The sequence below is a fragment of the Streptomyces sp. NBC_01465 genome (assembly GCF_036227325.1).
Taxonomy (GTDB): domain Bacteria; phylum Actinomycetota; class Actinomycetes; order Streptomycetales; family Streptomycetaceae; genus Streptomyces.
This window is the reverse complement of record NZ_CP109467.1, coordinates 681233-738903: the sequence shown is the minus strand read 5'-3', so window position 1 is coordinate 738903 and position 57671 is coordinate 681233. Positions and strand designations below refer to the sequence as shown.

General features: G+C 71.4%; 49 protein-coding genes (2 of these 49 running past the window's edge). 30 read left to right on the top strand and 19 right to left on the bottom strand.

Features of this window, described 5'->3' with window-relative positions; all coding sequences use genetic code 11:
• A protein-coding gene (locus tag OG707_RS03220) for a DMT family transporter (protein ID WP_329114103.1) crosses the window boundary here: on the bottom strand, positions 1-862 show its 5' portion. Its footprint begins 104 nt before the window's first position; the window shows 862 of its 966 coding nt (coding positions 1-862); the start codon lies at positions 860-862; the stop codon falls past the left edge of the window.
• A 75-nt stretch (positions 863-937) separates the two neighbouring features.
• Here OG707_RS03220 and OG707_RS03215 point away from each other — a divergent pair, with 75 nt between their 5' ends.
• Positions 938-1846, top strand: a complete 909-nt coding sequence (locus OG707_RS03215) for a LysR family transcriptional regulator (protein WP_329114101.1) — start codon at positions 938-940, stop codon at positions 1844-1846.
• Here the strand turns inward: OG707_RS03215 and OG707_RS03210 are convergent.
• Entirely contained in the window at positions 1843-2307 is a 465-nt protein-coding gene (locus tag OG707_RS03210) for a pyridoxamine 5'-phosphate oxidase family protein (RefSeq protein ID WP_329114099.1), read from the bottom strand. The genes OG707_RS03215 and OG707_RS03210 overlap by 4 nt on opposite strands.
• A gap of 112 nt (positions 2308-2419) precedes the next feature.
• On the opposite strand from OG707_RS03210, the gene OG707_RS03205 reads away from it, so the two are divergent.
• On the top strand, positions 2420-3070 hold the full coding sequence (locus OG707_RS03205) for a cysteine hydrolase (protein ID WP_329114097.1): 651 nt from the start codon (positions 2420-2422) through the stop codon (positions 3068-3070).
• On the opposite strand, the gene OG707_RS03200 is transcribed toward OG707_RS03205, so the two are convergent.
• Positions 3057-3500: a Rieske (2Fe-2S) protein gene (locus OG707_RS03200; protein ID WP_329114096.1), complete on the bottom strand. Its 444-nt coding sequence runs from the start codon at positions 3498-3500 to the stop codon at positions 3057-3059. The two genes, OG707_RS03205 and OG707_RS03200, sit on opposite strands and share 14 nt — an antisense overlap.
• Before the next feature lie 32 nt (positions 3501-3532).
• The gene (locus OG707_RS03195; protein WP_329114094.1) at positions 3533-5494 is read right to left on the bottom strand and encodes a prolyl oligopeptidase family serine peptidase; all 1962 of its coding nucleotides are present in this window, start codon (positions 5492-5494) and stop codon (positions 3533-3535) included.
• A 92-nt stretch (positions 5495-5586) separates the two neighbouring features.
• On the opposite strand from OG707_RS03195, the gene OG707_RS03190 reads away from it, so the two are divergent.
• The 6 genes from OG707_RS03190 to OG707_RS03165 all read left to right on the top strand — a co-directional run bounded on the left by OG707_RS03190 (position 5587) and on the right by OG707_RS03165 (position 9834).
• The gene (locus OG707_RS03190) at positions 5587-6435 is read left to right on the top strand and encodes a HipA family kinase (protein WP_329114092.1); all 849 of its coding nucleotides are present in this window, start codon (positions 5587-5589) and stop codon (positions 6433-6435) included.
• A complete protein-coding gene (locus tag OG707_RS03185) occupies positions 6432-6815 on the top strand; it encodes a DUF3037 domain-containing protein (protein ID WP_329114090.1) in 384 nt (127 codons plus the stop codon). Before OG707_RS03190 ends, OG707_RS03185 begins: the two co-directional genes overlap by 4 nt.
• Positions 6816-6962: 147 nt before the next feature.
• Positions 6963-7724 (top strand): 3-oxoacyl-ACP reductase FabG, encoded by a 762-nt coding sequence (gene fabG / locus OG707_RS03180; protein WP_329114088.1) that lies wholly within the window; start codon positions 6963-6965, stop codon positions 7722-7724.
• A gap of 17 nt (positions 7725-7741) precedes the next feature.
• Entirely contained in the window at positions 7742-8500 is a 759-nt protein-coding gene (locus OG707_RS03175) for an SDR family oxidoreductase (RefSeq protein WP_329114086.1), read from the top strand.
• 111 nt (positions 8501-8611) lie between these two features.
• Entirely contained in the window at positions 8612-9295 is a 684-nt protein-coding gene (ung, locus tag OG707_RS03170) for a uracil-DNA glycosylase (RefSeq protein WP_329114084.1), read from the top strand.
• 101 nt (positions 9296-9396) lie between these two features.
• Positions 9397-9834 carry a hypothetical protein gene (locus tag OG707_RS03165; RefSeq protein ID WP_329127591.1) on the top strand — a complete coding sequence of 146 codons (438 nt, stop codon included), beginning with the start codon at positions 9397-9399 and terminating at the stop codon, positions 9832-9834.
• A 15-nt stretch (positions 9835-9849) separates the two neighbouring features.
• Here OG707_RS03165 and OG707_RS03160 read toward each other — a convergent pair whose 3' ends face one another.
• Positions 9850-10296, bottom strand: coding sequence for a hypothetical protein (locus tag OG707_RS03160; protein WP_329114082.1), 447 nt, complete (start codon positions 10294-10296; stop codon positions 9850-9852).
• 175 nt (positions 10297-10471) lie between these two features.
• Here OG707_RS03160 and OG707_RS03155 point away from each other — a divergent pair, with 175 nt between their 5' ends.
• Entirely contained in the window at positions 10472-11377 is a 906-nt protein-coding gene (locus tag OG707_RS03155) for a Gfo/Idh/MocA family protein (RefSeq protein WP_329114080.1), read from the top strand.
• Here OG707_RS03155 and lnt read toward each other — a convergent pair.
• Positions 11301-12851, bottom strand: coding sequence for an apolipoprotein N-acyltransferase (gene lnt / locus OG707_RS03150; protein ID WP_329114078.1), 1551 nt, complete (start codon positions 12849-12851; stop codon positions 11301-11303). The two genes, OG707_RS03155 and lnt, sit on opposite strands and share 77 nt — an antisense overlap.
• Positions 12852-12933: 82 nt before the next feature.
• Positions 12934-13422: a nuclear transport factor 2 family protein gene (locus tag OG707_RS03145; RefSeq protein ID WP_329114076.1), complete on the bottom strand. Its 489-nt coding sequence runs from the start codon at positions 13420-13422 to the stop codon at positions 12934-12936.
• Positions 13423-13474: 52 nt separating this feature from the next.
• Here OG707_RS03145 and OG707_RS03140 point away from each other — a divergent pair, with 52 nt between their 5' ends.
• Entirely contained in the window at positions 13475-14248 is a 774-nt protein-coding gene (locus tag OG707_RS03140) for a crotonase/enoyl-CoA hydratase family protein (protein WP_329114074.1), read from the top strand.
• Positions 14249-14256: 8 nt separating this feature from the next.
• On the opposite strand, the gene OG707_RS03135 is transcribed toward OG707_RS03140, so the two are convergent.
• Positions 14257-17367 carry an ATP-binding protein gene (locus tag OG707_RS03135; RefSeq protein ID WP_329114072.1) on the bottom strand — a complete coding sequence of 1037 codons (3111 nt, stop codon included), beginning with the start codon at positions 17365-17367 and terminating at the stop codon, positions 14257-14259.
• Positions 17368-17496: 129 nt separating this feature from the next.
• Here OG707_RS03135 and OG707_RS03130 point away from each other — a divergent pair, with 129 nt between their 5' ends.
• Both OG707_RS03130 and OG707_RS03125 read left to right on the top strand, forming a co-directional pair.
• Positions 17497-18504 (top strand): TrmB family transcriptional regulator, encoded by a 1008-nt coding sequence (locus tag OG707_RS03130; RefSeq protein ID WP_329114069.1) that lies wholly within the window; start codon positions 17497-17499, stop codon positions 18502-18504.
• 136 nt (positions 18505-18640) lie between these two features.
• On the top strand, positions 18641-22450 hold the full coding sequence (locus OG707_RS03125) for a S8 family peptidase (protein ID WP_329114067.1): 3810 nt from the start codon (positions 18641-18643) through the stop codon (positions 22448-22450).
• On the opposite strand, the gene OG707_RS03120 is transcribed toward OG707_RS03125, so the two are convergent.
• Positions 22425-24242, bottom strand: a complete 1818-nt coding sequence (locus OG707_RS03120; protein ID WP_329114065.1) for an AAA family ATPase — start codon at positions 24240-24242, stop codon at positions 22425-22427. The two genes, OG707_RS03125 and OG707_RS03120, sit on opposite strands and share 26 nt — an antisense overlap.
• 97 nt (positions 24243-24339) lie before the next feature.
• Between OG707_RS03120 and OG707_RS03115 the strand changes: the two genes are divergently transcribed.
• The gene (locus OG707_RS03115; RefSeq protein ID WP_329114063.1) at positions 24340-24996 is read left to right on the top strand and encodes a maleylpyruvate isomerase N-terminal domain-containing protein; all 657 of its coding nucleotides are present in this window, start codon (positions 24340-24342) and stop codon (positions 24994-24996) included.
• A gap of 213 nt (positions 24997-25209) precedes the next feature.
• A complete protein-coding gene (locus OG707_RS03110; RefSeq protein WP_329114061.1) occupies positions 25210-28926 on the top strand; it encodes a S8 family serine peptidase in 3717 nt (1238 codons plus the stop codon).
• Here OG707_RS03110 and OG707_RS42420 read toward each other — a convergent pair.
• Positions 28820-29137 (bottom strand): nucleotidyltransferase domain-containing protein, encoded by a 318-nt coding sequence (locus OG707_RS42420; protein WP_443071257.1) that lies wholly within the window; start codon positions 29135-29137, stop codon positions 28820-28822. The genes OG707_RS03110 and OG707_RS42420 overlap by 107 nt on opposite strands.
• Positions 29138-29561: 424 nt before the next feature.
• Positions 29562-30971: a MocR-like pyridoxine biosynthesis transcription factor PdxR gene (pdxR, locus tag OG707_RS03105; protein ID WP_329114059.1), complete on the bottom strand. Its 1410-nt coding sequence runs from the start codon at positions 30969-30971 to the stop codon at positions 29562-29564.
• A 116-nt stretch (positions 30972-31087) separates the two neighbouring features.
• On the opposite strand from pdxR, the gene OG707_RS03100 reads away from it, so the two are divergent.
• On the top strand, positions 31088-32248 hold the full coding sequence (locus OG707_RS03100) for an MFS transporter (RefSeq protein ID WP_329114056.1): 1161 nt from the start codon (positions 31088-31090) through the stop codon (positions 32246-32248).
• Positions 32249-32270: 22 nt separating this feature from the next.
• A complete protein-coding gene (locus OG707_RS03095) occupies positions 32271-32873 on the top strand; it encodes a flavin reductase family protein (protein WP_329114055.1) in 603 nt (200 codons plus the stop codon).
• Positions 32874-32877: 4 nt separating this feature from the next.
• Here the strand turns inward: OG707_RS03095 and OG707_RS03090 are convergent, their stop codons facing one another.
• Entirely contained in the window at positions 32878-33372 is a 495-nt protein-coding gene (locus tag OG707_RS03090) for a nucleotidyltransferase domain-containing protein (protein WP_329114052.1), read from the bottom strand.
• A 97-nt stretch (positions 33373-33469) separates the two neighbouring features.
• Here OG707_RS03090 and OG707_RS03085 point away from each other — a divergent pair, with 97 nt between their 5' ends.
• Positions 33470-34312: a peptidoglycan-binding domain-containing protein gene (locus OG707_RS03085; RefSeq protein WP_329114050.1), complete on the top strand. Its 843-nt coding sequence runs from the start codon at positions 33470-33472 to the stop codon at positions 34310-34312.
• On the opposite strand, the gene OG707_RS03080 is transcribed toward OG707_RS03085, so the two are convergent.
• The 3 genes from OG707_RS03080 to OG707_RS03070 form a co-directional block, all read right to left on the bottom strand.
• Positions 34309-34491, bottom strand: coding sequence for a hypothetical protein (locus OG707_RS03080; RefSeq protein ID WP_329114048.1), 183 nt, complete (start codon positions 34489-34491; stop codon positions 34309-34311). The genes OG707_RS03085 and OG707_RS03080 overlap by 4 nt on opposite strands.
• A 51-nt stretch (positions 34492-34542) precedes the next feature.
• Positions 34543-35418, bottom strand: coding sequence for an undecaprenyl-diphosphate phosphatase (locus OG707_RS03075; RefSeq protein ID WP_329114046.1), 876 nt, complete (start codon positions 35416-35418; stop codon positions 34543-34545).
• An 87-nt stretch (positions 35419-35505) separates the two neighbouring features.
• Complete coding sequence (locus OG707_RS03070) at positions 35506-36225, bottom strand: TVP38/TMEM64 family protein (protein ID WP_329114044.1); 720 nt, start codon at positions 36223-36225, stop codon at positions 35506-35508.
• Between the two features lie 49 nt (positions 36226-36274).
• On the opposite strand from OG707_RS03070, the gene OG707_RS03065 reads away from it, so the two are divergent.
• Positions 36275-36976: a DNA alkylation repair protein gene (locus OG707_RS03065; RefSeq protein ID WP_329114042.1), complete on the top strand. Its 702-nt coding sequence runs from the start codon at positions 36275-36277 to the stop codon at positions 36974-36976.
• Between the two features lie 249 nt (positions 36977-37225).
• Positions 37226-38398 (top strand): elongation factor Tu, encoded by a 1173-nt coding sequence (tuf, locus tag OG707_RS03060; protein WP_329114040.1) that lies wholly within the window; start codon positions 37226-37228, stop codon positions 38396-38398.
• Here tuf and OG707_RS03055 read toward each other — a convergent pair.
• On the bottom strand, positions 38395-41310 hold the full coding sequence (locus OG707_RS03055; protein ID WP_329114038.1) for a hypothetical protein: 2916 nt from the start codon (positions 41308-41310) through the stop codon (positions 38395-38397). The two genes, tuf and OG707_RS03055, sit on opposite strands and share 4 nt — an antisense overlap.
• Before the next feature lie 110 nt (positions 41311-41420).
• Here OG707_RS03055 and OG707_RS03050 point away from each other — a divergent pair, with 110 nt between their 5' ends.
• Both OG707_RS03050 and OG707_RS03045 read left to right on the top strand, forming a co-directional pair.
• Complete coding sequence (locus tag OG707_RS03050) at positions 41421-42275, top strand: patatin-like phospholipase family protein (protein WP_329114036.1); 855 nt, start codon at positions 41421-41423, stop codon at positions 42273-42275.
• Positions 42272-43117, top strand: a complete 846-nt coding sequence (locus OG707_RS03045) for a spermidine synthase (protein WP_329114034.1) — start codon at positions 42272-42274, stop codon at positions 43115-43117. The genes OG707_RS03050 and OG707_RS03045 overlap by 4 nt, the downstream gene beginning before the upstream one ends.
• Here OG707_RS03045 and OG707_RS03040 read toward each other — a convergent pair.
• A complete protein-coding gene (locus OG707_RS03040; RefSeq protein WP_329114032.1) occupies positions 43079-44371 on the bottom strand; it encodes an MFS transporter in 1293 nt (430 codons plus the stop codon). The genes OG707_RS03045 and OG707_RS03040 overlap by 39 nt on opposite strands.
• Before the next feature lie 112 nt (positions 44372-44483).
• Between OG707_RS03040 and OG707_RS03035 the strand changes: the two genes are divergently transcribed.
• From OG707_RS03035 to OG707_RS03025, 3 genes are all read left to right on the top strand, one after another.
• On the top strand, positions 44484-44921 hold the full coding sequence (locus tag OG707_RS03035; protein ID WP_329127590.1) for a DUF4442 domain-containing protein: 438 nt from the start codon (positions 44484-44486) through the stop codon (positions 44919-44921).
• Positions 44922-45082: 161 nt separating this feature from the next.
• A complete protein-coding gene (locus OG707_RS03030; protein WP_329114030.1) occupies positions 45083-47551 on the top strand; it encodes a beta-glucosidase family protein in 2469 nt (822 codons plus the stop codon).
• Between the two features lie 46 nt (positions 47552-47597).
• A complete protein-coding gene (locus tag OG707_RS03025; protein WP_329114029.1) occupies positions 47598-48251 on the top strand; it encodes a DedA family protein in 654 nt (217 codons plus the stop codon).
• Between the two features lie 10 nt (positions 48252-48261).
• On the opposite strand, the gene OG707_RS03020 is transcribed toward OG707_RS03025, so the two are convergent.
• Complete coding sequence (locus OG707_RS03020) at positions 48262-48789, bottom strand: gamma carbonic anhydrase family protein (RefSeq protein ID WP_329114027.1); 528 nt, start codon at positions 48787-48789, stop codon at positions 48262-48264.
• A gap of 79 nt (positions 48790-48868) precedes the next feature.
• Here OG707_RS03020 and OG707_RS03015 point away from each other — a divergent pair, with 79 nt between their 5' ends.
• Positions 48869-49585: an acyltransferase gene (locus tag OG707_RS03015; RefSeq protein WP_329114025.1), complete on the top strand. Its 717-nt coding sequence runs from the start codon at positions 48869-48871 to the stop codon at positions 49583-49585.
• On the opposite strand, the gene OG707_RS03010 is transcribed toward OG707_RS03015, so the two are convergent.
• Positions 49582-50448, bottom strand: a complete 867-nt coding sequence (locus tag OG707_RS03010) for an EamA family transporter (protein ID WP_329114023.1) — start codon at positions 50446-50448, stop codon at positions 49582-49584. The genes OG707_RS03015 and OG707_RS03010 overlap by 4 nt on opposite strands.
• Before the next feature lie 94 nt (positions 50449-50542).
• Here OG707_RS03010 and OG707_RS03005 point away from each other — a divergent pair, with 94 nt between their 5' ends.
• The 5 genes from OG707_RS03005 to fxsT all read left to right on the top strand — a co-directional run.
• Complete coding sequence (locus tag OG707_RS03005) at positions 50543-51115, top strand: helix-turn-helix domain-containing protein (RefSeq protein WP_329114021.1); 573 nt, start codon at positions 50543-50545, stop codon at positions 51113-51115.
• A 43-nt stretch (positions 51116-51158) separates the two neighbouring features.
• Complete coding sequence (locus tag OG707_RS03000) at positions 51159-51713, top strand: YbaK/EbsC family protein (protein ID WP_329114019.1); 555 nt, start codon at positions 51159-51161, stop codon at positions 51711-51713.
• Between the two features lie 387 nt (positions 51714-52100).
• Positions 52101-54497 (top strand): FxsB family cyclophane-forming radical SAM/SPASM peptide maturase, encoded by a 2397-nt coding sequence (locus tag OG707_RS02995; RefSeq protein ID WP_329114017.1) that lies wholly within the window; start codon positions 52101-52103, stop codon positions 54495-54497.
• 78 nt (positions 54498-54575) lie between these two features.
• Positions 54576-55907, top strand: a complete 1332-nt coding sequence (locus OG707_RS02990; RefSeq protein WP_329114015.1) for a TIR-like protein FxsC — start codon at positions 54576-54578, stop codon at positions 55905-55907.
• 1 nt (position 55908) lies between these two features.
• Positions 55909-57671, top strand: partial view of an FxSxx-COOH system tetratricopeptide repeat protein gene (gene fxsT, locus OG707_RS02985; RefSeq protein WP_329114014.1) — the beginning only. 2194 nt of this gene lie beyond the right edge of the window; only the first 1763 of its 3957 coding nucleotides appear in the window; it begins with the start codon at positions 55909-55911; its stop codon lies off the right edge, out of view.

Below are 57671 nucleotides of genomic sequence, written 5' to 3'. Positions count from 1 at the left end.
CGAGCACCGCGACGCCGGCCGCCGTGGCGATGACGGGGATGAAGTACGTCACCATCTGGGCGGTGGTCGGGCCGACTTCGGCGACCAGGCCGTACTGGAGGAGCAGCGCGACCCCGGTGCCGAGAGCGCCGAGCGCCACCACCGCGAGTAGCGGGACCACCGGGAACGAGGTGGGCAGGGTGGTGAACAGCGGGGTGATCAGGGCCAGTTCGAGGGTGGCGACGAAGAGCTGCGAGCCGGTGATCGCGAGGTTGGAGCTGCCGGTGTGCGCCAGGGTGCGGCGGAGGTAGATCCAGCCGACCGGGTAGCAGAGCGAGGCGAGCAGGGCCATCGCCGTGCCCCGGTAGTCCAGGCCCGAGAAGCCCTGCCAGACGCCGAGCACGGTCAGCACACCCAGGAAGCCGACGCCGAGTCCGGCGACCCGGCGGCGCGTGGGGCGGTCCTCGGAGAGCGCGACCATCGACAGGGCCATGCCCCAGAGCGGCGAGGTGGCGTTGCAGATACCCGCGAGCGTCGAGGGGATCGTTTGCTCCGAGTACGCGAAGAGCGAGAACGGCGCCGCGTTGAGGAGGAGGGCAGCGACCGCGAGGTGCATCCAGGTGCGGGCGCCGCGCGGCAGCCGGTCGCGCTTCACCAGCATCGCGACCGCGAGGACCGCCGTACCGAAGAAGAGCCGCCCGAAGGTGACCTGGAAGGGGGCGTAGCCGTCGGTGCCGACCTTGATGAGAAGGAAGCTGAAACCCCAGATGAGCGAGAGCACGGCGAAGCGGATGCGCCAGTCGACGGTGGGGCGGGCGGTGGTGGCGGTGATCGGGGTGGTGGCCGGGGCTGACACGGTCCGGTGCGGGGTCGCGGTGCTCATGGGGAACAGCTTGCCGGGGGACAACGTCGTAGCACAATCGAGAAAAAGTTCAGTGGTTAGCTTAGTATCGCTTACATGTTGAATCTGGAGCGCCTGCGCACCCTCGATGCGGTGGCCCGTCACGGCTCGGTGAGCGGGGCGGCCGAAGGGCTGCATGTGACCACCTCCGCCGTCTCGCAGCAGCTGACCAAGCTGGAGCGCGAGGCCGGGCAGCCGCTCCTGGCGAAGAACGGACGCGGCGTACGGCTCACCGACGCGGGGCGGCTGCTCGCCGACCACGCCGCACGGATCCTGTCCCAGGTGGAGATCGCCCAGGCGGACCTGGAGGCGCAGCGCGGCCGGGTGGTGGGCGACCTGCGGCTCGCCGCCTTCCCGACCGGCGCGCGCGGTCTCTTCCCGGCGGCCCTTGCCGCGCTCCGCGCCGAGCACCCTCAACTCCGCGTCTCCTCACAGGAGATGGAGGGGGACGATTCCGTACGCGCGGTGGTGCGCGGCGACCTCGACGTCGCGGTCGTCATCGACTGGTACAACAAGCCGACGCCGATGCCCGAAGGCATGGCCAAGCGCGCGCTCCTCGACGACCTCGCGGACGTCGCGATGCCCGCAGGACACCCCCTGGCGGGCCGCGCCGAGGTGGACCTCGAGGACTTCGCCGACGACGAGTGGATCACCTGGCCCGAGGGCGAGTTCTGCTGGGAGTGGCTGATGTTCACCCTCGGCGGCAAGGGCATCGAGCCCAAGGTCGCTCATGTCGCGGGCGAGCACGCGACCCAGATGGCGCTGATCGCCGCCGGCCTCGGGGTCGCGATCGCGCCCCGGCTCGGGCGCGGGCCGCTGCCGGACGGGGTGGTCGCCGTGCCCGTACGGTCCGCGATGTGCCGCCATGTGTACGCCATCTGGCGCGCGGACGCCGACCGCAGGCCCTCGATCCGGGCCGTGGTGGACGCCCTGCACACGGCCGGGACCCAAGTGCAGTCCGCCTAGCCGATCTTGCGGAAGTCCCAGGAGACGATCGCCTCCGGCGTGAGGCGCAGCCAGGCGTGGCGGCCGTCGTGCACCATGGCGTCCAGGCCGAAGTTCTTGGCCGCGAACAGCCGCTCGGGGACGTCGAGTTCGGGGCAGGGTTCGCCCGTACGCGGGGCCTCGCCGACGAAGACCGCGCTGCCCGAGAGCTCCACCCCGCGCAGCTCCCCGTACTCCTCCCCGTCGTCGACGACCACCGCGAGGCGGGGATCGGACGTCAGCTGCGCCCAGCGCCGGCTGCGGGTGATCGAGTACAACCAGAGGGATTCCCCGTCCCAGACGTACCAGAGCGCGCCGACGTGCGGGCGGCCGTCGGCGGAGACGGTCGCCACCCGGCAGGTGCGCTGCTCGGCGAGGAACGTGTCCCGCTCCTCGTCCGTCATCATGATCCGGCGGCCTCGCCGCTGTGCGGTGGTGGTCATGGGTGCCCCTCCTGCGATCTGACTGACTGTCAGAAATCATGGGGTCTCTTCCGTCATCGCGCAATGGGGGCTAATCTCGCGCGCCCGGCCCGACCAGACACGGGGGACACCCATGCCGACGCCCGAACAGCTCGCGGAGCAGCTCACCCCTGCCAGCACGGTCCTGCTCACCGTCGAATGCCAGCAGGGTGTCGTCGGTCTCGACAGCGCCCTGCCCGAACTCGCCAAGGAGGCACGGTCGTCGGGGGCCCTGCAGAACGTCGCGCGGCTGGTCGACGGCGCGCACGAAGCGGGGGTGCAGGTGCTGCACGCGGTCGCGGAACGGCGGCCCGACGGGCGCGGCGCCAACCACAACGCACGGCTGTTCCGCGCCGCCGAGCGGCTGCCCGTACAGCAGCACTCGGGGTCGAGGGCGGTTCGGATAGCGGAGCCGATCGTGGTCGCCGAGGAGGACCTGGTCGTACGTCGGCTTCACGGGCTCTCGCCCATCGCGGGCACCGACGTCGATCCCCTGCTGCGGAATCTGGGCTGCCGCACGCTGGTCGTGGTGGGAGTCTCCTCCAACGTGGCGATACCCAACGCGGTCTTCGACGCGGTCAACCTCGGCTACACCGCGCTCGTGGTGTCGGACGCCATCGCGGGGGTGCCCGCCGACTACACCCCCGCGATGATCCGCAACACGCTCGCGCTGGTGGCCACGGTCGCGACCACCGAGGACGTACTGACGAGCTGGAAGCGGCCCCGGCGCGTCAGCCGAGCGTGATCGAGTCGCCCTCCACCTTGATCGTCGCCGCGGCCAGCGGCGCTGTGGCGGGGCCGTGCTTGACGCTGCCGTCCGTCGCGCTGAACTGGCTGCCGTGACAGGGGCAGGTGATGGTGCCGTCGCTGATCTTCGAGACGGCACAGCCCTGGTGGGTGCACTTCGAGGAGAAGGCCTTGAACTGGCCCGCCACCGGCTGGGTGACCACCACGCCCTGGTCCGCGAAGACCTTGCCGCCGCCCTCGGGGATGTCGGCGGTCTTCGCGAGGGCGTCGCCGTTCTTGCCGGCGGGCGCCGGTTTCACGGCGTCGCTGCCCCCGGTCTTGTCCGAACTGCCGCACGCGGTGAGGGCGACGGCGAGGCCGGCCGCTCCCACCGCGGAGACGACGGTCCTGCGGTCGAAGGTGTACAGGGGCTCCTGGGATGAAGTCATGCAGACCTGTACGGACGGCGGCCGTGAGGTGTTCAGAGATTCAAGGACTTTCTGAGAAAGGCGAGTTCCAGGAGGAGGAGGTTGTCGGCCACACCCTCCTGTGCGACCAGGTGCCCCGTACCGGACAGCGGCAGTACGGTGTGCGGCCGGCCGGCCGCGAGCAGGGCGGCGGACAGCCGCAGGGTGTTGACCAGGTGGACGTTGTCGTCGGCGAGTCCGTGGACCAGCATCAGCGGGCGGGACAGTTTGTGCGCATGGGGGAGCAGTGAGGAGCGCTCGTACGCCTCGGGGTTCTCGTCCGGGTGGCCGAGGAAACGCTCCTCCCAGTACGTGTCGTACAGCCGGCGGTCGGTGGGCGCGGCCCCCGCGACCGCCGCATGGAAGACATCGGGGCGGTGGAGCACCGCCCCTGCTGCCAGATAGCCGCTGAACGACCAGCCCCGGACGGCGACTTGGTTCAGGTCCAGGGCGTCGTAGCGTTCGGCCGCCGCGTGGAGGGCGTCGATCTGGTCCTCCAGTACGGGGCCGAGCCGGTCGCCCACGATCGCCCGCTGCCAGGCGACGCCCCGGCCCGGGGTGCCGCGGCCGTCCGTGGCGAGCACGGCGAAGCCCTGTTCGGCGAACCACTGGCAGACCGCCGTGTACCAGCCGCGTGCCTGCGTCACGACCTGCATGCCCGGACCGGCGTACGGACTGAGGAGGACGGGCAGCGCGGGTGAGCCCTCCTCGTACCAGGACGGAAGATGCAGGCGGCTGCGCAACTGTCGCTCCCCGAGGACGAGATGGACCGGGCGGGGCGTGACAAGCGGCTCCTCGGTCAGCACCGCGATCTCGCCGGCCGGCTTGGCGTGGCGCAGCACGGTCACGCTCTGGCCGTCCGGGGTGCGGCTGTCCAGGACGAGCGTGTCGCCTCCGGCGGCGGCCGTGTGCACCCCGGGCTCGTCGGTGAGGCGAGTGAAGCCGTCGGCGGGTTCGTACGACCAGACGTGGGTCTGCGTCGGCTCGTCGCTCGCCGTGAACAGGACCCGCTCGCCCTCGGTGGCGAGCACTTCGCGCACCTGCAGTCCGTCCGGGCTGGGCACGTCGCCGATCAGGATCGCCCGGGTGTCGCCGCGCACGGCGGACATCACCGGCGTACCGGCTGCGGTGAAGGCCGGGGTGCCCGGCGGGAACTGCACCCAGGTCTCGTCCGTCACCTGCGCGAGCAACTCGGCGCTCCCGGTGGACGGTTCGAGGGCGAGGACCCGCACGGTGCGCTGGTCGCGGGACTGGAGGGTCACGACGGGGCCCGCGGGTCCCCAGCCGGCATTCAGGAGGTACTCGAAGGCGAGGTCGACCGGGGTGTGCCCGCCCTCCACCGTCAGCAGGTGCAGTGACGTCTCGGCGTTGGGGGTGCCCGCCGCCGGGTAGCGGACCGCGCGCGGCGCCCGGTCGGGGTGGGCGGGGTCGGCGATGTACCTGCGGTGGACCTTCGTGGGGTCGACGCGGGCGACCAGCAGCGCGTCGCTCTCCGGCGACCACCAGAAGCCGCGGGTTCTGCCGATGGAGGTGGTCGCGGTGAAGTCGGCGAGTCCGTAGGTCACCTCGTCGCCCTCGGGCTCCGCGAGCGGGCGGTCGTGCGTCCCGTCGGTGCGTACGACCCGGAGCGCGCCCCCGGTGACGTACGCGATCAGCGTCCCGTCGGGCGAGGGCCGGGGGTCGCTGACGGGTCCGGCGGCTGCGATGCGGCGCGGGGCCGAGCCGTCCGTCGTCACGGTCCAGAGCGCGCCGGCGGTGGCGTACGCGACCAGATGGGCCCGGCGGTCGGTCGCGTACGACGACGCCGACTGCGCCAGCATCCGCTCGGCCCCGGCCCCGACCTCGTACAGCCACAGCTGACCGGAGCGGAGGAACAGCACGCGCTCACCGTCGGGGGAGACGGTGAAGTCGCGCGGGGCGCCGAGCGTGAAGCGGCGGGTGCGGGCGAACTGACGGGGGAAAGCTTCGGTGTCCATGGGCTCCATCGGTTTCCTCGGTTTCTCTCGGGGGTGGGACGGGCGGAAAAACAAGTGATCGTCGGCCTGCGCCCCCGACGTAACCTGGCGTCATGCTCACCGAAGTCACAGCGACCCGCTACGTCACGCCTTTGCGTGAGGGCGGCTCGCTTCCGGGGATCGTCGAGGCCGACGATCTCGGTACGTACGTCATGAAATTCACCGGCGCCGGACAGGGCCGCAAGACCCTGGTCGCCGAGGTCATCTGCGGGCAGCTCGCCCGCAGGCTGGGGCTGCGCATCCCCGAACTGGTGCAGATGGAGCTCGACCCGGTCATCGGTCTGGGCGAGCCCGACCAGGAGGTGCAGGAGCTCCTCAAGGCGAGCGGCGGGCTGAACCTCGGCATGGACTTCCTGCCGGGGTCGATCGGCTTCGACCCCCTCGCCTACCAGGTGGGGGCCGAGGAGGCCGGGCGGATCGTCTGGTTCGACGCCGTCATCAACAACGTGGACCGCTCATGGCGGAACCCCAACATGCTGGTCTGGCACGGCGATCTGTGGCTCATCGACCACGGCGCCACCATGATCTGGCACCACAACTGGCCGTCCGCGAAGAACTACGGCACCAAGCCGTACGACGCCGCCGACCACGCTCTCGCGCCGTTCGCACCGGATGTCGCCGCCGCCGCGGCCGAACTCGCGCCCCTCGTCACCGAGGAGCTGCTGACCGCGTGCGCCGCCGACGTACCCGACGTCTGGCTGGAGGGGGAGCAGGGCTTCGACACGACCGATGCGCTCCGGCGTGCGTATGTGGAGGTGCTCCTCGAGCGCGCCGCGGGCATGCACGAACGCATCAACTTCGGCCCGCCGACCGCCGCCAGGCCCTCGAACGCGCCGGGCTGGCTGACGGATCATCTCACGCCGTGGCCGCACCCGGCAAAGAAGAAGGACGGCGGCCAGTGAGCCATCGGGACGTTTTCGAGTACGCACTCGTGCGGGTGATGCCGCGGGTCGAGCGCGGTGAGGTGTTCAACGCGGGCGTGGTGGTCTACTGCCGCGCGAAGTCCTACGTCGCCGCCCGTACGCATCTGGACGAGGCGAAACTGGCGGCGCTGGACCCGGGGGCGGATGTCGCCGGCGTACGGGCGGCGCTCCACGCCGTCGAGGGGATCTGCCGGGGCGGGGACGCGGCCGGGCAGGCGTCCGGTGACGATCCGGGGCGCCGGTTCCGGTGGCTGATCGCGCCGCGCTCCACCGTCGTACAGCCGGGTCCCGTGCACACCGGGCTGACCCTGGACCCGGAGGCGGAGCTGGAGCGGCTGCTCCGGCTGTTGGTGCACTGAGGCGGGCACGGGGCGAGTGTGATCTTCGCTGCTGATTCCTGAGGCCGTTGACACCGGGTGCCAAGGCTTCTAGCGTCTCGACTACTGAGCGACTAAGCGGTTGCTCAGTGATCGAGAGCCGTGATCCGAGGGCGAGGAGACCACAGGATGTCCACCACCGAGCAGCGCGTTGCCATCGTGACCGGGGCGGCGCGGGGCATTGGCGCCGCGACCGCCGTACGACTGGCGGCCGAGGGCCGTGCCGTAGCCGTACTCGACCTCGACGAGGCGGCCTGCAAGGACACGGTCGAGCAGATCACCGCGGCCGGCGGCAGGGCCCTCGCCGTCGGCTGCGACGTCTCCGACAGCGCCCAGGTGGAGGCCGCCGTGGCGCGCGTCGCCGCCGAGCTCGGCGCCCCGACGATTCTCGTCAACAACGCCGGTGTGCTCCGCGACAACCTCCTCTTCAAGATGAGCGAGTCCGACTGGGACATCGTGATGAACGTGCACCTCAAGGGCGCGTTCCTGATGGCCAAGGCCGTCCAGAAGCACATGGTGGACGCCAAGTTCGGCCGGATCGTCTCGCTCTCCTCGTCCTCCGCGCTGGGCAACCGCGGCCAGGCCAACTACTCGGCCGTCAAGGCGGGTCTGCAGGGCTTCACCAAGACCCTCGCCAAGGAGCTCGGCAAGTTCGGCATCACCGCCAACGCCGTCGCCCCCGGCTTCATCGTCACCGAGATGACCGCGCAGACCGCGGCCCGCGTCGGCATGGGCTTCGAGGAGTTCCAGGCCGCGGCCGCCACCCAGATCCCGGTCCAGCGCGTCGGCTTCCCGGCGGACATCGCCAACGCCATCGCCTTCTTCACGGGCGAGGACGCGGGCTTCGTCTCGGGCCAGGTCATGTATGTCGCCGGCGGACCGCTCAACTGAACCGGGAGAGGGCCGACATGACTGACGTACAGGACAGTGGAAAAGTCGCGCTGATCACGGGCGCGAGCCGTGGGATCGGCTACGGGATCGCCGAGGCGCTCGTCGCGCGCGGCGACCGCGTCTGCATCACCGGACGCAACGAGGACGCCCTCAAGGAGGCCGTCGACAAGCTCGGCGCCGACCGGGTGATCGGTGTCGCGGGCAAGGCCCACGACGTCGAGCACCAGGCGGTCGCGGTGGAGCGCACCATGGAGGCGTTCGGGCGCGTCGACTTCCTGGTCAACAACGCCGGTACGAACCCGGTGTTCGGGCCGATGGCCGAGCTCGACCTGAACGTCGCGCGCAAGGTGTTCGAGACGAACGTCATCTCGGCGCTCGGTTTCGCGCAGCAGACGTGGAAGGCGTGGCAGAAGGAGAACGGCGGGGCGATCGTCAACATCGCCTCGGTCGCCGGGCTCTCGCCGTCGCCGTTCATCGGTGCGTACGGCATGAGCAAGGCGGCGATGGTCAACCTGACCGTCCAGCTGGCGCACGAGTTCGCGCCGGTGGTGCGGGTCAACGCCATCGCGCCGGCCGTGGTGAAGACCAAGTTCGCCCAGGCGCTGTACGAGGGCCGCGAGGCGGAGGCCGCCGCTGCCTACCCGCTGGGGCGGCTCGGTGTGCCGGCGGACATCGGGGGCGCGGCCGCGTTCCTGACGTCCGAGCAGTCGGACTGGGTCACCGGGCAGACGCTGGTCGTCGACGGCGGCATCTTCCTGAACGCCGGTGTGCACTGACCGGTCGTTTTCCGTGCACGGCCCCGGGCGATCCGATCGCCCGGGGCCGTTGTCAGTGGTCGCGGGTAAGTTCTGTCTTCGAGAACGGAACGAATACCGGAGGTTGTTGACGTGACCGACACCGCACTGCTGCCCGAGTCCTGGCGCGGCGTCCTCGGGGACGAGCTGCAGAAGCCGTACTTCAAGGAGCTGACCGAGTTCGTCGAGGACGAGCGGGCCAAGGGGCCGGTCTACCCGCCGCGCGAGGAGGTCTTCGCCGCGCTGGACGCCACGCCGTACGACCGGGTGAAGGTGCTCGTCCTCGGCCAGGACCCGTACCACGGCGAGGGGCAGGGGCACGGGCTCTGCTTCTCGGTGCGGCCCGGGGTGAAGACCCCGCCCTCCCTGCGGAACATCTACAAGGAGATGAAGGAGGAGCTCGGACACCCCGTGCCGGACAACGGCTACCTGATGCCGTGGGCCGAGCAGGGTGTGCTGCTCCTCAACGCCGTACTGACGGTGAGGGCGTCCGAGGCCAACTCCCACAAGGGCAAGGGCTGGGAGAAGTTCACCGACGCGGTGATCCGCGCGGTCGACGCGCGCCCCGACCCGGTGGTCTTCGTCCTCTGGGGGAACTACGCCCAGAAGAAGCTGCCGCTGATCGACGAGGAGCGGCACATCGTGGTGAAGGGGGCGCACCCCTCCCCGCTCTCCGCGAAGAAGTTCTTCGGTTCGCAGCCCTTCACGCAGATCAACGAAGGGGTCGCGGCGCAGGGCCACGAGGCGATCGACTGGCGGATTCCCGACCTGGGCTGAGCCGGATTGTCAGTGGCGGCGGCTAGCGTCTGCAGCACGGTACGGACGAGAAGGAGTCGGCAGTGACGGAGCAGCGGCAGGAGGCGTCGGGGGACGCTGTCATGACCAGGATCGGGCAGGTGATGATGCTGCTCCACGGCGGTGACCGGGAAGAGGCGCGCAATCGCTTCGGCGCCCTGTGGGCGGAGATCGGCGAGCACGGCGACGCGCTGCACCGCTGCACCCTCGCCCACTACATGGCGGACACCCAGGACGACCCCGAGGACGAACTGCTCTGGGATCTGCGGGCGTTGTCCGCGGCCGACGGTCTGGACGACCGGCGGGTCGACCAGCACCACGCCGGACTCGCGGTCCGGGGCTTCTACCCGTCCCTGCATCTCAACCTGGCCGCCGACTATCTGAAGCTGGAGCGTCGCGACGCCGCGCGGAGCCATCTGGCCCGCGCACGGTCCGCGTCGGACGCGCTCGCCGACGACGGGTACGGGGACGGGGTCCGCGCGGCGATCGACCGACTGGAGTGGCGGCTGGGGGAGAGCTGACCGGTCGGGGGCCGGTCAATTGCCGTACGTCTGACGGCAGATGCGCGCCTCGGGGCTGTCGGGCTGCCAGCCGCCGTAGCCCTGGCCGAGCGCGCAGATGTCGGACGAGGCGGCGGGGGCGGCCGGGTCGACGCGCGGCGCGGGAGTCTTGTGGCGCTGCACGACGGGCCGGGACCGGGGTGCGGCGGACCGCTCGGGGCGCCGGGCCTCTGGTGCTGCGGGGGTCGAGGGGTTCGTACGGGCCGTCCGGGCGGGGTCCGCGGTCTCGGCAGGCCCGGCCGCCTCCAGTGCCTCGATCGCAGGAGCCTGCACGATCTGCGGTTCCACGTACGGAGCGGGCCGGGACGGCGCCGACTGCGCGGACGGTGTGGGTACGGGCGAGGCCGAGACGGCCATGCAGCCGGAGGCGGCCGAGACGGCCAGTCCGGCCAGGAGCGTTGCGGTGATCTTCTTCTGGTGCACCCACGCAACTCTGCTGCCTGCGCGGTCGGTTGGGGAGCCCGGTGGAAAAGGTTGGCCCGCACGGGTGAAGAGGGCCCAGCGCCTTCACCTCCGCCGCTGACCGGCAGCGGGCCCGGCCCACGTATGCTGCCCAGGCACGACACCAGGACGAAACACCGCATTGAGGGAGGCCCCCGTGAAGGTCGGCTGCATTGGGCTCGGCGACATCGCGCAGAAGGCCTACCTGCCCGTACTGACCACGCTGCCCGGGGTCGAGCTGCATCTGCAGACCCGCACTCCGGCCACCCTCGCCAAGGTCGCCGACACCCACCAGATCCCGGCGTCCCAGTGCCACACCGACCTCGACTCGCTGCTGGCGCAGGGGCTCGACGCCGCGTTCGTGCACGCGCCGACCGCCGTGCACCCCGAGATCGTCACGCGGCTGATCGAGGCGGGCGTGCCCACGTACGTCGACAAGCCGCTCGCGTACGACCTGGCCGCCTCCCAGCAGCTGGTCACTCTCGCCGACGAGCGCTCCACCAGCCTGGCCGTCGGCTTCAACCGCCGCCTCGCACCCGGCTACGCGCAGTGCATCGAGCACCCGCGCGAGCTGATCCTGATGCAGAAGAACCGCGTCGGCCTTCCCGAGGACCCGCGCACCCTCGTGCTCGACGACTTCATCCACGTCGTGGACACGCTGCGCTTCCTGCTCCCGGGGCCGTTCGAGCACATCGACGTACGGGCCCGGATCCTCGAGGGCCTGATGCACCACGTGGTGCTCCAGCTCTCCGGCGACGGCTTCACCGCGATCGGCACCATGAACCGGATGAGCGGCTCCACCGAGGAGATCCTCGAGGTCTCCGGTCAGGACACCAAGCGTCAGGTCGTCAACCTCGCGGAGATCGTGGACCACAAGGGCCAGCCGACCGTCCGCCGGCGCGGCGACTGGGTGCCGGTGGCGCGCCAGCGCGGGATCGAGCAGAGCGTGCTGTCGTTCCTCGAAGCCGTACGGGCGGGGAAGGTGCTCAGTGCCCAGGACGCGCTGCTGACTCACGAGCTGTGCGAGCAAGTGGTGCTGCGGGCTCTGGAGCAGGCCGCCTGAAGGTCCGCACGGCGGTGAGCGCGCAGAACAGTGCGATCACCGCCACCGCCCCGTGCACCGCCCAGTCGCCGAAGCGGACGTAGAGCGTCGTGCCGTGGGCGAGGGGAATGCCGTAGACCGCCGCGGTGTCGCGCTCCGTGCCGAGCCAAGGACCCGCCTTGCGGCCGTCGGGCCCGTACACCGCACTCACCCCGGTCAGCGTCGCGTGCACCATGGGCCGGCCCGTCTCGGCCGCCCGCAGCGCGGACAGCGAGGCGTGCTGCTCGGGTGCCCAGCTGTGCTGGAACGACGAGGTCGCCGACTGCGCGATCAGCAGCTGCGCGCCGTCCTTCGTCAGCTGCCGGGTCATGTCGGGGAACGCCGACTCGAAGCAGACCAGCGGACCGAGACGCAGCCCGCCGGGAAGCGTCATGACCACCTGGCGCGTGCCGCGCTGCCGGTCCTCGCCTGCGGCCTTGCCGACCGAGGTCGCCCAGCCGAGCAGGGAACGGGCCGGGATGTACTCGCCGAAGGGGACCAGCCGCATCTTGTCGTAGCGGTCGCCCGTCGGTCCGGCCGGGCCGACCAGCACCGAGCTCTTGAAGATGCCGGGCTTGTCGGAGCGCCGGGCGTCCACGTTGACCAGGATGTCCGCGCCGACCAGCCGGGAGAGCGAGGCGATACGGGCGGCCAGATCGGGCCGGGCCGCCAGGTCCTCGCCGACGCTGCTCTCGCCCCACACCACCAGGTCCACGTCCTGCCCGGCGAGCGTGCGCGTGAGCGCCTCCTCGCGCGCGAACCTTGCCTGGGGCGTGGCGACTTCGCCCGGCTGGACCACCGCGATCCGCGTCCGGCCGCTCTCCTGGGGCCTCGGCGCCCAGACCGCGACAGCCGTGGTGACCAGCGCGCACCCCACGATTCCGGCAGCTGCCGCCGTACGGGCCGACTCCGCGACCAGCAGCGCGAGCACCCCCGTGTTCACCGCCACCACCAGCAGACTCACCAGCCACACCCCGCCGACCGACGCCAGCCGCAGCGCCGGGCCGACCTCCCACTGGCTGGAGCCGAGCATCCCCCACGGCCCGCCCAAGCCCTGCCAGGACCTGACGAGTTCCGCCATCAGCCAGCCGGAGGGGACGACGAGGAGTGCCGCGGCGACCCGGCCCGGGGCGGGAGCGCCACCCAGCATGTGCCGCACCAGCCAGCCCCAGGGCGCCCACAACAGACCGAGCAGGGCCGCGAGCACCACGATGAAGACGGTGAGGCTCGGCATCAGCCAGTGGTGTACGGCGATCATGAAGCCGGTGCCGCCGAGCCAGCCGTCCAGCGCCGCCCTCCGCGCGGTGGGCGCCGAGCGGATCAGCAGCATCCACGGGACGAGGGCGACGTAGGCGAACCACCACAGCGACGGCGCGGGGAACGCGAGTGCGGGCAGCGCCCCGGCCAGCAGCGCGACCGCGCCGCGCCACCAGGTCGAGACCAGGAACCTCTGCATGCCGCGCCTCCCGCTCTGTGTGCTCCCCCTCAGTGTGGGGGAGCGGAGCGATCATGGACAGCGGGTTGTTCCCCCGGGCGCGTCAGCCGGCCGTGGCGAGCGCCCCTGTCGTACGCCGCCACTTCTCGTGGACGACGACCTTGTGGATCCGCCAGCCGCGGTCGGTCCGCAGCAGGCTGAACGCATAGCGTCCGCCGGATTCGAAGTTCGGCTCCGTCGACCGGTCGTCCTCGTCGTCGGGCGACCTGAGCCGCATCGGATTGACATAGTCGGCCTGCAGTTCGGCACGGTCGCCGGGGTAGCCGCCGAGATCCTGGATGTGCAGCCGGCGGTTGACGATCAGGTGCTGGCGTACGGGGAAGAGCTGCATCATCTCCGCGAGCCAGTCGGCGACCTCCCCCGCGGGCCCTTCGATTCCGCCGGACGTACGGTAGTCGGCACGGCCGGCCGGGGTGAACAGGCCGCGGTAGTCCGCCCATTGGCCGTCGTCGACCGCCACCGCGTATCCGGTGATCAGTTCGTCGATGTCGAGGCGGTCCATCACGGTCGCGAGTTCCACGCGCTGCGTCATCGGCTCAGTGTCGGGCAGGAGGGCCGTCAGGCCAAGAGGAAGGATCAGGGGATTGTCCGTACGAATCGAACGCAGGGGTCCTGTCACCACGGTCGTGCTCGCCCGGCCACAGGTGCGCAACGCGGTCGACGGGCCCACGGCCCGGCAACTCGCGGACGCGTTCCGGGAGTTCGAGGCCGACCCCGAGGCCGCGGTGGCGGTGCTCTGGGGCGAGGGCGGCACGTTCTGCGCGGGCGCGGACCTCAAGGCGATGAGCACCGGGCGCCGCAACGATGTCACCGTCGACGGGGACGGGCCGATGGGGCCCACCCGGATGCGGCTGACGAAGCCGGTCGTCGCGGCCGTCGCGGGCCATGCCGTGGCGGGCGGTCTGGAGCTTGCGCTCTGGTGCGATCTGCGGGTGGTCGAGGAGTCCGCGGTGTTCGGGGTGTTCTGCCGCCGCTGGGGCGTACCGCTGATCGACGGAGGGACCGTACGGCTGCCGCGGCTGATCGGGGCGAGCCGCGCCATGGACCTCGTCCTCACCGGGCGGTCGGTGGACGCGGCGGAGGCGTACGCCATCGGACTGGCCAACCGGGTGGTTCCCGACGGTGGCGCACGGGCGGCCGCCGAGGAGCTCGCCGCCACGATCGCCGCGTTCCCGCAGACCTGTCTGCGCGGCGACCGGCTGTCGCTGCTCGAACAGGACGGCCTCGACGAGGCGGAGGCGATGGCGGGCGAACTCCGCCACGGGCTGCGGTCGCTGGAACAGGCGGGCGAGGGCGCGGCCCGGTTCGCGGCAGGCGCGGGGCGGCACGGGGACTTCGGAGGTGCGCCGGACCACTGACCGGTCTGTCAGCGCGCAGCGGCGGCGCGGGCCTCGTCCAGCTCCTCGTTGAGGCGCCGCAGCCCCTCCCTGAGCTGCGCATCGCCGCTCGCGCCGACGGCCAGCGCGCACTCCTCGAGGGCGGACTGCGCCTCCTCCAGACGCCCGGTGCGCAGCCGTACCTCGGCGAGGATGATCAGCGCGTACGGCAGACACCAGGTCCGGCCGAGCGAACGGGCGAGCCTTACCGCGGTCTCCACGAGCGCCGTGGCCCGCCGGTGCTCGCCCAGGAGCAGTTCGGCGCCCGCCAGATTGCTCTGGTCGAAGGCCAGTACGGACGGGTCGCCGGTGCGGCGGGCGATGGTGACCGCGCGGCGCGCACAGTCCCTCGCCGCCTCCGGCCGCCCGTCCTTGCGGGCCAGCTCGCCCACCACCGACAGGGCGCTGGAGTGCAGCGCGGCATCCCCGGTCTGTTCGGCGATGCTGAGCGCCCGTTCGGCCGCCTCACGGCTCTCCCTGAGCTGTCCGGTCACCACGAGACAGGCGGCACGCGTCGAGAACATCGAGGCGAGCAGCGGAAGCCGGACCACCTCCGGCAGCTCCGCCGCCTCCTTCTGTACGGTCCCGAGCGCAGCCAGCGACTCGGTCACGAGCCCGGCATGGAAGCTGAGGGAGGCGATGGCCAGGTGCAGTGAGGCTCGTCCCTCTCCGGTGCCGGCGGAAGATTCCCGCAGTGCAGGCGCCGCGGAGAGGACAGCGAGTCCTTCCGCCGCCCGGCCCGCCCGGCCCAGCGTCTCGCCCAGCGACACCGTCGCCCGCAGTGCGCCCGCCTCCTCCCCGGCGGCGGTCAGCTCGTGCAGCGCCTGTCCCAGGACGGACTCGGCCTCGGTGTAACGGGCGCTGTGGCGCAGGACGATGCCCCACTCCAGGCGGGCGCTTGCCGCGGACGGGTCACCGGCGGCGTCCAGGCGGGCGACGAGGTCCTCGTAGTAGTCGCAGGCGCTGTCGTTCGCGTACAGGGCTGCGGCGCGCCGTGCCGCACGGTGGAGGTATTCGGTCGCGCGTACGTCGTCGGCGCGCGAGAGGTGGAAGGCGAGCGTGTCGACCGCCTCCGGACGGACCCTCAGCACCGCGTCGGCGAACGCCCGGTGGAGCTGGCGGCGCGCCGCGGTGCTCAGCTGCTCGGCGCAGGCGAGGCGGACCAGCGGGTGCTTGAAGGCGTACCCCGCGGTGGGCCGGCCGCCCACCGCGACCTCGCGTTCCTCGACGATGTCGGCCTGCAGCGCCGCATCCAGCGCCGCCACCACGGCGGGTCCGGTCAGGGGCGGGTGGAGGCCGGTGGCGGCGACCGGTTCGAACTCGGTCAGCGACACCGCGCCGCGGCCCGCGACGGAGAGCGCGGCCAGGGCCCGTCTGACGTTCTCGGGAAGCCGGTTCAGCCGGCCCGACACCATCCTGCGGATGCTGTCGGGCACGGCGATCGCGTCCGGCGCGCCGCTGCCGCGCGGTCCGGCCGTGCGCTCCAGGTCCTCGTACGCGCCCGTCGTCAGCTCCAGCACGAACAGCGGGTTGCCCAGGGAGAGTTCGAAGATGCGGGAGGCGACCCCGCGCGCCGCGGTCCGGCCGCCCCCCACGGCCCGTGCGGCCAGATTGGCGCAGTCGGCGCGGCTGAGCCGCAGCAGGTCGATCTCCACCGCCATCCGCCGGCCGACGAAGGTGTCCCGCATCTCCCCCCAGGCCGAACCCGGGGGCAGCGCCTCGTCCCTGCAGGTGGCGATGAACCGCCAGCGGCGCGGATGCGCGGTGCGCACCAGGTGGTGCAGCAGGGCCAGGGAGCCGGGGTCGGCGGTGTGCAGGTCGTCCAGGACGATCAGTACGGGGCGTACGGCCGCCATGTCCGTCAGCAGTCCCGACACGGCGCGGAACAGCCGGGCGCGCTCCTCCTCCGGACTCCCCGTGGCGGCGGGCGCCGCTCCCAGCGCGGGAAGCAGCGCGGCGAGACCGGGATGCTCGGTGCCGATGACGGCCCGCTCGGCGGCCGTGCACCCGGCCAGGTGGGCGTCGAGGGCGTCGGCGAAGACGCCGTACGGAGTGTGCCCCTCCGCCTCGTGGCTCGTGCCCCACAGCACGGACGCCCCGCGGTCGGCGGCGTCCCGGGCGGCCTCCGCAGCCAGCCTGGTCTTGCCGATGCCGGGCTCTCCGCGGACCAGCACGAGAGGGGCGGGGCCGGTGGCCGTGGTGTGCGCGGTCAGCAGCGCCAGGGGGTGTTCGCGCCCGAAGAGCGGCAGCGCGGCGGGGCGGCGGATCACCGCGGGCAGCTGTGCGGGTACGGCGGGGGACACCGCGGCGCGGCGTGGGGCGATGGAGGCGAGTGCGGAGCGGTGGAGCTGTTCGAACTCGGCTCCCGGCCGTACACCCAGCTCCTCCGAGAGCGCCTCGCGGCAGGCGTGGTACTGCTGGATGGCCTGCCGGGGGCGGCCCGTGTCGAACAGCGTCCGGGCGAGCAGCAGTTGGAGCGGCTCGTCGGTGGGGGAGCGGTCGACGGCCGAGCGCAGCGTCCGGACCGCTTCGTCCGTCTGCCCGGCGGCGAGCAGTCCGGCGGCGAGTGCGGGGGTGAGACGTCCGTGCAGTTCGTGCAGGGTACGACGGTGTGTCTCGGCCCAGTCGGCGTAGCGGTCCTCGGGCAGCAACTCCTCCTCCAGCGCCGCCCGTGCCGACTGCAGGGCCGGAATGTCGCCCGAGGCCAGTGCCGCCAGGGCGGCTTCCTGCGCCTCGTCCGTGTCGATGCGGACGCGACCGGGTGCCAGGCGCAGCATCTCGGCGTCCGCGAGGAGGTACGACGAGGGGGCGCGCGGGGCGAGTTCGGGCTCCAGGGCGTGCCGTGCGGCGTGCAGCGTCACCCGCAGATTGCGCAGAGCCGCGTCCATGGCCGTGTCGGGCCACAGGACGTCCATGACCCGCTCCCGGTGGAGCATCAGCCCCGGCGCCACGGCGAGCAGCTTCACCAGCGTCTTGGCACTGCTGCGCCGCCAGGTGGCGGGGACGGGGACCCCGTCCCCGCGCTGGACGCGGAAGCCGCCGAGCAGCTGTATCCGCACGGGGGCCGGCCCCGGTCTGTGGGGGTTGGCTGATGCGGACATGACCACAGCCTAGCCAGTCGGGAGTTACTGCCCCGTTACGGAGGGGGCGTACGGCCGAAGAAGGCGGTTCCCGGGGGCGCGGCGCGCGGTGAGGCTGGTGGTACATCCCGACGATTCTCAGGAGACGCCGTGCTCGAGGCCCTAGGACTGACGTCCGACGAGGCGGAGCTGTACCAGGCGCTGGTGCGGTCAGGACCCTGCTGGGCCGACCGGCTTCCCGCCCTGCCCGGAGTTCCGTCCGACTCTGCCGCGACCGCGCTGGACGGGCTGGCGGCGAAAGGGCTGTTGAGCCGTACGACGGGTGGCCGGGCCCGTCTGATCGCCTCTCCTCCGGACATCGTGGGCGAGGTGCTGCTGCTGCGCCGGATGCAGGAACTGCACACGGCGCGGGCCGCGATGGGGCGGCTGGTGGACGAGTACCGCAGCATCCCGCGGCCCGGCGACGGCAGGGCCGCCGTCGAGTTCACCCCGGATGTGGCGGTCGCCCAGCGGATCGACCAGATCCAGCGTACGGCCCAGGACGAGGTGATGATCTTCGATATGCCGCCGTACGTCACGGCGGACGCCGACGGCGCGGCCATGGGCAACAGCTGCGAGATGGAGCAACTGGCCGCCGGGGTGCGGTACCGGACGGTGTACGACCGCCTCGCCATCGAGCAGCTGGGCGGCCTCGTACGGATCGGCGGTTACGTCGCGGCGGGCGAGGAGGCGCGTGCCACGCACCGGCTGCCGTTGAAGATGATGATCGTCGACCGCGCGGTGGCCATCGTGCCGGCGTCGGTCACCGCGGAAGGCCTCAATGATTCGGCGCTGATCCACCCCAGCCCGCTCCTCGATGCGCTCATCAGCCTCTTCGAGCAGACCTGGAGCAGTGCGCTGCCCCTTGATCCGGCGGCCGAAGGGCAGGGCCGGGACGATCCCGAACTGGACGAGACGGAACTCCAGTTGCTCACCCTGTTGCTCAGCGGTCTGACCGACGAGGTGATCGCGCGACAGCTGGGCGTGGGCCGGCGGACCGTACTGCGCCGGGCGCGCGGGCTCATGGACCGGGCCGGGGTGGCGACGCGGATGCAGCTGGGCTGGCACGCGGCCCGGCACGGCTGGATCGGCGGGCGCATAGGTGCCGCTGTCACGTAAGCGCCGCAGCAGCCCCTTCTGCCTCGTCCGTCACCGCCGGTAGCGTCCGGAGCACGCAGGGATGTCCCGTACATGCCATGTCATGCAGGGGTGTCCGGCGTGCCCCGCACCATGTCCCCCGAACAAGGAGGAGCACGTGCAGCACCCCCTACGAGGGAGAACGAGAGCAGGACTGCTGGCCACCGCCGTAGCAGTCGCACTCGGAGCCTCGCTCACCGGCACCGTCGGCGCACAGGCGTCGCAGGCTCCCACCGGGCTCGTCAACTCCGCGCAGCGGACGGCGAGTACGGCCACCGTCACTCTTGTCACCGGTGACACGGTGACGGTCAGCACCGCGCCCGACGGCAAGCAGTCCGTCGACGCCAACGCGGCCGCGGGCAGCGCCAAGACCTTCCGTACGGTCTCCGGTCCCGACGGAGACCTCTACATCTATCCGTCGGACGTACTGGACGGAGTGGCATCGGGTGCGCTGGACGCGCGGCTCTTCAACGTCACCCAGCTCATCAAGGACGGCCACGCGGACGGCAGTTCCGACACGCTCCCGGTCATCGTCTCCTACGGCGACAAGCCGAACGCCGGCACGCTGGCGAAGCGGGCGGACGCCCTGCCCGACAGCGAACGCGGCGCCGTCCTCGACCGGCTGGACATGGCCGGGGTCCAGGTCGGCAAGGAGAACGCCAAGTCCTTCTGGCAGCAGGTGAAACCGGTCAGCAAGGCGCCCAGGAACGGCAAGGCGGTCACGGCCCCGGGCAGCGCGGGCGTGACCAAGGTCTGGTACGACGGCAAGGCGAAGATCAGCCTCGACCAGAGCGTGCCGCAGATCGGCGCACCCGAGGCCTGGGCCAAGGGCTACGACGGCAAGGGCTCCAAGGTCGCCATCCTGGACACCGGCGTCGACCTCACCAACGCCGATGTGAAGGACCGGGTCACCGAGACCCAGAGCTTCGTGCCGGGCCTGTCGGTCACCGACGGCCACGGCCACGGCACCCACGTCGCCTCGACCGTGGCAGGCAGTGGTGCCAACTCCGGCGGCAAGTACAAGGGCGTCGCCCCCGAGGCCGACCTGCTCATCGGCAAGGTGCTCGACAACGGCGGCAGCGGCGATTACTCCTGGATCATGGCGGGCATGGAGTGGGCCGCCGACCAGGGTGCCGACGTCGTCAGCATGAGCCTGGGCGGTCCCGCCACCGCGGGCGGCGATGCCATGACGCAGGCCGTGGACCGTCTCAGCGCATCGAGCGACACCCTGTTCGTCATCGCCGCAGGCAACGCCGGACCTGCGGCGAGCTCCATCGGCAGTCCCGGAACAGCCGACTCCGCACTCACCGTCGGCGCCGTCGACAAGTCCGACGTATTGGCGGGCTTCTCCAGTCGAGGCCCCCGCATCGGCGACAACGCCATCAAGCCGGAGATCACCGCCCCCGGAGTGAACATCGTGGCGGCCCGCGCGGCCGGTACGACCATGGGCACCCCGAGCGGCGAGTTCTACACCTCCGCGAGCGGCACCTCCATGGCCACCCCGCACGTCGCGGGCGCCGCCGCGATCCTCGCGCAGCGCCACCCCGACTGGACAGGTCAGCGCATCAAGGAGGCGCTCACCACCCACGCCAAGATCACAACTGGCCCCTCCGTCTACGAGCAGGGCGACGGCCGGGTGGACATCCCCGCGGCCCTCGACCCCGAGCTGGAGCTCGCCGGAAGCGGCGACTTCGGCCTCGTCGAGTGGAGCGAGACCGGGTACGAGAAGGAGACCCGCAAGGTCACCCTGACCAACCCCACCGCGACCGAGACCACCGTCGCACTCTCCGCCGCCACCGGGAGCACCCTGCCCGACGGAGCCCTGTCGCTCTCGAACAGCAGCGTCACGATCCCCGCGGGCGGTACCGCCGACGTCACGGTCACCCTCGACCCCACGGACGTGGCCACCGGCCAGTACAGCGGATACCTCACCGCGACCACCGCCGACGGCCAGAGCGCCCACACGGTCATAGGCTTCACCAAGGAGGCCGAGCGCCGAGGACTGGCCATCGACTTCAAGAACCGGCTGGGCGGCACTGCCCTGACCGCCAACTTCTCGGTCATGGGTCTCGACAACAGCTTCTACAGCTCGTACACGGTGAGCTCCGGTCACCAGGAACTGCGCCTGCCCGTGGGCAAGTACGCCATCACCGGAGTTCTCGCCACCGCGCCGAGCCAGCCTGCGGCCGTCGACTACTCCACCGACGTCTTCAGCGTCCCCGAGGTCGATCTGACGACCAAGGACGCCACGGCCACGGTCGACGCCACCACCGCGACCAACTTCGACATGCGGCTGCCGGACGAGACGCGGGCCCTGGAGGACTCGCAGATGTCGTACCAGATCACGCGGTACGCCCCGAACCGCACCAGGCGCGCCATGTACGGCATCGCGGGTCTCTCCAGCTGGACACAGGAGCAGTACGGCGCCATCCCCGCGGCCAAGCCGGCCACCGGCGAACTGCTGTCCTCCTTCTGGCAGGCGAAGCGTGAACCGCTGATCCGGGCGACGGTCACCCGGCCGGAGACCTTCGCCCTCGCGGCCAAGACCTCCAGCTACCTGAAGCGGTTCTCGGGCACGTACAAGTACGACGTCGTCGACGCGGGCAGCGGCTCCGCCGAAGACCTCGCCGCGGTCGACGTCACGGGCAAGGCGGCACTGCTCCACGTCGACGGCGTCAGCGCCGCGGCACCCCGGATCAGGGCCGCCGAGGCAGCCGGCGCCGAGGCGGTCGTCGTCGCGCCGAACACCCAGGCACCGCAGTCCATCGTGGTCCTCGGCGTGAACGTGCCGTACTTCGCCACCACTTACGCCGACGGACGCGCGCTCGCCGCCGCCGTCGCCCAGGGACGTACCTCGATCTCGCTCAAGGGCGTGGCGGAGTCCGGCTACCAGTACTCCGGCCAGTGGGACTTCGACAACGGCATCCCCGCGAGCCTGCGGATGACCGCCCGCGCAGCGGACCTGGCCACCATCAAGAACTCCTTCCACGTCGACGGCGCCGCCCGGATGGGATACGGGACCATCCACTCCTGGGGCTCCTACCCCATCACCTCGATCCGCTCCGCCGAGTTCCTCCAGCAGGGGCACACCCGTGAGGACTACGTACGCGCCGGGCACGGCCTGACGTACCAGCAGGCCATCTGGGCCAGCACCACCGGCGCGGGCGAGGAGGACGAGACGGCGAAGGGCTACCAGCCCGGGGCCGTGTCCACCGAGGACTGGTGGGCGCCGGTGATGCATCCGGCCAACGTCACCGCGTACGCCTGCAACTTCTGCCGCACGGATGCCGGGACGGTGTTCGTCCCCCAGCTCGGCGGCGACTCGGATGCCGATCACTTCCTGAAGAGCGGCCGGTCCCGGGCCTGGACGTACTACCGGGACGGCGAGAAGATCACCGACATCTCGAAGCTGATGGTGCCCGAGAAGGCGGGCTACCGCTTCGTGGACGACACCGCCAGGCCGGCCGACTACCCGGGGGTGAACCTCGGGACGAAGACCCACACCGAGTACAGCTTCTCCTCGGCGGCCCCGACGGCGATGTCCGTCAAGGACTGCCAGGTCACCGTCCCCAAGGCGACGCTCTGCGAGGCGCTGCCGGTCGTCCTGCTCGACTACGGGATGAAGGCCGACATCACCAACAAGGTTGCGGCGGGGCAACCGTTCTCCTTCACCGTCGACGCCTCCCGCTCGAAGGCCTCCATCGCATCCACCACGATGGCCGGTGCGAAGGTGTCCGTCAGCTACGACGACGGCGCCACCTGGCAGCCGGTCACGGTCAGCCGCAAGGACGCCAACACCTTCAAGGCCACCGTCCAGCACCCCGAACTGTCCGCCACCAACGGGTTCGTGAGCCTGCGCACCGAGGTCTGGGACAGCGAGGGGAACCGCACCTCGCAGGACATCACCCGGGCGTACGCCCTGAAGTAGCCGTATCGGAACAGCGCATCGCGGATGCCGTCGGCCACAGTGGCCGACGGCATCCGCCGTATTCCTCCGCCAGTGCCGACGCGACCGCCGGCACCGCGATCTCGTACCGGGGCCCGTCGACCGTGCGCACCCATCCGGTACGGACCGACCGGTCCACCGCCGCGACGAGTTCCGACCGGGGGAACTGCCCGGAGGCGGCCAGGATCAGCTGAGGGTAGGGCATGGGGTCCGATCGCAGGGCCAGCACATCGAGGAGGTGCCGTACTCCCGCGGGTTCACGACGCAACCGCCGCAGAACCAGGGCGCGGTCCAGAGCGCCGCGGGCCAGCTCCAGCGCGAACAGCGGGTTGCCTCCGGAGCGCCGGTGGATCTCGTCGGCCGGGAGGCTCCGCCCGTCCACCCCGGTCACCAGCCGCGCGCACTGCGCCCGGTCCAGCCGCTCCAGGGTCAGCCGGTGCACGGGTTCGCTCGCGGGGAGGGACGAAGGGCCGCCGCTGTGCCGTTCGGCCACCACGAACCGCACCCGGGTGTCCGCACTGCGCCGTATCAGCCGCCGCAGCAGACCGCGCGCGTCGGACGCGGCCGCCTCGACGTCGTCGAGGAGTACGGCGACCGGTCGATGCCGGGCGAGCTCCGCGAGCAGCCGTACGGCGTCCGGAGCCCACACATGCGGCGCGGACCGTCCCGAGCCGTGGAGAGCGGGCAGTGCGTCGGCCAGCTCGGGGCAGCGGAGCGCCAACTCGCCCCGTCCCTCCGGCGTGAGCAGCCGCGCGAAGTCGTCGAATGCCGCCAGGACAGGGTCGTACGGCACACCCTCCGGACCGGTGTGCCACCCGTGCAGCACGGTCACCCCGCGCGCCCTGAGCCGGCGCGTGGCCTCCTCGAGCGTCCGGCTGAGCCCGATCCCCGGCTCGCCCCCGAGGGCGATGACGCGCGGCACGGACGGCTGCGACAGCGCGGCGACGAGCGCCAACTCCCGCTGTCTGCCGATGAATTCGGTCCCGGTCCCCGGTCGCGTCTCCGGGCGTGGCGGCGGAACCGTGGCCTCGACGGCGCGGGAGAAGAGCGCACCCAGCACACGGTCGGGGGCCCGCCCGTACGCCTCACCGAACGCGCGCCGATGCGCATGGAAGTGCCGTACGGCCTCAAGGCCGCGGCCGAGCGCGAGCAGAGCCTCCAGCAGGGCCCGGCACACATCGCCGGCGAGGGGATCGGCGGCCAGCACCCGCCGCAGCAGCCGCACCGCCTCCTCGGCCCGGTCGGACCCGCGACAGCGCGAGGCGTACGCGACCACCGCCTCCCGGCGCAGCCCGGAGAACTCCTCCCGGCGCAGGGCGAGGAAAGGGATCGCGACGTCCTGCGGGAGGAGTTCCGGCAGCAACGACCGGGCGAGCCGCTCCAGTTCGCCGGTGGTCGCGGCGTGCGCGGCCGACCGGGTCTCCCAGAGATCGACCCGGACCGGACCGGCGACCAGTCGCAGCACACCGTCCGGCAGGGACTGTACGTACCTGGACTCGGCCCGTGGCCTCAACTCCGGCTCCAGCACCCGGCGCAGGGCATGCAGATCGACCCGCAGCCTCCCGGCCGCGGCGGTCGCCGGAACCCCGGGCCACATCAGAGCGCACAACCGGGAGCGCCCCACACCGCCCGCGCCGGCCAGCGCCAGCGTCTTGAGCAGCCGGCAGGCCCCGGAGCGTGTCCAGCGGGACCCGGGGACCGTGATCCCGTCGACCGCCACCCGGAATCCCCCGATGAGGCGGATCTCCACACGTTCCGCGGTTGATGAAGCCATGGGACACACCTCCGCAGGCCGGGCTCCGATTGAGGGGCACGGTAAGGAGGAGGCGTTACCCGGCCATTACCTTCCGACCGGTGGGTACCTTGCAGAGGTGGATCTCTTCTCACTCTCCTGGACAGCGTTGCGCACGGCAGTGGCCGAACTGCCGGACGAGGACTTCGCGCAGCCCTCCGGCTGCGCCGGCTGGCTGGTGCGGGACCTGGTGTGCCATCTGGTCATCGACGCCCAGGACGTACTGATCACCCTGGTGACCCCGGCGGACACGGAACCGACCCGCGACGCGGTGACCTACTGGCACGTCGCCGGGACGCCGCCCACCGGCGACGACCCGCTGGACGCGCTGACGGTCCGGCTGGCCGCCGCGTACGAGGAGCCGAAGCTGCTCAAGTTCCACCTCGACGACGTCGGCTCCGCGGCAGGCCGCGCTGCCGAACTCGCCGACCCCGCCCGGCGGGTCGCCACCCAGGACATGGTGCTCACCGCGGGCGACTACCTCTCCGCGTACGTCCTGGAGTGGACCCTGCACCACCTCGACCTGACCGCGCACCTCACGGGCGTGGAGGGGCCGCCCGCGGAGGGGCTCGCCCGGACGCGCGCGATGCTGGAGGAGATCGCCGGGGCCGGGTTCCCCGCGTCGTTCTCGGACACGGACGCACTGCTGGTGGGCACGGGGCGGCGGGCGCCGACCGGGCCGGAGAAGAGCGAACTGGGTGCACTGGCGGCGAGACTGCCGCTCGTACTCGGCTGATCGTCCGCCCCCTTCGCCGGGATCGTGACCCGCGGGTCACCTGAGCGGGGGCCGTCGGGCATCGGCTCATTCAGAGGCGGCTGTCCCAACTGGTCGTCTACGCGTAGTGGCACAAAAGCGCCGTCCAGAATCGCTTGTCCCTTCCACTTACCGGCATACAAGCTTCCGTTCGACACCCCCACTTCGCCTCCCTGCACAAGGAGTTGCTTCACCATGTCCAGACCCTTCACCAAGGGTTCTCTGCCCGTGGCCGTGGCGCTGACCGCGCTCATAGCCGCCGGCGCCACTCCGGCAGGAGCCGCCCCGGACGGCGGTCCGCGCGTCCACGCGCTCAGGCCGACCGCAGCGGCTGCCGCCGCGCACACAGTCCGGTTGATCACCGGAGACAGTGTGATCGTGACCGGCAAGGGCGAGCATCAGAACGTCATGTTCCAGGCCGGGCCCGGCAATCCCGGCGGCAGCGCCGAGATCGACCAGTACGGCACGAACATCACGGTGATCCCCGACGAGGCCCGCCCGCTGCTCGCCTCGGGTGCCCTCGACGCGCGCCTCTTCGACGTGGACGCACTGATCGCGCAGGGATACGCCGACGGCGCCGCCGTGCCGTTGATCGTGCAGAACAAGGACGCGTCCGCCCCCGTACCCGAAGGTGCGAAGCAGGTACGGAGACTGCCCGGCTTCAAGGCAGCGGCCGCCCGCGTCGAGGCGAAGAACACCAGGACGTTCTGGTCGGGCCTGCGCTCCACCCGCGACGGGGCAACGGCCAAGAAGCTCGCCGACGGTGTCAGCAAGGTCTGGCTCGACGCCAAGGTCGAAGCCACTCTCGACCAGAGCGTCCCGCAGATCGGCGCCCCCGAGGCCTGGGCGGAGGGCTACGACGGCAAGGGCGTGAAGGTCGCCGTACTCGACACCGGCGTCGACGCCACCCACCCCGACCTGGCCGGCCGTATCGCCGAGACCAAGAACTTCTCCGACAGCGACGACGCCGTCGACCGCTTCGGCCACGGTACGCACGTCGCCTCGACGATCGTCGGATCCGGTGCCGCGTCCGGTGGCAAGTACAAGGGGGTCGCGCCGGAGGCCGATCTCCTCATCGGCAAGGTGCTCGGGGACAACGGGTCGGGATCCGACTCCTCGGTCCTGGCGGGCATGGAGTGGGCCGCGCACAGCGGCGCCAAGGTCATCAGCATGAGCCTGGGAGTTGCACAGGCCAGTGACGGCACGGACCCGATGAGCATGGCGGTGGACACCCTCACCGCCGAGACCGGCTCGCTGTTCGTGATCGCGGCGGGCAACTCCGGCCCCAAGCCGACGACCATCGGCTCTCCCGGCGCCGCCGACGCCGCACTGACCGTCGCGGCCGTCGACAAACAGGACCAGCTCGCCTCGTTCTCCAGCCGAGGCCCGCGTCTGAACGACAACGCGCTCAAGCCGGACATCGCCGCTCCGGGCGTGGACATCGTCGCGGCCCGCGCCGCGGGCACCAGCATGGGCACCCCGGTCGACCAGTACTACACCTCCTCCAGCGGTACGTCGATGGCCACCCCGCACGTCGCGGGCGCCGCCGCGATCGTCGCCGAGGCGCACCCGGACTGGACCGCGGCGGACATCAAGGGCGCCCTCATGTCCGGTGCGAAGGTCCTCGACGGCGGCGGCTTCGCCGAGGGATCGGGCCGGACATATGTGCCGGACGCGATCAAGGAGACCGTCTGGGCCACCAACGCCTCCTTCGGCACCGTGGCGCCCAAGGGCACGTCGGCCCCGGTCACCAGGTCGGTCACCTTCCACAACACCTCCGACAAAGAGGTCACGCTCAACCTGTCCGGCGCGCTGAACCTGGACGGCGGTGCCGTGGCGGACGGCGCCCTCACCCTGGGCGCGGACACGCTGACGCTGCCCGCGGGCGGCGCGAAGGACCTCCAGGTCACCGTGGCGCCCGACCTCGCCACCGCGTACGGCACCTACACCGGGACCATCACCGGGACCGGGGACGGAGTGACGACCCACGCCACTGTCGCCCTCAACCGTGAACAGCCCACCGTCAAGCTCACGCTCAAGGGCGTGATGCCCGACGGCACACCCGCCAAGAACGGCAGCGCCATCTCGCTCTACAGCCTGACCGACAGTTCCACCCCGCCCGCTCGGCTCGGGATGGGCCCGGACGGCATCGCGACCGCGCAGCTCAAGCCGGGCCGCTACACGATCGTCGGTCATCTGCGCTCCGGATCCGACACCGTCTCCTTCGGACTGCCCGAGTTCACCGTCGGCGACCAGGACGTCTCGCTCAAGGCCGACGGCCGTGACGCGAAGCCGCTGAAGGCGAAGACGCCCAAGCGCAGTGAACTGCGCAGCCTCATCATCAGCGTCAGCCGCCGTGCTGCGGGGCAGTCCGTCGGTGTGGGCAGCACCTACGTCCTCGGTCTGGGCGGCGGACACCACTGGGCGATCCCCTCGCCGGCGGCGAAGGACGGTACCTTCGGATTCACCGCCAACTGGAGTCTGCAGGCGCCTGCGGTCATCGCGAAGGCGACGCTGCCCTCCGGTGCGTACGACCTGAAGGCGGAGTCCTTCCCCTACACGGCCACATTCGACGGCACCCGGCGCCTCACTGTCGTCGACGCCGGACACGGTACGGAGGCGGACCTCGCGGAGCACCCCGTCAAGGGCAGGCTCGCGCTGATCAGGGTGGGAAGCGAGAGCTTCTTCTCCACCGTGCTGCCGAGAGTCCTGGCCGCCGGACCCGCGGCCGTCATGGTCGTCAACGACAGCAACGAGCGGTACGTCGGCTCGTACCCGGCGGACGTCCCGGTGTTCGGTGTGTTCAAGAAGGCGGGTGACAAGGTCGCCGCCGCGGTGATCAAGCGCCCGGTCTCTGTCAGCCTGGCCGGAGAGGCGACCCCCTCCTACTCCTACGAGCTGGTGGACGGTCAGTCGAACGGCATCTCGGCCGACCAGACCTTCGACCCGGCGCAGTCGGAGATGGCCGACATCAGGCTGAAGACCTACGCGTCCTCCGAGGATCCGGCTCTCGCCCAGGCGAGTGGCGGCTGGCTCGGCCTGAGCCTGGCCAACAACAGCGGCGCGGGCGCGATCCGCCCCGTCGCGATGGGCACCAGCCAGCACGTGTACGTCAATGCCACAGGCACCAAGTGGGAGCGGGTCGTGACACCCACGTACACCTCGGCGACCAGCGCCTCCGCCCTGAACACCTACGCGCCGGGCGGCACGGCGGACCAGGACTGGTTCGCGCCCGTCCAGCACGCCACGTCCCCCGCGGTCTCCGCACCGGCCACGGGACTGACCCCGTCGCGCGACAGCGAAGGCATGATGGTCCAGATCCCGGTGTGGGCCACCGCCTCGGGTCTCTCCTGGGAGAGTTTCTCGCTGAGCGACGGTGACACGGACGCGTTCCGCGCCTACCGCGACGGCAAGCTCCTCGGTGCGGCGGAGTATCCCTACGCACAGATCACGGGCCTGCCCGCCGCGAAGTCGGAGTACCGCTTCGAGGTGGACGCCGAGCGCACCGCCGCCTGGTCGACGGTCAGCACGCAGGCGCACACCGCCTGGACGTTCTCCTCGGCGGCGCCCACGGGCACCGACCCGGAGACCCTGCCGATGCTGCTCGCCGACTACCAGTTGGACGGCGTCGGTCTCGACAGCTCGATCAAGGCGGGCAAGGCTCACAGCCTGAAGGTCGCCTTCCGTAATGCCGACGGCTCCGCGTCGCCGGTCACCCGGGCGACCGTCCAGGCCTCGTACGACGGCGGAAAGACGTGGCACACGCTCAGCGCCGATGTCACGGCGCACGGGGCGAGCGTCACGGTCAAGGCCCCGCTGGGCGCTGACAGTGTCTCGCTGCGGGTCCAGGGCGAGAACGCGGCAGGCAGCACCGTCGACCAGACCGTCGTGGATGCGGTCCGGGTGAGCTGAACTTCCTCTCGGGGCGGGCCGTACGAGAACCGGCAGCGCTGATCCGGTCAGAGATGCGCAAGCACTCGGCGGGGTATGGGAACGGGCTGCCGGGATCGAATGACTGCTGCACGGCGGAGCTGTCCGGCGCGAAGGCCAGGGGATGTGGATCGATCTCCTGGCCTTCCGCACGCGCCATCACGAAGTGCACACGTCTGGCTCCGAGAGGCACGACCTGGGCGAACTGGCAGCGAGACTGCCGCTCGTCCTCGGTTGATCGTCTGCCCTGCAGTGCGGTGTGTGCCGCCGTACAGCATTGGGCAGGCAGCGAAGGCGCTGGGCGTGAGGGACGACAACTCCTCGACCCCCGGTCACCCGGCCCGCCGCCGGCGAGCCCTGCCGCGCCGCAGCGAGAGCGTGACGGGCCTGGGCAAGGGCCGAGTGGAGGCCGGCGGGATCCGCCGTGCGTGCGCTGACCCCGGCGTGCAGGTGCCGAAGTGCCTCCGCGAGCGGCCCGCAGGAGCGAGAGCCCCTTCAACCCGGTGGCCCCCGCCTTCGCCGACGCACTGCGCGACGCCACAGGGATCCGCTTCACCGAGCTGCCGGTGACCCGCGACCGGTCTGGCGGACGATGGACCGGCAGGCGGCGCGGGCGGTCACCTGAGCAGATCCCCCACCGCGGCGATCCCCGCCGCGATGGCGCGCTCGCCCAAGTCGCCGAAACCCAGGACGAGTCGGGCGGGAGCGCTCGAATGCTCCGTCCGGCACTGGCTCATGCCGTAGAGGCCGACCGACCGGGCGCGGGCCGCGGCGACGACCGCCTGCTCGTCGGCCGATGCGCCGAGGTGGGCGACGGCGTGGAAACCTGCGGCCAGGCCCGTCACTCCGACGTCCGGGGCGTGTTCCGCGAGCGCGTCCACCAGTGCGGTCCGCCGGGCCGAGTACGTCAGGCGCATCCGGCGCAGATGCCGGTCGTAGCGGCCGGACTCGATCATCCTCGCGAGGGCCAGCTGGTCGAGGGTCGGTGAACCGCGGTCGCTCAGACGCTTGTTGTCCACGATGCGTCCGGCGAGCGACGGCGGGCAGAGCAGCCAGCCGATGCGCAGGGCCGGAGCCAGGGACTTGCTGACCGTGCCGATCGAGACGACCCGGTCGGCGGCGAGACCCTGCAGCGCGCCCACCGGCTCGCGGTCGTAGCGGAACTCCGCGTCGTAGTCGTCCTCGATGACGTACGCGTCCCTGTGCTCCGCCCACTCGATCAGGGCCAGACGCCGGGCCGGGGCGAGGACCACGCCCGTGGGCCACTGGTGCGCGGGCGTGACAACCACGGCACGGGCGGCGGTCGCGTCGAGCGCCCGGACGTCGATGCCGTGCTCGTCGACGGGGACAGGGACGGCGGACAGGCCCGCGAAGGCCGCGGCCTCGGAGGTGGCAGTGGGGGCGCCGGGGTCCTCGTACGCCACGGTGCGTACGCCGGTGTCGGCCAGGGCGCGCAGGGCCGTGCCCAGCCCTTGGGCGTAACCCGAGCAGATCACCGTCCGCTCGGGGTAGGCCGCCGCCGCGCGGACCCGCCGCAGATACGCGGCCAGCACGGTGCGCAGGTGCGCGCTGCCCCGCGGATCCCCGTAGTCCAGGGCCGAGTTCGGGAGGGAGGCTCCCGCGTCACGCATCGCCCACAGCCAGTCCGTGAGCGGGAACGAGGCCAGATCGGGGACGCCCGCCCGGAAGTCCGCGATCAGCCGGGGCGGCGTCGCGGGCGGTTCGGGCGATGTCCCGGCGGCGGGCGGTGCGCACGCGCCCGACGCGACACGGGTGGCCGAGCCGATGTGCGTCAACAGGTAACCCTCGGCCTGGAGTTGGGCGTAGCACTCCTGCACCAGCCCGCGTGACACCCCGAGACCCCGGGCGAGCGAGCGCGAGGACGGCAGCCGTTCGTCGACCTGGAGCCGTCCGGAACGGATGGCGTCCCGCACCTGGCGCTCCACCTGGGACCGGAGCGGTTCGCCGCTCTCCCGGTCGACGGACAGGAGCAGATCGGGGGAGAGACCGGACCACTGCAAGGCCATGGAATTGGAGCTTACCGGTGAACCACTCGGCTTCTAGCGTCAGTTGCAGGAAGCCATCGAACAGTCCCCAGCAGTCCCCAGCAGTCCCCGGCAGTCCACGGAAGGCGTGACATCCCATGTTCGTACCGGTAATGAGCGAGCGAGCACCGCTGGTCACGCGTGCGCTGATGCTGCGCTTCGTGAGCATCGTCGGTGCCTCGGCGAGCTTCTTCCTGCTGCTGCCCGTCGTCCCGCTGTACGCCGGGGCCTCCGGCGGCGGTGGCCGCACCGCGGGCCTGGCCACGGGTGCACTGATGCTGTCCACGGTCGTCGGCGAACTCGCCGCCCCCCGCCTCGTCGCCCGCCACGGCTACCGCGCGGCGCTCGCGGCGGGGCTCCTCCTGCTCGGCGCACCCGCCCTCGTACTGACCGTCTCCGGGAGCCTGGTGTGGATCGTGGCGGTCTGCCTTGCACGCGGTCTCGGCTTCGCCCTGACGGTGGTCGCGGGCGGCGCGCTCACCGCATCACTCATTCCGGCCGAACGCCGCGGCGAGGGGCTGGCGCTGGTCGGCATCGTGTCCGGGGTGCCGGCGCTGGTGGCCATGCCCCTCGGTGTCTGGCTCGTAGCGCACGGCGGATTCCTGCCGGTCGCCCTGGCCGGGGGAGTGGTGGCGCTGGCCGCGCTCGTCGCCGTACCGGGGCTGCCCGACAGGGAGTTGACGTCCGGGCCGGCTGTCGGTGTGGTGGCCGGATTCCGTACGGGCGCACTCCTCAGGCCCGTCGTCGTCTTCGCCACCACGGCCCTGGCGGCCGGGATCGTCGTGACCTTCCTCCCGCTCGCCGTACCGGCGGGCGACGCCGGACTCGTCTCCGTGGCGCTGTTCGTCCAGTCCGCGGCCTCGACCGTGGCCCGCTGGGCGGCAGGCCGGTACGGCGACCGCCACGGCCCCGCCTGTCTGGTCCTGCCCGGCCTGCTCGCCTCCGCCGCCGGCATGCTCGTCACCGCGCTCACCCACAGCCCTGCCGCCGTGATCGCGGGCCTCGCCTTTTTCGGCATCGGCTTCGGCATCACCCAGAACGCCACCCTGACCCTGATGTACGCGCGGGTGTCCACCTCCGGCTACGGCACCGTCAGCGCACTCTGGAACTTCGCCTACGACGGCGGCATGGGCCTCGGCGCCGTCGGATTCGGAGTGCTCGCCGCCCTGACCGGCTACCCGCTCGCCTTCGCGCTCACCGGCACCCTGATGCTCGCCGCCTGCGCCACCGCCCGGCGCGACCGGGACAGCGCACCCTGACCACCCCGGGATACTGGGTGCCATGCGCATCGACTTCGACCCCGCCCAGGTCTCCCGCAACGACTTCTACCGGCTGCTGACCGCGACCGTCGTGCCCCGGCCCATCGCCTGGGTCTCCACCACCTCGGCGGACGGCACCGACAACCTCGCCCCGCATTCCTTCTTCACCATCTCCAGCGTCACCCCGCCGATCGTCCAGTTCACCTCGGTGGGCCGCAAGGACTCCCTGCGCAACGTCGAGGCGACCGGCGCCTTCGTGGTGAACCTCGCGCCGGAACCGCTCGCCGCACAGATCAACGCCACCGCCACCGACTTCCCGCCCTCCGTCAGCGAGTTCGACGCGGTCGGCATCGCCCGCGAGCCCAGCCTGCGCGTGAAGCCGCCGCGCGTCGCCGCATCGCCCGTCGCCCTGGAGTGCGAACTGCACAGCACCCTGTGCCTCGGCGACTCGACGGTCGTCTTCGGACGGGTCGTGCACGCGGTCGTCGACGAGTCCGTACTGACCGACGGACACCCCGAGATCACCGCGATGCGCCCCCTCGCCCGGCTCGGCAAGAACGAGTGGGGCACCTTCGGCGGCGTGCTCGACATCGCACGGGTCCCGTACGGGAACCGGCAGGGCTGACCGGTCAGAAGTGCGTGGCGATCCCGAACGCCGCACGCAGCCTGGCCATGTCGTGCAGGTCGCGCTCGGCCGGCTCGTACCCCTGGTGGAAGAAGACCTGCTGCTCGGCGGAGACGCACGGGACTCTCGTCCCCGCGATGCTGCCGCTGACGAAGCACCCGGCGGGGTACGGGAACGGGCTGCCGGGATCGAACGACCGCTGCACGGCGGAGCCGTCCGGCGCGAAGGCCAGGGGATGCAGGTCGATCTCCTGGCCTTCCGCGTGCGCCATCACGAACCGTACGGGCCGCCAGTCCACGGTCTCGGTGAAACCCGCTGTGTTGAGCGCCGCGAGCAGGTCGGGCTCCTGCTCCTGACGGTGCAGCAGATCGAGATCGCGGTGCTCCCGCCCCTGATTCCCCACGAGTGCGTCGATGCCCCAGCCGCCGGCGATCCAGGTGTCGACACCGGCCTTGCGCAGCACGGCGAGCACGGCCAGGACGTCGTCGGCGGTCATCATGGCGGCACGCTACCCGAACACCGCTGACGTCCGGGCCGGACGGTCGTTGAACACCGGGGCGGCACACCGCCGTTCACGCCGGCCGGAGGGATTCCTGATGACTTCAGCGCAGTGGAAGCGGCTCGTCGACCACGTCGTCGCCGTACCCGAGCAGATCTACGAGACCTGGACCAGCTCCGAGGGCTGGAACAACAGGACCAAGTTCGGGAAGGAGTACGGCGAGGACGGCGTCAGCTGGTGCGTCATCTTCAACTGGGACATGTACCACGACCTCGGTCTCGACGCGGCCGTCCCCAAGGTCGACAACGTCACCGTCTTCTCCGACTGGGCGAAGAAGCGCGGCCAGTGGTCCGCGTACCCCAGCATCGGCGCCTGGGTGAACCTGGGCCACGGCGCGCACACCGAGCTGGTGGTCGGTTTCGACTCCGACACCGTCTTCACCAAGGGCGGCAACAGCGTCCGCTCCGGCGCCGCCGACAACGGTCAGGGCAACGGGGTCTGGTCCCACGCCACCGCCCGCCGCAGCGCACGCGTCGTCGGCTACTTCGCCCCGCACTTCCCCGACGGACTCTGCCCGCCCACGGCCGACCCGCACGATCCGCGCGGCGGCAAGGCCGTCACGTCCTGGCGGCACGCGCCCGGCACGTCGACGCCCACGGTGTCCCTGGCCCACGTCGTCCAGGCGGCGCGCCACGACCCGCCGGCGCCCCAGGGCCACACCAGTCACCGGGGCGACGTCCTGCTCGTGGAGAAGGCGCTCAGTGCCGAGGGGCTCCTGCCCCGGCAGTACGTCGACGGAAGCTTCGGCTCCAGGACCGTCGACGCCTACTCCGCCTGGCAGCGCCGCTGCCGGCTCACGGGCCCCGCGGCCGACGGCATCCCCGGCCGCCAGACCCTGTCCCGGCTGGGCGCGGAGCACGGCTTCACCGTCACCGCCTAGGCCGCGGCGGGCGCCTCCGCCTTGAGCGCGTCGGTGTATCCCTTGCGCAGCCGCCGGTACTCCTCGCTCTCGGCGGGGCTCAGCGACTGTCCGTACCGGGACCGCAGGAACTCGCGGATCGCCTCGTTCCACACGGCGCTGGGCCGCGGGGAAGCGGAATGGGGGGAGGGAGCGGACATGCGCGCAAGGCTAGCGGTCGCGGCCGCCGGCCGTCTCCCCCGCAGGGGTGCTCAGCCCCCGGCCGGACCCGCGTCCGGGCTGAGCACACCGAAGCCGATCAGGAAGAACAGGGCGATGCCGAGCGCGATCCGGTAGATCACGAACGGCATGAAGCTTTTGCTGGAGATGTACTTCATGAACCAGGCGATGACGGCATATCCCACGACAAATGCGATGACGGTCGCGAAGGCGGTCGGCCCCCAGGAGATGTGACCGCTCTCTCCCGCGTCCTTCAGCTCGAACACACCCGATGCCAGCACCGCCGGGATCGCCAGCAGGAACGAGTAACGCGCCGCGGCCTCACGGGTGTAGCCCATCAGCAGACCGCCGCTGATCGTCGCACCGGACCGCGAAACACCGGGGACCAGCGCCATCGCCTGGCAGATGCCGTAGACGAGCCCGTCCCTGACGCTCAGCTCCTTGAGCGACTTGCGTTCCTGCACGGCGCGGTGCCGGCCGCCGGCCTCGTCACGGGCCGCGAGACGGTCGGCGATCCCGAGGACGATGCCCATCAGGATAAGCGTGACCGCGATGACGCGCAGATCGCGGAAGCTGGTGTCGATCTGGTCCTTCAGTACGACACCGAGCACCCCGATCGGGATCGATCCGACGATGACCAGCCAGCCCATCCGGGCATCGTGGTCGCCGCGCAGGGAGCGGTCGGTGAGCGAGCGGAACCAGGCCGAGACGATCCGGGCGATGTCCTTGCGGAAGTAGATGAGGACGGCCGTCTCGGTGCCTATCTGGGTGATGGCCGTGAAGGCCGCCCCCGCGTCGGGCCAGTCGGCGAAGGCAGAGGTGAGGCGCAGATGGGCGCTGGAGGAGATGGGCAGGAACTCGGTCAGCCCCTGCACGAATCCGAGGACGAACGATTCGAACCAAGACATGGGTGTATGCCGTCCAAGGTGGATCAAGGGGTGATCGGTCGGGGGCAGAGTAGCGCCCCAAAAAGACCGGCAGGAGACGGCCCCCGATTACTGCTGCTCAGCGCCCTCGCGCAGCCGGTGGCGCTTGCGCCAGGCGACCGCCGCCGCACCCGCGCCCGTCACCACGATGAATCCCATGGCGATCAGGAACGCCGGAGAGGTCGGCGAGGACGCCGTGCTGCCGGCGACGACGTACGCCGCCGTGTTCGGCAGCGAGCCGACCCCGGTCGCCACCAGGAACGCCGTCCAGCCCATCCTGGAGACCGCGGCGCAGTAGTTGGCCGCGGCGAACGGCACCCCGGGAAAGAGCCGCAGCGCCATCATCGAGCGGAACCCGTGCCGGCTCAGCTGCCCGTCCGCCGCCTTCAGCCACCGCCCCTTGACCAGCGGCCGCAACGCCTCCTGGCCGAGGACCCGGCCCAGCCCGAAGGCGATCCCCGCACCGAGGACCGTCCCCGCGATCGAGGCCCCGAGCCCCGCGGCCGTACCGAAGAGGGCTCCCGCCGCCAGATTGAGCAGCGGACGCGGGACGAACGCGGCGGTGCACAGTCCGTACGCGACACCGAAAAGGACCACCGCGGTGCCACCGCTCAGCGCGGGCGGCCAGCCGGAGGAGAGCAGCCGCTGCGGCTGGAACAGGAACATCGTGGTCGCGGCCGCCAGCAGGATCACCACCAGCAGGGAGAGCCGCGACCGGGGCGAGAGCAAGGCTCTGGAACATCGCGCAGCGAAGCCGGCGGACTGCGGCTGGGTGGCGGTCTCGAGCATCCGGGGAGCGTAACCGACATCTGTGTGTGATCGCCGTAATGTGGATCGCATGACGATCGCAGCGCCGCCTTCGAGCGCGCTCGCCGACACGGTGCTGGAGCGGCTCACCACGGTGTATCCCACCGCCGCGCATCCGTACCGGGCCGCGGAAATGACCGCGTACATGAAGGGCATCGCCCCCTACCTCGGCATCCGCTCGCCGGAGCGCCGGGCGCTGTCCCGTACGGTCCTGTCGGGCACTCCGCGCCCCGACCAGCGGGACTGCAGGGCGATCGCGCTGCGCTGCTGGGCGCTTCCGGAGCGCGAGTACCACTACTTCGCGGTCGACTATCTGCGCCGCCATGCGCAGCGCTGCGGCTCGGACTTCCTGCCGGTGGCCCGGCACCTGATCACCACCACCTCCTGGTGGGACACGGTGGACCATCTCGCGGCGCATGTCGTCGGCCCGCTGGTCGCCGCCGACGAGGGTCTGACGTCGGACATGGACGAGTGGATCGCGGACGACGACCTCTGGGTGGCGCGGACCGCACTCCTCCACCAACTGCGCTTCAAGGACGCGACCGACACGGACCGGCTCTTCGCGTACTGCCTGCGCCAGTCCGGGCACAGCGACTTCTTCATCCGCAAGGCCATCGGCTGGTGCCTGCGCGAGTACGGCAAGACCGACCCGGGTGCGGTGCGCGCATTCGTCGCGGAATCCGGCTCCAGGCTCTCGCCACTGTCCGTGCGCGAAGCGCTGAAGAACCTCTAACTCCCTTACGGCAGAAAACCATTCGACGTGCCCGGGTCCGCGGGGGCATGATCAGCGACATGTTCCGGTACGCCTTCCTCGCAGCGCAGGCCGCAGTCGCGGCAGCGCCGAAGGCTGCCGATTTCGCACCCTTCGGCGGCGCCCGAAGCTGACCCTTCCCGGATCGTCCGGCGGACCCCACAGGGGGAGGGTCGGCCAGGCCCGGGGGTCCCGCTCAACGCTTCGAGTCATCCGAGGAAGAAAACAGCCATGCCCAAGACGGCATACGTGCGCACCAAGCCCCACCTCAACATCGGCACCATGGGCCATGTCGACCACGGCAAGACCACCCTGACGGCCGCCATCACCAAGGTCCTCGCGGACCGCGGCTCCTCCACCTTCGTCCCGTTCGACCGTATCGACCGGGCCCCGGAGGAGGCGCTGCGCGGCATCACCATCAACATCGCGCACGTCGAGTACGAGACGGACACCCGCCACTACGCGCACGTCGACATGCCGGGCCACGCGGACTACGTCAAGAACATGGTGACGGGCGCGGCCCAGCTCGACGGGGCGATCCTCGTCGTCTCGGCGCTCGACGGGATCATGCCGCAGACCGCCGAGCACGTCCTGCTCGCCCGCCAGGTCGGCGTCGACCACATCGTGGTCGCGCTCAACAAGGCGGACGCGGGTGACGACGAGCTGACCGACCTGGTCGAGCTGGAGGTCCGCGAGCTGCTCTCCGCGCACGGGTACGGCGGGGACGCGGTCCCGGTCGTACGCGTCTCGGGCCTCAAGGCGCTGGAGGGCGACCCGCGTTGGACCGCGTCCATCGAGGCGCTGCTCGACGCGGTCGACACGTACGTCCCCATGCCGGAGCGCTACGTCGACGCGCCGTTCCTGCTCCCGGTGGAGAACGTCCTGACCATCACCGGTCGCGGCACGGTCGTCACCGGCGCCGTCGAGCGCGGCACCGTACGCGTCGGGGACCGCGTGGAGGTCCTCGGCGCCGACACCGAGACGGTCGTCACCGGCCTGGAGACCTTCGGCAAGCCCATGACCGAGGCTCAGGCGGGCGACAACGTGGCCCTGCTGCTGCGCGGCCTGCCGCGTGACGCGGTGCGCCGTGGCCATGTGGTGGCGGCGCCCGGCAGTACGACGCCGACCAGGCGTTTCACCGCGCAGGTGTACGTCCTGTCGGCGCGCGAGGGCGGCCGGACGACCCCGGTCTCCACCGGCTACCGGCCGCAGTTCTACATCCGCACCGGCGATGTGGTCGGGGACGTGGACCTCGGCGAGACGGCGGTGGCGCGCCCCGGCGACACGGTCACCATGACCGTGGAGCTGGGCCACACGGTCCCGCTCGAGCCGGGCCTCGGCTTCGCGATCCGCGAGGGCGGACGCACGGTGGGCGCCGGCACGGTGACCGAGGTCCTCGGCTAGTCCGCCGGGCTCCGATCCCGCCCGATGGGGAGTGCACGCTCCCCATCGGGCGACGACCGGCGATGCGCCCGGGACCAGAGCGCTGGCCAGCCGCCGGCGCCGAGCCAGGCGGTGGGTATGCGCAGACCGTGTTCCGCGATGTGGTCCCACCACACCGTGGTGTCTGCGCCCAGCTCACGGGCCGCGGGAAGGGCTTGCTGCCACGGCCCTTCCGCGTCGGCGAGATCGGTCGACGGGAACCCTGGGACGGTGACGGTGCGCGGTGGTGTCACCTGGGTGAGTTCGGTCGTGGGAGTACGGCAGTTGACGGTGACGGCGGCTGCGCAGAGCAGCGGCACCGTGGTGTGCCCGGCCATCGCCCGTGCGAGGACCGCATCGCCGTCGTGCATCAGCCGGCCCAGCGCCGCGCGTACGCGCAGTGACATCAGGTCCGTCGCGTACGCGGTCGCCACGGTCGGCAACTTCACAAGGCGGCGCAGGGACTTGGGCAGCGGAGCGTCACTCGTCAGCAGGGTGAGCTGCTCGAAGCGCCGGCGGAGCGCCGGGTCGAGGGCGTCGACTGCCGTGGCCAGCGGACGGACACTCGTGGCGGTCCACAGGTGCGGCAGGTCCAGCTTCCCTTGGGCGAGGGCCTGTTGGCATGCGGTCGCCAGCGACAGGGGAGGCAGGCGGCGCAACCGGGTCGGTGCGGCGTGCGGGGCGGTGTTCGCGAGGACGGCGAAAGTGCTGAGCGCATCGTCGGTGACCTGGTGGTGGCGGGCGCCTTCCAGTTGCTCCACGAGGGCGGGGCCGACCGTCTCGAACAGGTGCGGGGACACCCGTTGGCGGGCGCGCCGGCCCGGCACCGTCTCGTCTGCGGAGGGCTCGTCGGACGGCGGGGCCTCGGCGCCGGGGATGGTGGCCACCCAACTGCGAAAGCTCCGCGCGAGGGCCGCGTCGGGTTGGTCGTTGAACCGGGCTGCGAGTTCGTTGACCCGCCAGCCCCGATCGGTGGCCCGGGTGGGGCGCAGCTCGGCGTTGGCCAGGATGCGGCCGTGGTCGTCGTACAGGGCGGCCAGGACGCAGTGGCCCTTCACGGCCCTTTCGACGTAGTCGGCCCCGGCGATGCAATTGCCCATGTACGCGGACCACTCGGCGAGCGTGTGCGCCGTACGGGCCACCTGGAAGCGGGCCCGGGTGCCGGGGACGACGGTCCGGTCCAGGTCGGCGACCGGCACGGGGACGTCGAACTCGCCGCTGAGGGCAGTGGCGATGTCGATGCCGGCGCGCAGACTGCCGGTGAGCTCGGGCCAGGTGCGTACACCCTTGGCGGGGTGGGCGCCCAGGGCGACGAGCTGGGCGGCGCCGGCCACGGCCAGGGTGATCGACTCGAGCCGTGGCGTGAGTGGATCCGCCGGCGCGGGGGCCGGATCGTATGCGAGCCACGGCAGCCCGCGCAGTCCGTCCTGCGCCGCCTCGTGACCGTACAACTGGCTGAGTGCATCGGCCATTTCGGCGTACCACAGGAGATCGCCGACCACTTCCACCTCGGCCGGCGGCCGGTCGGGCAGCGTCCGCAGCCGTTCGGCGAGTGTGTCGGTGAGGCCCAGTGTCCCGCGGACCCATGGAGGGTTCGCGTCCCATGCGGAGGGCGGGCGTACGGACGTGTAGCCGACCTCGCGGCGCCAGGTCTGCAGTTGCGCCGCCGCCCAGCCCCGCAGTGCCTCCGCGGGGACCACGGGGTGCATCTCGTCGAGCAGGTTGGTGACCTCCTCGGTGACCAGCAGGGCGTACTCGCGGGCCCGCGCCAGGCGGGGCATCACGTAGTCGTGGAGTTTGGCGTCGTCCGGTCCGACCTTGTGGAACCGGCGGTGAATGTCCCGTACGTGGCTGCCGGGACGGGCTGGCAATCCGGTCAGCCCGGGTATGCGGCGCGCGGACTGGGCCGCCTGTACGTCGTTGAAGTCTGCGTCGACGGCGGCGAGTACGGCGTGGCTGAGGCGCAGTCCCTCGCTCAGCCCGTGGTCGGACACGGCGACGGCTGTGCGCAGCAGGGCCGTCGCGGCGCGAGCGTCCTGGACCATGCGGTTCAACAGGAACCACCAGTGGTGGTCGGGCGCCGTCCACCGGGCGGCGTCCGCCAAGGAGGGCTCCCGCCCGTTCAGTGCGTACCGGAGCTGGGACACCACCTCGTCGTCTTCGAGCGCGCTGCGGCGGGCCCGTAGTTCGTCGAGGCGGTCCTGCCTGCCCTGGGTGGCCAGCAGCCGTCTTCGCCGGGCCAGTTGCGCGTGGAGGCCCAGCACCTGTGCCCAGAGGTCCACGAGCAGTGCCGGCCGACGGGCCGGCGGCACCGGCTCGCACACCTGTCGCAGGTGCGCGGCGAGGGCCGAGGGGAGGCCGCCCGACATCACGTCGATGCCTGCGGGTGCCTCCAGGGCGAGGATCAACTCCAGCTGCTCCGGGCCGAGTACATCGCTTGCGGCGCACGCCAGATGGAGCGCTGCCCACCGTCCCTCGGCGACTGCCCGGCCGGCCGCGGCACCGACCCGCTTGGTGGCCGACGGCCCGAACAGCGCCACGAGGACGCGGGCCTGGTCACCGAGGCGCCCGGCACCTTCGGCGCCCAGCACCTTGAGCGCGGCCAGGACGGCGTCCCGCTGATCACCTCCGGCCCCGGCCAGCCGAGCCGACGTGAACTCCCCGCCGAGATCAATGCCCGCCCCGGCCGCGACGGGGCCGCCCGCAGCGACGATGCGCTCCAACTCGGCCACGGCATCCCGTGCCTGTGCGTCATTCGCCTCGGCCGGCCCGAGGGCAACAGCCGCCCCGGCGACGCCGTCCGCCTCGTCCACCAGCCGTACCGGCCCGAAAGTCCCCGACAACCACGCGTGGCGACCGGACGCCACCACCCCACCCGCAAGCTCAAGTCTCATCGGGCCCCAGCATGTCGCAGCGGTAGGCCGACGCCAACGGGATTTCGGGCCCCGGGGCTTCGCGCGGCCGGCTCTTCCGTACGGCGCGGGGCACGGGCCACACTGCGCCCATGACGGATACAGCACTCGTACTGGGCGCCGGCGGACTCACCGGCGTCGGCTGGGAGATCGGCATCCTGTACGGCCTCGCGGAGGCGGGCGTCGATCTCTCCACCGCGGACCTGGTGATCGGCTCCTCCGCGGGGGCGGTCGTCGGCGCGCAGCTCACCTCCGGGAAGCTGATGCTGCCCGAGCTGTACGAGCGCCAACTGGTCGACCCCCAGGGCGAGACGGCTGCCCACTTCGGCACGGGGCTGCTCCTCCGCTTCGCACGGGCCGCGCTCACCTCCCGTACCCCTGAGGCGTACGCGCAGAAGCTGGCCCGGATGGGACCGGACGACAGGGCCGACGGCGCCGCCCGGCGCGAGGTCATCGCCCGGCGGCTCGTCTCGCACGTGTGGCCCTCGCGGCCCCTGCTTGTCACCGCCGTCGATGCGGTCACCGGTGAGCTCAGGGCGTTCGGGAGGGACAGCGGCGTTCCGGTCGTGGACGCCGTCGCGGCCAGCTGCGCCGTGCCGGGGGTGTGGCCCGCCGTGACCATCGAGGGGCGGAAGTGGATCGACGGGGGTGTGCACTCGACCGCCAACGCCCACCTCGCCGCCGGATACGCGCGCGTCGTCGTCATCGCCCCCAGCGCCACGGGCGGCGGAGTCATCGTCTCCCCGCGCCGTCAGGCCGCGAACCTCGCCGGCGAAGGGGCCCGCGTCGAGGTCATCACCCCCGGCCCGGCCGCCAAGAAGGCCTTCGGGCGCAATGTGCTGGACCCCGCGCACCGAGCCCCCGCCGCCCGCGCGGGCCGCGCCCAGGCCGCCGCGCACGCCGAGGCGGTCGCCGCGCTCTGGACGGGCGGCACAATGAAGGCGTGAGCGAACAGATACCGGTGATCCGGGACGTGGACGGGGGCACCGCCAAGCTGATGCCCGACGTGGACCGGGAGCGGGCCTGGCTGCTCACCGTGGACGGTGCGCCGCAGTCCTATGTCGACCTGGACGACCCGGCGTATCTGGAGTTCGAGTACGCCCGCAGGCTCGCCCATGTCGTGGACTGCACCGGCGGCGAGGGCGACCCGCTGGAAGTGCTCCACCTCGGCGGCGGCGCGCTCACCCTGCCGCGCTACGTGGCGGCGACCCGTCCGGGCTCACGCCAGGACGTCGTGGAGGCGGACCGCGGCCTGCTCGCCCTGATCGAGGAGCATCTGCCCCTGCCGGACGGCTCGGGCATCGCCGTGCACGCGGCCGATGCGCGCCACTGGCTCGAAGGAGTCCCTGCCGCCCGTGCCGATGTGCTGATCGCCGATGTCTTCGGCGGCTCCCGGGTGCCCGCGCATCTCACCTCGGTCGAGTACGCACAGTCGGCCGAGCGGGCTCTGAAGCCGGACGGGATCTACGCGGCGAACCTCGCCGACGGTGCCCCCTTCGCCTTCCTCCGCTCCCAACTGGCCAATTTCCGGGCCGTGTTCGCGGAGATCGCACTGATCGCCGAGCCGGCCGTGCTGCGCGGCCGCCGCTTCGGTAACGCGGTCCTGGTCGCCTCGCACACCGAGATCGACACGGCTCGCCTGGCCCGCCGTACGGCATCCGACGCCTTCCCCGCCCGGGTCGAGCACGGGGCGTCGCTGGAGCGGTTCATCGGGAAGGCGCAGCCGGTACGGGACGCGGAGGCGGTCGCCTCACCCGAGCCGCCCGACGGGGCTTTCCACGTCGGCTGACGGCTCGGCCGGGGCGGGCTTCGGAGTCCGTAGCTCCAGATTCCGTACGGCGGGAACGCACAGCACCGCCGCGGTGAGCAGCACGATCAGCCCGGAGCAGCCCCACAGCGCCGCCGACCGGCCGAAGAGACTCTCCGCGGGTCCGGCGAGTGCGGTCGCGAGAGGGAGCATGGCGATCGAGCCGAGCCAGTCGTAGGCGGAAACCCGGGAGAATTTCTCCTCCGGGATCTCCTGGTGCAGCGCCGTCATCCACGAGACGCCGAAGACCTGGACGGAGATCCCGGTCAGGAACATGACCGCCATCAGCACCCCGGCGGACGTGGGCAGCGCGAGGGCCGCCGACGGCAGGGCGAGCGGGAAGACGCAGAGCGATCCGGCGAGCAGCAGCCGCCTCGGCTTCCAGCGCATCATCACGAGCGCACCGCCGACCGTTCCCGCGCCGAAGGCGGCGAGCGCCAGTCCCCAGGGTCCGGGACCACCGAGGCTGTCCCGTGCGACGAGCGGTCCGTACACCGCCTCGGCGGCGCCCACGACCGCGTTGACGACCGCGAACTGGACCACGACCGACCACAGCCAGGGACGGCTGATGAACTCCTGCCAGCCCTCGCGGAGATCGGAGATCATCCCGCCGCCCGGCTCGCGCCGGGGGATGTGACCGACGTCGAGGAAGGCGCGCAGCGAGCCGGCCACCGCGAAGGCGGCGGCGTCCACGGCCAGCACCCAGCCCGGTCCGACCGCGGCGATCAGTGCGCCGCCGAGGGCCGCGCCGCCGATTCCGGCGCTCTGCATGGCCATCCGGTAGAGGGCGAAGGCCCGGCTCGCCTGTTCGCCGCTGACGGTGGAGAGCAGCATGCCCTCCGAGGCGGGCGAGAAGAAGGCCTGGCCGGTGCCGCAGAGCGCGGTGAGCAGCATCATCTGCCACAGCTGCGGGTCGCCGGTCAGTACGAGTACGGCGAAGGCGGCCTGCGAGAGGCAGTTGAGGGCGTTGGCCGCGACCATCACCCGGTGGCGCGGGAGCCGGTCGGCGAGTGCCCCGCCGATGAGCAGGAAGAGGACGAGCGGGACGGTGCGGGCCGCCGCCACCAGACCTACGTCGCCGGCGTCGCCGCCCGACTCCAGGACCGCGAACGCCGACGCGATCAGCGCGCCGCTCGCCCCGAGATTCGTCACGATCGCCGCTGAGGTGAGGAGGGTGTAGTTGCGTCCCGCCCAGGCGGGACGACGTATGCGGCGGGCGTCGATGGGTGTGGTCACCACGGGACTATGGCCGCTGAGGTGCGTGGTTGCCAACTCAATGCGCGGGCAGGAGGGGATGGTCAAGCACTTCTACTCGTGGGTAACATCTCGGTCCATGAGCGAAGAGCAGATGTCCCTCGGCGAGTTGCTCGCCGCGACGGTCCCCATGGTCAAGACCCTCAACCTGGAGTACCTGGAGACGACCCCGGAGCGCGCCGTCCTGCGCCTCCCGGACCAGCCCGAGTACCAGAACCACGTCGGCGGACCGCACGCAGGTGCCATGTTCACGCTCGCCGAGTCCGCGAGCGGCGCGATCGTCCTCGCCGCCTTCGGTGACCAGCTGAGCCGCGCCGTGCCGCTCCCCGTCACGGCCGACATCGCCTTCAAGAAGATCGCCAGGGGCGTGGTCACCGCGACCGCCACCCTGGGTCGGCCCATTGCCGACGTGGTGGCGGAGCTGGACAAGGGCGAGCGCCCCGAGTTCCCCGTCGCCGTCGCCATCCAGCGCGAGGACGGCGCCGTGACCGGCGAGGTCAACGTGGTCTGGACGCTGCGTCCCAACAGCTGAGCCACCGAAGGACCGACGAGAAGGGCGCCCCGCCGCGGGCGCCTTTTTCGCGTACGGCGCGCGCCGCCTGACGGCGTGTCCGGCAGACCGTGACGCATAGTGCGCTTATATGCCGAATTACGGCTGTTTGGCACACCGTTATGCGAAGGAGCGGCCGGCCCATGCCCCGACAACTCTCCCGGAGATCAGCGCTACGGCTCCTGAGCGGGGCCGTCACCGTCGCGGCAGCCGCGACCGGCGCCCTCGCCGCTCCCGTACGGGCAGCCGCGCCCCGCGGCGCCGGACCGCGCGTCGAATCGCTCCTCGCCCGCCTCACCCTCGACGAGAAGATCGGCTTCCTGCACGGCGCCGAGGACCCGGCGGGCCTGGGGCAGGCCGGATTCGTCCCCGGCGTCGCCCGCCTCGGCATTCCGCCGCTGCGCCTGGCCGACGGGCCCGCGGGCGTACGGATCGACGGCCGGGCCACCGCCCTGCCCGCCCCCGTCCTGCTCGCCTCCGCCTTCGACCCCGCACTCGCCCGCGCCTACGGCCGGGTCATCGGACGCGAGGGCCGCGCGCTCGGCCTCGACGTGTTGCTCTCACCCATGGTCAATCTGATCCGTACGCCGTACGCGGGCCGCAACTTCGAGACCTTCGGCGAGGACCCGCTCCTGGCCGCCGACCTCGTCGCCGAGGAGATCAGGGGCATTCAGGGCGAGGGACTGATCGCCACGGTCAAGCACTTCGCCCTGAACAACCAGGAGCGGGACCGCATGACCGTCGACGTGACCGTCGGCGACCAGGCCCTGAACGAGGTGTGGCTGCGCGCCTTCGAGGCCGCGGTCGGCGCCCGCCCCGGTGCGGTGATGGCCGCGTACAACAAGGTCGGCGGGGTTTTCGCCTGCGAGAACAAGGCCCTGCTCACCGGAGTCCTGCGCGACCGCTGGAACTTCGACGGCTGGGTCATGACCGACTGGTTCGCCGCCCACAGCACGGTCGCCTCGATCGCGGCAGGGCTCGACATGGAGATGCCGAACGACACCTACTTCGGCGACGCGCTGCGCAGAGCCGTCCGAAGCGGCTCGGTCCCCGAATCGCTCGTCGACCGTTCCGTACGCCGGATCCTCTCCGTGATGGAGCGCTTCGGCCTGCTCGACAGCACCCCGCCGCCGCGCCCCGACCGCGACGCGAAGGCCGGAGCGCGCACCGCCTTCGCCGTCGCCAAGGCCGGGGCCACCCTGCTGCGCAACGAGCGGCAGACGCTGCCGCTGACCGGGCCCGCCGCACAGAGCATCGCCGTCATCGGCCCCACCGGAACCGTCCCCTGCGTGGGCGGCGGAGGCAGCGCGCGGGTGGTGCCCGACCGTGCCGACAGCCCCTTCGAGGTCATCACGGACCGTGCGGGAGAGGGCGCGAGAGTCACCTACGCACTCGGCGAGGACCTCTTCGGCAAACCGCTGCCACCCGTATCCCTCTCGCCGGGCGCGGACTTCGAGGGGCAGACCGTCCGGGCAGGACGCCCCTGGACGTACGACGGGACCCTCACTGTCGACGCCGACGACGAGTGGACCTTCGTCGTCCACTACGAGGGGCTGCGCCCGCAGATCACGCTCGACGGCGAGGAACTCTTCCCCCTCGCACCGGGATACGGGGAGTTCCTGCCCGGCTCCATGACCAGCATCGCCCCCGACGGCCTCGCCGTCCGCCGCAGAACCCTGCACCTCATGGCCGGCCCCCACCGGCTCCGGATCACGGCACACGGCGGCGCCAAGAACCGCATCTTCCGGCTGCGCAGGACCACCGGCGCCACCCGCGCCGCCGATGTCGCCGAGGCGATGCTGGCCGCGTGGACCGCGTACAGCGTCGTGCTCTTCGCCTACGAGGACGCCACCGAGGGACAGGACCGCACCTCGCTCGCGCTCCCCGGCCACCAGCGCGAGCTGATCGAGGCGGTGACCGCGGTCAATCCCCGTACCACCGTGGTCCTCAACACCTCATCGGCCACGGCCATGCCCTGGCTGGAGCGCACCGCCGCCGTCCTGCAGATGTACTACCCGGGCCAGGAGGGCGCGGCCGCCACCGCCGCGGTCCTCTTCGGCGACTGCGATCCCGGCGGCCGCCTCACCCAGACGTTCCCCGTCTCCGACGACCGGCATCCGGTGGCCGGGGATCCGCGCCGCTACCCGGGCGTCGACGGGAAGGAGGAGTACACGGAGGGCATCCGTCTCGGCTACCGCTGGTACGACGCGGAGGGTGTCGAGCCGCTGTTCCCCTTCGGGCACGGGCTCTCGTACACCACGTTCGCCTACGAGAACCTCAGCGTGCGCCCCGTCCCCGGCGGCGGCCTCGATGTGCGTTTCACCGTCGTCAACACCGGACCGCGCCCCGGCACCGAGGTCGCACAGGTCTACGTCGGCCCCTCTGCGGAGCTCCGCCTCGACCAGGTGAAGCGGGCGCTGGCCGGCTACCGGCGGCTGGAGCTGCAGCCCGGGGAGCGCCGCGATGTGACCGTCCGGATCACGAGGCGCTCGCTCTCGTCCTGGGACACGGCCCGCGGTGCATGGGCGCTGGGGACCGGTCCGCGGACGGTCCAAGTCGGCGCATCGGCAAGGGATCTGCGGCTCACCGCTCAGGCGGACGTGTCGGTGTGACCAGGTAGGCTGCCGGACAAGGACCACCAAACGGGAGGATGCGGCCTTGCACGTCCAGGAATGGCTCGACAGCGTGCCTGCGGCCCTCGTCTACCTTCTGGTGGCGCTGGTGATCGGGGTGGAGAGCCTCGGCATTCCCCTGCCGGGCGAGATCGTCCTGGTGAGTGCGGCGCTGCTCTCCTCGCAGAGCGGGCACATCAACCCGGTGCTCGTCGGCGTCTGCGCCACGGCCGGAGCGATCATCGGCGACTCGATCGGCTATGCCATCGGCCGCAAGGGCGGACGACCGCTGCTGGCCTGGCTGGGCGCCAAGTTCCCCAGACACTTCAGCGAATCCCATGTGGCCATGGCGGAGCGGTCGTTCCAGAAGTGGGGCATGTGGGCGGTCTTCTTCGGCCGGTTCATCGCGTTCCTGCGGATCTTCGCGGGTCCGCTCGCGGGCGTCCTGCACATGCCGTACTGGAAGTTCCTGATCGCCAACGTGCTGGGCGGCATCGTCTGGGCGGGCGGCACGACCGCCGTCATCTACTACGTGGGCAGCCGTGCCGAGACGTACCTCAAGAACTTCAGCTACGCGGGCCTGGCGCTCGCCGTGCTCATCGGGGTCGGTTCGATGCTCGTCGTCAGGAACCGGGCCAAGAAGGCGCAGGCCCGGCACGAGTCGGCAGCGGCGGCCGAAACGGTGCCGGCCACCGACTGAGCCCGCCCGGTCAGGAGTCGTCCGCCTCGCGATGAGCCTCCTCGTGAGCCTTCGCGAGGCCCAGGTACATCGCGGCGTTGAGCTTGATCGTCTCGCGCTCCTCCTCGGTCAGCTCACGCTTGACCTTGGCGGGCACACCCGCGACCAGCGAACCGGGCGGGACCTGCATCCCCTGCGGTACGAGCGCCTGCGCGGCGACCAGTGAACCGGCGCCGATCCGGGCCCCGTTGAGGACCGTGGCACCCATGCCGACCAGGACGTCGTCCTCGATCGTGCAGCCGTGCAGCACCGCGTTGTGCCCGACCGAGACGCGCTCGCCCACCGTCACCGGGAAGCCGAAGTCCACATGGACCGTGCAGTTGTCCTGGATGTTGCTGTCGGCGCCGAGCACGATCGGACCGCAGTCGGCGCGGAGCACCGTGTGGTACCAGACGCTGGAACCCGCAGCCATGGTCACTTCGCCGATCAGCACGGAGGTCGGCGCGGCGAAGGCCGTCGGGTCGAGCTCCGGCTCCTTGCCGTTCAGGCGGGTCTTCATCTGTCTCTGCCTCTCGGTGGGGTGAAGATCACAGCGTACGGGCCGCGTCGGCCGACGTACCCGTGAGTACCGTGTGCGGGTGCCGAAGAACAGAAACACGTTCTCATCGCTGACGTCCCGCCTGCTCCACGCCGGATGGCGCCGGGTGCAGGAGGCCGGAGCGGTGACGCCGGAGCGTCCGGGGCGGCTGCGCTTCGGCCGCATCGGCGAAGGCACCCGTCTCGCCTTCCCGCAGGGAACCGTCTTCGGCGAACCCTGGATCGAGCTGGGCCACCACTGCATCATCGGCGAGCAGGTCACGCTGACGGCCGGAATGATGCCGGACCTCGACCTCGGGCCCGAGCCGATCCTGCGGCTCGGCGACGGTGTCGTGCTGGGCCGCGGCAGCCATGTCATCGCCGATACGAAGATCACGATCGGGTCCGACACGTACTGCGGTCCGTACGTCTACATCACGTCCACGAACCACAGTTACGACGACCCGCACGAGCCGGTCGGCAAGCAGTGGCCGCGCATGGAGCCCGTCGAGATCGGCCCCGGCTGCTGGCTCGGCACGGGAGCGGTGATCCTGCCCGGCGCCCGGCTCGGCCGCAATGTGGTGGTCGCGGCAGGGGCTGTCGTACGCGGCGAGGTGCCCGACCACTCGGTGGTGGCCGGGGCGCCGGCCCGGATCGTACGGAGCTGGACCGAGGAAGCGGGGTGGCTGCCTCCGCTGCGTACGCCCGCGCCCGTACCGATCCCGGACGGCATGACCTCCGAGCAACTCCTCGCGCTGGCCGAGCTGGAGGAGTCCTAACCCGTCGCGAGCAGCACGGTGCCGACCAGCGCGAGTCCGGCGCCCGCCGCCTGTACGGCGCGCAGCCGTTCCTTGAGGACGGAGCGGGCGGCGACCGCGGTGATCACCGGGTAGAGCGAGGCGAGTACGGCGGCGACGGTGACCGGGCCCGCGTGCGCGGCGACCGAGTAGGTGCCGTTCGCGGCGACGTCCGCGAGCCCGACGAAAGCCAGTGCCGGCAGCGACGCCAGGATCACGCGTGCTCCGCCCCCCTCCGGCAGGGCGCTCGCACCGCGCTTCACCGAGACGAACAGCGCGGTGGAGCCCACGGCGACATTGGTGACGCGCTGGACGAAGAGCGCGAGGAAGAGGCCCGTCACATTCGTCGACGCCTCCGCGATCAGCGACATCACCGCCCCGAATCCGACGGCGGCGAGCAGCGTGAGGGCGATCGCCTGACGCTGCACCGGCGCCCCACGCAGCTCCGGCCCGCCGGCCAGCACCACACCCGCCACGGCGACCGCGATCCCCGCGAACTGCAGGAGGCCGGGCCGCTCGCCGAGGACCAGGCCGACGGCGACGGGGACGACGACACCGAGCGAGCCGAGCGGCGACACCACGCCCATCGGCCCCAGCGCCAGGGCCTTGTAGAAGCTGAGCATCGCGACCGGACCGACCACGCCCGCCGCCACGGCGAACCAGAGCTGGGGGCCGAACTCGCTCCAGGCGCCGGTGGCCAGCACGACCGAGCCGAGCACCACCACAGCGATCGCCTGCGAGACGACGACGACCGTCAGTGCCGGGATGCGCCGGGTGAGCAGTCCGCCGCCGAAGTCGGCCAGCCCCCACAGGAGGCTGGTGGCCAGGGCGAACAGTGCGGTCATGGGAGCGCCTCGCAGTACAGTGTGGTGAACCATCGGGTGCACCACACCGTAGTACAGGATATTGAACCCTGTCATTCAAAATAATGGACGGAATGTGTCGGACCTCGACCAGCTCACCCAGTCGCTCGCCCGGAACCTCAAGCACTGGCGCGGGGATCGCGGCTTCACGCTGGACGCCCTCGCCGCCCGCTCGGGCGTCAGCCGGGGCATGATCATCCAGATCGAGCAGGCCCGTACGAACCCGAGCGTCGGCACCACGGTGAAGCTCGCCGACGCCCTCGGGGTCAGCATCACCACGCTTCTCGACTACGAACGCGGACCGCAGGTCAGGGTCGTACCGAAGGAGCAGGCGGTCCGGATGTGGTGGACCGAGGCGGGCAGCCACACCACCCTCCTGGTCGGCACCGAGGAGCGCGGGCCGCTGGAGCTGTGGGGCTGGCGACTGGAGCCCGGGGACGGCAGCGCCTCGGACCCGCACCCCCCGGGGACCAGCGAACTGCTCCATGTGACGGCGGGCGAGCTCACGCTGGTCGTCGACGGGGTCGAACATTCCGTACCGGCGGGGACCTCGGCGACCTTCGAGGGCAATGTTCCGCACGCGTACCGCAACGCGGGTGCGGAAGCCGTCGAGATGACGATGGCGGTCTCCATCCCGCCCGTTGGCTGAGACGGTCAACCGCCGCTCCGGCAACGGCTGTTACCGTGCCGCCATGCGCGCACCCCTAGGCGATTTCGACGACGCCGCTCCCGCCCCGGAGCGTCTCGACCGGCTCACCGCACCTGTCGCAGAAGCCGTACGCACCTGGCAGGGCGATGTCCCCGTGGATCAGCTGATCTACGTAGACACCGACCCGGAGATCGCCGACACCGCAGTCTTCGTCGAGCACTACGGTCCCGAACTCCTCGCCGCCTCCGCGAACTGTGTGGTCGTCGCGGCCAAGCGCGGCGGCGAGACCTCGTTCGCCGCCTGCGTGGTGCTCTCCAGCACCCGTGTCGACGTGAACGGCGTCGTGCGCAAGCACCTCGGTGCGCGAAAGGCATCGTTCGCCCCGATGGACACGGCGACGGGGGAGACCGGAATGGAGTACGGCGGCATCACCCCGATCGGACTCCCGGCCGGCTGGTCGGTGCTGGTCGACCCGGCTGTCGTCGACACCGAGTGGGTGCTCATCGGCAGCGGCAGCCGCCGCGGCAAACTGATCGTGCCGGGCAAGGTTTTCGCAGAACTGCCGGGCGCGGTCGTGCTGGACGGTCTCGGAAATTGAGACCAGCCGGAAACCTCAAACGGGTACACAGCACATCTCCCTGTCGGGACAATGGGCTGCCCTGCTGTCCGTCCCTCTGTGGGGGGCACCCTAATGCGCGCCCGCGCGCCCGCCACGAAAACGGCCGATCATCGTTATCGGGGGGGTACGACCCCTCTGGAAAGGCGCGCAACATGAACACCGCTCTGGTATCCGCGGCCGACAGGCCCGCACCCGTAGCTCCTCCGCAGAGCATGCCCCGGGTATCGCTGGCTAATCGTGGTGTCGCACGGAGCGGTGGTGATCTTCCGGCATCCGTCGGCCGCCTGATGTCGACCGGCACAGGGACGACCCCGATCGTCGCGGCCTTCCAGTCTTCGGTCTGAGCTCCCGGACGTAGACCCGACCATGGACCGGCCGTCGCCGTCTCTGAGCCAGTTTGTCCTGAAGGTGCACAGCCGCTGTGATCTCAGCTGCGATCACTGCTACGTGTACGAGCACGCGGACCAGAGTTGGCGCGGTCGGCCCAAGGCGCTCCCCGAACAAGTGCTGGCGCGCACCGCGGACCGCATCGCCGAGCATGCCGCGGCCCACCAGCTGCCCGCCGTCCATGTCGTGCTGCACGGGGGCGAGCCGCTGCTCGCGGGCCCCGGGCTTCTGCGCAGGGCCGCCAAGGAGCTGAGCCGGGCGTTATCGGGTGTGTGCGCGCTGGATCTGCGCATCCACACCAACGGCGTTCTCCTCAGCGAACGCTTCCTCGATCTCTTTCTCGAGTACGACATCAAGGTCGGTGTCTCCCTCGACGGTGACAAGGCGTCCAACGACCGCCATCGCCGCTATGCCGACGGCCGCAGCAGCCACCCCCAGGTGCTGAGGGCGGTAGAACTCCTCAACCGCCCCGCATACCGGCCCCTCTTCGCCGGACTGCTCTGCACGATCGACGTCCTGAACGACCCCGTCGACGTCTACGACGCGCTCGTCGCCCTCGATCCGCCCCGGCTCGACTTCCTGCTGCCCCACGCGACCTGGGACACCCCGCCGCCCAGACCCGGCCCGTCGGCCACTCCCTACGCGGACTGGCTCGATGCCGTGTACCGGCGCTGGGACGCGGGCGGCCGCGCCGTGCCGGTACGGATCTTCGACTCCGTGCTGCGCACCCTGCGCGGCGAGAGCAGCCTCACCGAGTCCCTCGGCCTGGCGCCGGCCGATCTCGTGGTGATCGAGACGGACGGCACGTACGAACAGGCCGACAGCCTCAAGACCGCGTACGACGGCGCTCCCGCCACTGGGATGGACGTCTTCTCCCACTCGCTCGACGAGGTCGTGGCCCACCCCGGGATGGCCGCCCGGCATCTGGGTGTCGAGGAGCTGAGCGAGGAGTGCCGCTCCTGCCCGGTGGTCAACTCCTGCGGCGGCGGCCTCTACGCCCACCGCTACCGCACCGGCAGCGGATTCGACAATCCGTCGGTGTTCTGCCCCGATCTGATGGAGCTCATCGTGACCGTACGGGACAGAGAAGCCGCGGCCGGGCCGGCCGTTCCCCTCGCCGATCTGGATGTGCTGGCCGAGGGCTTCGGCGACGCGGAGACGGTCGGGCGCCTGGTGGCTGCCCAGCTCGAAACGGACCGGGACCTGATCGCAGCGGTGGCGGACCGGGCCCCGCACGGCGATGCACTGGCGGACCAGGCGCGGGAGTTGCTGGTCGATCTTGACGCCAAGGCACCCGACGCGTTCGATGCGGTGGTTGCCCATCCCTACACCAGGTCGTGGGGTCTGCGCGTCCTGCGCGGGGAGCTGCCGTCCCTGGTGTCCGGCGGGCTCGCGGAACTCGCGGCCGCCGCAGCGATGCATGCCAGGCGCGGAGATGTGGTGCGGGTGCCGGTACGGGACGGCGTACTGCGGCTGCCGGGGCTCGGTTCCCTCTCGCTCGCCGGGCATCAGGGAATGGCCGAACTCACCGCAGACGCACAAGAGTTCACCGTACGGGCCGGATCGCGGACGCTGCGGATCGGCTGGGACGAAGGCGTCGACGGGCTCAACCCTTACTGGAACCCGGTGCGGCTCGTCGAGATGCCCGGCTGGACCGTGGCGCTGGAGGACACCGACCCGCTGCGCGACAGCCACCAGTGGCCGGTGTCGGAGCGTCTCACCGAGGGCGAGGCGAAGGTCTGGGCGGAAGACCTGGCCGAAGCCTGGTCGCTGATCCGCGGTGAACTCCCGCGCTACGCACCGGGGGTGGCCGCCGGGCTCCGGTGCATCACGCCGCTGAAGGCGCCGGACGGCAGCGACGTCAGCGCGGCGTCGAGAGAGGCGTTCGGCGCCATCGGCGCAGCCAGACCGGCGACCCCCGATCTGCTGGCGCTGCTCATCGTCCATGAGTTCCAGCACGTCAAACTGGGTGCCGTACTGGACCGCCTCGACCTCTACGACACCACCGAGCGCCGCACCTTCTACGCCCCCTGGCGCCCCGACCCGCGCCCGCTGCCGGGGCTGCTCCAGGGAACGTACGCCCACATCGCGGTGACCGACTTCTGGCGCACCCGGCGGCACACCGCCGAGGGACGGGACTTCGACGCTGCGGAGGCGCACTTCACGCGCTGGCGCGGGCAGACCGCCGAGGCGGTGGAGGTGCTCGCCGGGGCGGGGGCGCTGACCCCGCTCGGGGAGCGGTTCGTGGCAAGGATGGGGGACACGGTGCATCAGTGGCTCCGGGAACCGGTGTCGGCTGCTGCGCAGGCCCGGGCCGAAGGGGCGGCCCAGGAACACCGGAAGAGCTGGATTCAGGCCAACTCCCGTACTGAATAGGTTCGTTCCGTCACTTCCGGCGGAGAATTGTCGTTTCCTACACTGGGTTCCCAGCCACGCGGACCGGGGGAGACGCCTGTGAGCGGAGTTGCCGGTGCTCCGGGGGACGACCCGAGACCGTACTTCTTTCTCAGTTACGCGCACATACCGAAGAGCGACCCCAAGGACGCGAACCCCAATGTCTGGGTGGAGAAGTTCTACCGGGACCTGTGCGAGCACCTGATGAACATGACGACGCTCCCCGGCGGGGCGCCGCCCGGATTCATGGACCGTCAGATGCGGCCGGGGGAGAGGTGGCCGGTCGAGCTGTCGCGGGCGCTCGCACACTGCCGAGTTTTTGTGCCCCTCTACTCGCCGCGCTACTTCCGCAGCGAGCAGTGCGGCCGGGAATGGTTTGCGTTCTCCCGCCGCGCCGCCCATTCCCAGACGGTGAACCGGAACAACAGCGCCCAGTCGAACGGTGCCCAGTCGAGCGGAATCGTGCCCGCGCTCTGGGTCCCCGTACCGGTGAAAGAGCTGCCGAGCCAGGCCGAGCGGCTGCAGTTCGCACATGAGGAGTTCGGCGAGGACTACGCCGCCGAGGGCTTCTACGGACTGATCAAGCTCGGCTATCTGCGCGACGAGTACGAACGCGCGGTCTACCGGCTGGCGAAGCGCATCATGGAAGCAGCGGACGCGACCAGGATCGCGGACGGCGACCCGGACCAGGACTACCACTCCGTACCCACCGGATTCGGCCCGCCCGGCGGGAAACGCAAGATGGACATCTCCGTGCTCGCCTGTTCCCGGTCCGAACTGCCGGACGGCCGCAGCCCCGACTGCTACGGAGCCGGTGCGCGCGAGTGGAACCCCTACCACCCGCAGTCCTCGCGGCCGCTCGCGGACCATGCCGCGGAGCTCGTCCGCAACCTCGACTACGAGGTGAGCGTGGGGGAATTCGAGGCGGATGCGGACCGCATGCTGCCCAAGGGGCCGCCGGTCGCGCCGGGGCTGCTCCTGCTCGACCACTGGGAGGCGAACGCCTCGCACGGCGCGGAGCTGCTGGGGAAACTGACCGCCGAGAACCGGCCGTGGATCAGCGTGATGGTGCCCTGGAACCGGGCGGACCCCGACTCCGCGGCCGAGGAGGACGCGCTGCGCACCACGATACGGAACCTGGCACCGAGACCCGCCGACGAGGGCGGCCACTGTTCGCCTGTCGGCGGGATACCCGACCTGCACGCGTTCGACCGGGAACTGCCCGTCGCGGTGAAGTCGGCGGCCAAGCACCATGCCCGTCATGCACAGACCTACCCGCCCGACGGGGACGGCGGTTCCAAGCCCCAGGTCCTGCCGTCGGGCGTGGGCTACGGCTCCGGAATTCCCGCCCGGGAGACGAGGGGCAGCGCAGACGATGCGGAGGACTCGTAACGTGACCGAGAACCGTGAAGGCACCGTTGTCACCTTTTATTCCTACAAGGGTGGCACCGGCCGGACGATGGCCCTGGCCAATGTCGCCTGGATCCTGGCCTCGAACGGACACCGGGTGCTGGCCGTCGACTGGGATCTGGAAGCGCCGGGACTGCACCGGTTCTTCCACCCCTTCCTCGATCTGGGCGACCTGGAAGCGACGCCGGGGCTGATCAATCTGATCACCGAATACCAGGAAGAGGCCCGCCGGCCCGCGGAGCGCGAGAGCGACTGGCACCGCCGCTACGCGCGGGTGCGTCCGCACGCCACCTCCCTCAAATGGAAGTTCCCGCAGAACGGGAGCCTCGACTTCCTCTCGGCGGGCAGGCGGAACCGCGACTACTCCTCGACCGTCGGCCGGATGGACTGGGACGACTTCTACGAGCGGTTCGGCGGCGGCCAGTTCTTCGACGCGATGCGCGCCGACATGCGGCAGCACTACGACTACACCCTGATCGACAGCCGTACGGGCCTCAGCGACATCGCCGACATCTGCACGGTCCAGATGCCCCATGTCCTCGTCGTCTGCTTCACCCTCAGCGACCAGAGCATCGACGGGGCGTCCGCCGTGGCCCGCGACATCGAGGAGCGCTACCGGGACAACGGGATCCGCATCCTGCCGGTGCCGATGCGCATCGACGACGGCGAGAAGGAGAAGGCCGACGCGGGCCGGGCGCTGGCCAGGGAGAGCTTCCCCGGCCTCCCCTCCGGGCTGGGCGGTGAGGAACTCGCCGCCTACTGGGGATCGGTGGAGATTCCGTACAGGCCCTTCTACGCGTACGAAGAGATCCTCGCGACCTTCGGCGACGCGCCGAACGTCTCCAGCTCCATGCTCACCGCCTGCGAGCGCCTCACCTCCGTCCTCACCGGCGGGCGTGTCAGCGCGCTCCCGGCGATCGACGAGGCCGAGCGGCTCACCTACGTCGCGGCCTATACGCGGCGGCGTCCCGTGCCGCCGTCGAACGTGCTCCTCGTCCATGGGGCAGAGGACCAGATGTGGGCCGACTGGCTGTCGTCGGCGCTCACCCGGGCCGGATTCCATGTGGTCACCGCGGACGTACGGACGGCCGCCTCGCCAGGGTTCGAGGCGAAGTTCGCGTCGGGCGGTGCGTACCGGGTCATGCCCGTCGTCTCCGCGGCGTTCCTCAACTCGCCCTGGGCGAAAGCGTTCTGGGGTTCCGTCGCCGACCTGCACCAGCTGCTGATCGTGAAGGTCAGCGACGTACGCCTCACCCTGCCGATCAGCACGGGCGGCATCGTGGAACTGACCAGGCTGGAGGAGACCGAGGCGATCACGGAGCTGATGTCGGCGCTCGACCGCGAGGAGACCGACGACGTCCCCGCCCTCGCTCCGGCGGGTCCGCGCTATCCCGGACTGACGCCGACCGTCTGGAACGTACGGCAGCGCCATGCCTGGTTCACCGGCCGCGCCTCCGTACTGGAGCGTCTGCGCGATCAGATGTGCGGCGACCCGCGCTCTGCCCAGCGCTTCCCCCAGGTCCTCTACGGGCTCGGCGGGGTGGGCAAGACGCAGGTCGCACGCGAGTACGCGCACCGGTTCCGTGCCGACTACGACCTGGTCTGGTGGATCGAGGCCGAACAGACGGACCGTGTCCTGTCCTCGCTGGCCGAACTCGCCGAGGCCATGGACCTGCGGGCGGGCGACGTCGTCGCCGAGGCGGCCGCCGCGGCGCTGCAGGCGCTGCGAAGCGGCAGGCCGTACGC

What these genes read in the sequence shown, in the direction of transcription:
- OG707_RS03215 (WP_329114101.1), top strand. Translation starts at nt 938, where the DNA reads ATGTTGAATCTGGAGCGCCTGCGCACCCTCGATGCGGTGGCCCGTCAC.
- OG707_RS03210 (WP_329114099.1), bottom strand. Translation starts at nt 2,307, where the DNA reads ATGACCACCACCGCACAGCGGCGAGGCCGCCGGATCATGATGACGGAC.
- OG707_RS03205 (WP_329114097.1), top strand. Translation starts at nt 2,420, where the DNA reads ATGCCGACGCCCGAACAGCTCGCGGAGCAGCTCACCCCTGCCAGCACG.
- OG707_RS03200 (WP_329114096.1), bottom strand. Translation starts at nt 3,500, where the DNA reads ATGACTTCATCCCAGGAGCCCCTGTACACCTTCGACCGCAGGACCGTC.
- OG707_RS03195 (WP_329114094.1), bottom strand. Translation starts at nt 5,494, where the DNA reads ATGGACACCGAAGCTTTCCCCCGTCAGTTCGCCCGCACCCGCCGCTTC.
- OG707_RS03190 (WP_329114092.1), top strand. Translation starts at nt 5,587, where the DNA reads ATGCTCACCGAAGTCACAGCGACCCGCTACGTCACGCCTTTGCGTGAG.
- fabG (WP_329114088.1), top strand. Translation starts at nt 6,963, where the DNA reads ATGTCCACCACCGAGCAGCGCGTTGCCATCGTGACCGGGGCGGCGCGG.
- OG707_RS03175 (WP_329114086.1), top strand. Translation starts at nt 7,742, where the DNA reads ATGACTGACGTACAGGACAGTGGAAAAGTCGCGCTGATCACGGGCGCG.
- OG707_RS03165 (WP_329127591.1), top strand. Translation starts at nt 9,397, where the DNA reads ATGACCAGGATCGGGCAGGTGATGATGCTGCTCCACGGCGGTGACCGG.
- lnt (WP_329114078.1), bottom strand. Translation starts at nt 12,851, where the DNA reads ATGCAGAGGTTCCTGGTCTCGACCTGGTGGCGCGGCGCGGTCGCGCTG.
- OG707_RS03145 (WP_329114076.1), bottom strand. Translation starts at nt 13,422, where the DNA reads ATGACGCAGCGCGTGGAACTCGCGACCGTGATGGACCGCCTCGACATC.
- OG707_RS03135 (WP_329114072.1), bottom strand. Translation starts at nt 17,367, where the DNA reads ATGTCCGCATCAGCCAACCCCCACAGACCGGGGCCGGCCCCCGTGCGG.
- OG707_RS03120 (WP_329114065.1), bottom strand. Translation starts at nt 24,242, where the DNA reads ATGGCTTCATCAACCGCGGAACGTGTGGAGATCCGCCTCATCGGGGGA.
- OG707_RS03110 (WP_329114061.1), top strand. Translation starts at nt 25,210, where the DNA reads ATGTCCAGACCCTTCACCAAGGGTTCTCTGCCCGTGGCCGTGGCGCTG.
- pdxR (WP_329114059.1), bottom strand. Translation starts at nt 30,971, where the DNA reads ATGGCCTTGCAGTGGTCCGGTCTCTCCCCCGATCTGCTCCTGTCCGTC.
- OG707_RS03100 (WP_329114056.1), top strand. Translation starts at nt 31,088, where the DNA reads ATGTTCGTACCGGTAATGAGCGAGCGAGCACCGCTGGTCACGCGTGCG.
- OG707_RS03095 (WP_329114055.1), top strand. Translation starts at nt 32,271, where the DNA reads ATGCGCATCGACTTCGACCCCGCCCAGGTCTCCCGCAACGACTTCTAC.
- OG707_RS03090 (WP_329114052.1), bottom strand. Translation starts at nt 33,372, where the DNA reads ATGATGACCGCCGACGACGTCCTGGCCGTGCTCGCCGTGCTGCGCAAG.
- OG707_RS03085 (WP_329114050.1), top strand. Translation starts at nt 33,470, where the DNA reads ATGACTTCAGCGCAGTGGAAGCGGCTCGTCGACCACGTCGTCGCCGTA.
- OG707_RS03080 (WP_329114048.1), bottom strand. Translation starts at nt 34,491, where the DNA reads ATGTCCGCTCCCTCCCCCCATTCCGCTTCCCCGCGGCCCAGCGCCGTG.
- OG707_RS03075 (WP_329114046.1), bottom strand. Translation starts at nt 35,418, where the DNA reads ATGTCTTGGTTCGAATCGTTCGTCCTCGGATTCGTGCAGGGGCTGACC.
- OG707_RS03070 (WP_329114044.1), bottom strand. Translation starts at nt 36,225, where the DNA reads ATGCTCGAGACCGCCACCCAGCCGCAGTCCGCCGGCTTCGCTGCGCGA.
- OG707_RS03065 (WP_329114042.1), top strand. Translation starts at nt 36,275, where the DNA reads ATGACGATCGCAGCGCCGCCTTCGAGCGCGCTCGCCGACACGGTGCTG.
- tuf (WP_329114040.1), top strand. Translation starts at nt 37,226, where the DNA reads ATGCCCAAGACGGCATACGTGCGCACCAAGCCCCACCTCAACATCGGC.
- OG707_RS03055 (WP_329114038.1), bottom strand. Translation starts at nt 41,310, where the DNA reads ATGAGACTTGAGCTTGCGGGTGGGGTGGTGGCGTCCGGTCGCCACGCG.
- OG707_RS03050 (WP_329114036.1), top strand. Translation starts at nt 41,421, where the DNA reads ATGACGGATACAGCACTCGTACTGGGCGCCGGCGGACTCACCGGCGTC.
- OG707_RS03035 (WP_329127590.1), top strand. Translation starts at nt 44,484, where the DNA reads ATGTCCCTCGGCGAGTTGCTCGCCGCGACGGTCCCCATGGTCAAGACC.
- OG707_RS03030 (WP_329114030.1), top strand. Translation starts at nt 45,083, where the DNA reads ATGCCCCGACAACTCTCCCGGAGATCAGCGCTACGGCTCCTGAGCGGG.
- OG707_RS03020 (WP_329114027.1), bottom strand. Translation starts at nt 48,789, where the DNA reads ATGAAGACCCGCCTGAACGGCAAGGAGCCGGAGCTCGACCCGACGGCC.
- OG707_RS03010 (WP_329114023.1), bottom strand. Translation starts at nt 50,448, where the DNA reads ATGACCGCACTGTTCGCCCTGGCCACCAGCCTCCTGTGGGGGCTGGCC.
- OG707_RS03000 (WP_329114019.1), top strand. Translation starts at nt 51,159, where the DNA reads ATGCGCGCACCCCTAGGCGATTTCGACGACGCCGCTCCCGCCCCGGAG.
- OG707_RS02995 (WP_329114017.1), top strand. Translation starts at nt 52,101, where the DNA reads ATGGACCGGCCGTCGCCGTCTCTGAGCCAGTTTGTCCTGAAGGTGCAC.